This is a genomic window from Pseudoalteromonas sp. AS71 (genome assembly GCF_038900275.1).
GTDB lineage: Bacteria > Pseudomonadota > Gammaproteobacteria > Enterobacterales > Alteromonadaceae > Pseudoalteromonas.
The window spans coordinates 1-57,671 of sequence record NZ_JBBMQZ010000026.1 but is presented as its reverse complement, the minus strand read 5'-3'; the positions used below and the strand labels follow the sequence as shown (position 1 = coordinate 57,671).

The 57,671-nt window shown below is 39.3% G+C and carries 49 protein-coding genes (1 of these 49 running past the window's edge); 29 read left to right on the top strand and 20 right to left on the bottom strand.

Features of this window, described 5'->3' with window-relative positions:
* A protein-coding gene (locus tag WNY98_RS17580; RefSeq protein WP_342878551.1) for a hypothetical protein crosses the window boundary here: on the top strand, positions 1 to 482 show its final stretch. The gene continues 1,198 nt to the left of window position 1, outside the view; the window shows 482 of its 1,680 coding nt (coding positions 1,199–1,680); the start codon falls outside the window, past its left edge; its stop codon occupies positions 480 to 482.
* A gap of 122 nt (positions 483 to 604) precedes the next feature.
* Positions 605 to 2,167 (top strand): hypothetical protein, encoded by a 1,563-nt coding sequence (locus WNY98_RS17575; RefSeq protein WP_342878550.1) that lies wholly within the window; start codon positions 605 to 607, stop codon positions 2,165 to 2,167.
* 42 nt (positions 2,168 to 2,209) lie between these two features.
* On the opposite strand, the gene WNY98_RS17570 is transcribed toward WNY98_RS17575, so the two are convergent.
* The 5 genes from WNY98_RS17570 to WNY98_RS17550 form a co-directional block, all read right to left on the bottom strand.
* On the bottom strand, positions 2,210 to 3,298 hold the full coding sequence (locus WNY98_RS17570) for a cell division protein FtsZ (RefSeq protein ID WP_342878549.1): 1,089 nt from the start codon (positions 3,296 to 3,298) through the stop codon (positions 2,210 to 2,212).
* A 74-nt stretch (positions 3,299 to 3,372) separates the two neighbouring features.
* On the bottom strand, positions 3,373 to 4,347 hold the full coding sequence (locus WNY98_RS17565) for a WYL domain-containing protein (protein ID WP_342878548.1): 975 nt from the start codon (positions 4,345 to 4,347) through the stop codon (positions 3,373 to 3,375).
* A gap of 115 nt (positions 4,348 to 4,462) precedes the next feature.
* Positions 4,463 to 5,584, bottom strand: a complete 1,122-nt coding sequence (locus WNY98_RS17560) for a PD-(D/E)XK nuclease family protein (protein WP_342878547.1) — start codon at positions 5,582 to 5,584, stop codon at positions 4,463 to 4,465.
* A 200-nt stretch (positions 5,585 to 5,784) separates the two neighbouring features.
* Positions 5,785 to 6,102, bottom strand: a complete 318-nt coding sequence (locus WNY98_RS17555) for a hypothetical protein (RefSeq protein WP_342878546.1) — start codon at positions 6,100 to 6,102, stop codon at positions 5,785 to 5,787.
* Between the two features lie 79 nt (positions 6,103 to 6,181).
* Positions 6,182 to 6,379: a hypothetical protein gene (locus WNY98_RS17550; protein ID WP_342878545.1), complete on the bottom strand. Its 198-nt coding sequence runs from the start codon at positions 6,377 to 6,379 to the stop codon at positions 6,182 to 6,184.
* 488 nt (positions 6,380 to 6,867) lie between these two features.
* On the opposite strand from WNY98_RS17550, the gene WNY98_RS17545 reads away from it, so the two are divergent.
* The 3 genes from WNY98_RS17545 to WNY98_RS17535 all read left to right on the top strand — a co-directional run bounded on the left by WNY98_RS17545 (position 6,868) and on the right by WNY98_RS17535 (position 9,702).
* Positions 6,868 to 7,158 (top strand): helix-turn-helix transcriptional regulator, encoded by a 291-nt coding sequence (locus WNY98_RS17545; RefSeq protein ID WP_294121406.1) that lies wholly within the window; start codon positions 6,868 to 6,870, stop codon positions 7,156 to 7,158.
* Positions 7,148 to 8,440 (top strand): type II toxin-antitoxin system HipA family toxin, encoded by a 1,293-nt coding sequence (locus WNY98_RS17540; protein ID WP_342878544.1) that lies wholly within the window; start codon positions 7,148 to 7,150, stop codon positions 8,438 to 8,440. Before WNY98_RS17545 ends, WNY98_RS17540 begins: the two co-directional genes overlap by 11 nt.
* 368 nt (positions 8,441 to 8,808) lie before the next feature.
* Positions 8,809 to 9,702, top strand: coding sequence for a LysR family transcriptional regulator (locus WNY98_RS17535; RefSeq protein ID WP_342878543.1), 894 nt, complete (start codon positions 8,809 to 8,811; stop codon positions 9,700 to 9,702).
* A 44-nt stretch (positions 9,703 to 9,746) separates the two neighbouring features.
* Here the strand turns inward: WNY98_RS17535 and WNY98_RS17530 are convergent, their stop codons facing one another.
* Positions 9,747 to 10,619: a DMT family transporter gene (locus WNY98_RS17530; protein WP_170071601.1), complete on the bottom strand. Its 873-nt coding sequence runs from the start codon at positions 10,617 to 10,619 to the stop codon at positions 9,747 to 9,749.
* A gap of 518 nt (positions 10,620 to 11,137) precedes the next feature.
* A complete protein-coding gene (yegQ, locus tag WNY98_RS17525) occupies positions 11,138 to 12,529 on the bottom strand; it encodes a tRNA 5-hydroxyuridine modification protein YegQ (RefSeq protein WP_342878542.1) in 1,392 nt (463 codons plus the stop codon).
* A gap of 216 nt (positions 12,530 to 12,745) precedes the next feature.
* Between yegQ and ndk the strand changes: the two genes are divergently transcribed.
* From ndk to der, 9 genes are all read left to right on the top strand, one after another.
* Positions 12,746 to 13,177, top strand: coding sequence for a nucleoside-diphosphate kinase (gene ndk, locus WNY98_RS17520; RefSeq protein ID WP_007377442.1), 432 nt, complete (start codon positions 12,746 to 12,748; stop codon positions 13,175 to 13,177).
* 169 nt (positions 13,178 to 13,346) lie between these two features.
* Complete coding sequence (locus WNY98_RS17515) at positions 13,347 to 14,477, top strand: bifunctional tRNA (adenosine(37)-C2)-methyltransferase TrmG/ribosomal RNA large subunit methyltransferase RlmN (RefSeq protein WP_024597874.1); 1,131 nt, start codon at positions 13,347 to 13,349, stop codon at positions 14,475 to 14,477.
* A 126-nt stretch (positions 14,478 to 14,603) separates the two neighbouring features.
* Entirely contained in the window at positions 14,604 to 16,457 is a 1,854-nt protein-coding gene (gene pilW, locus WNY98_RS17510; RefSeq protein WP_342878541.1) for a type IV pilus biogenesis/stability protein PilW, read from the top strand.
* Positions 16,454 to 17,323 (top strand): RodZ domain-containing protein, encoded by an 870-nt coding sequence (locus WNY98_RS17505; protein WP_076924990.1) that lies wholly within the window; start codon positions 16,454 to 16,456, stop codon positions 17,321 to 17,323. The genes pilW and WNY98_RS17505 overlap by 4 nt, the downstream gene beginning before the upstream one ends.
* 5 nt (positions 17,324 to 17,328) lie before the next feature.
* The gene (ispG, locus tag WNY98_RS17500) at positions 17,329 to 18,447 is read left to right on the top strand and encodes a flavodoxin-dependent (E)-4-hydroxy-3-methylbut-2-enyl-diphosphate synthase (RefSeq protein WP_024604283.1); all 1,119 of its coding nucleotides are present in this window, start codon (positions 17,329 to 17,331) and stop codon (positions 18,445 to 18,447) included.
* Between the two features lie 139 nt (positions 18,448 to 18,586).
* On the top strand, positions 18,587 to 19,867 hold the full coding sequence (gene hisS, locus WNY98_RS17495; RefSeq protein WP_170071597.1) for a histidine--tRNA ligase: 1,281 nt from the start codon (positions 18,587 to 18,589) through the stop codon (positions 19,865 to 19,867).
* 19 nt (positions 19,868 to 19,886) lie between these two features.
* Positions 19,887 to 20,507, top strand: coding sequence for a tetratricopeptide repeat protein (locus WNY98_RS17490; RefSeq protein ID WP_007583431.1), 621 nt, complete (start codon positions 19,887 to 19,889; stop codon positions 20,505 to 20,507).
* 10 nt (positions 20,508 to 20,517) lie between these two features.
* On the top strand, positions 20,518 to 21,696 hold the full coding sequence (bamB, locus tag WNY98_RS17485; protein WP_007583433.1) for an outer membrane protein assembly factor BamB: 1,179 nt from the start codon (positions 20,518 to 20,520) through the stop codon (positions 21,694 to 21,696).
* A gap of 74 nt (positions 21,697 to 21,770) precedes the next feature.
* Positions 21,771 to 23,237 (top strand): ribosome biogenesis GTPase Der, encoded by a 1,467-nt coding sequence (gene der, locus WNY98_RS17480; RefSeq protein ID WP_076924987.1) that lies wholly within the window; start codon positions 21,771 to 21,773, stop codon positions 23,235 to 23,237.
* Between the two features lie 61 nt (positions 23,238 to 23,298).
* On the opposite strand, the gene WNY98_RS17475 is transcribed toward der, so the two are convergent.
* Both WNY98_RS17475 and WNY98_RS17470 read right to left on the bottom strand, forming a co-directional pair.
* Positions 23,299 to 23,802, bottom strand: a complete 504-nt coding sequence (locus tag WNY98_RS17475) for a zf-TFIIB domain-containing protein (RefSeq protein WP_342878540.1) — start codon at positions 23,800 to 23,802, stop codon at positions 23,299 to 23,301.
* Between the two features lie 33 nt (positions 23,803 to 23,835).
* A complete protein-coding gene (locus WNY98_RS17470; RefSeq protein ID WP_342878539.1) occupies positions 23,836 to 24,423 on the bottom strand; it encodes a DUF4202 domain-containing protein in 588 nt (195 codons plus the stop codon).
* Positions 24,424 to 24,651: 228 nt separating this feature from the next.
* Between WNY98_RS17470 and WNY98_RS17465 the strand changes: the two genes are divergently transcribed.
* Together WNY98_RS17465 and WNY98_RS17460 are read left to right on the top strand one after the other, a co-directional pair.
* Positions 24,652 to 26,379 (top strand): DUF885 domain-containing protein, encoded by a 1,728-nt coding sequence (locus WNY98_RS17465; RefSeq protein ID WP_342878538.1) that lies wholly within the window; start codon positions 24,652 to 24,654, stop codon positions 26,377 to 26,379.
* A gap of 134 nt (positions 26,380 to 26,513) precedes the next feature.
* Entirely contained in the window at positions 26,514 to 27,833 is a 1,320-nt protein-coding gene (locus WNY98_RS17460) for a DASH family cryptochrome (RefSeq protein WP_342878537.1), read from the top strand.
* Positions 27,834 to 27,862: 29 nt separating this feature from the next.
* Here WNY98_RS17460 and WNY98_RS17455 read toward each other — a convergent pair whose 3' ends face one another.
* Positions 27,863 to 28,945: a YeiH family protein gene (locus WNY98_RS17455; protein WP_342878536.1), complete on the bottom strand. Its 1,083-nt coding sequence runs from the start codon at positions 28,943 to 28,945 to the stop codon at positions 27,863 to 27,865.
* Between the two features lie 121 nt (positions 28,946 to 29,066).
* Between WNY98_RS17455 and WNY98_RS17450 the strand changes: the two genes are divergently transcribed.
* Positions 29,067 to 29,945, top strand: a complete 879-nt coding sequence (locus WNY98_RS17450) for a LysR substrate-binding domain-containing protein (RefSeq protein WP_342878535.1) — start codon at positions 29,067 to 29,069, stop codon at positions 29,943 to 29,945.
* A gap of 123 nt (positions 29,946 to 30,068) precedes the next feature.
* On the opposite strand, the gene WNY98_RS17445 is transcribed toward WNY98_RS17450, so the two are convergent.
* The 4 genes from WNY98_RS17445 to WNY98_RS17430 all read right to left on the bottom strand — a co-directional run bounded on the left by WNY98_RS17445 (position 30,069) and on the right by WNY98_RS17430 (position 34,548).
* Positions 30,069 to 30,518 carry a hypothetical protein gene (locus WNY98_RS17445; protein WP_342878534.1) on the bottom strand — a complete coding sequence of 150 codons (450 nt, stop codon included), beginning with the start codon at positions 30,516 to 30,518 and terminating at the stop codon, positions 30,069 to 30,071.
* 462 nt (positions 30,519 to 30,980) lie between these two features.
* Entirely contained in the window at positions 30,981 to 31,439 is a 459-nt protein-coding gene (locus WNY98_RS17440) for a thioredoxin family protein (RefSeq protein WP_342878533.1), read from the bottom strand.
* Between the two features lie 94 nt (positions 31,440 to 31,533).
* Positions 31,534 to 33,501, bottom strand: coding sequence for a hypothetical protein (locus tag WNY98_RS17435; RefSeq protein ID WP_342878532.1), 1,968 nt, complete (start codon positions 33,499 to 33,501; stop codon positions 31,534 to 31,536).
* A gap of 120 nt (positions 33,502 to 33,621) precedes the next feature.
* Complete coding sequence (locus tag WNY98_RS17430) at positions 33,622 to 34,548, bottom strand: LysR family transcriptional regulator (protein ID WP_076924977.1); 927 nt, start codon at positions 34,546 to 34,548, stop codon at positions 33,622 to 33,624.
* Positions 34,549 to 34,722: 174 nt separating this feature from the next.
* Here WNY98_RS17430 and WNY98_RS17425 point away from each other — a divergent pair, with 174 nt between their 5' ends.
* A complete protein-coding gene (locus WNY98_RS17425) occupies positions 34,723 to 35,400 on the top strand; it encodes a glutathione S-transferase family protein (protein ID WP_342878531.1) in 678 nt (225 codons plus the stop codon).
* Between the two features lie 105 nt (positions 35,401 to 35,505).
* Positions 35,506 to 36,633 carry a zinc-binding dehydrogenase gene (locus WNY98_RS17420; RefSeq protein WP_342878530.1) on the top strand — a complete coding sequence of 376 codons (1,128 nt, stop codon included), beginning with the start codon at positions 35,506 to 35,508 and terminating at the stop codon, positions 36,631 to 36,633.
* A 299-nt stretch (positions 36,634 to 36,932) separates the two neighbouring features.
* Here the strand turns inward: WNY98_RS17420 and WNY98_RS17415 are convergent, their stop codons facing one another.
* Together WNY98_RS17415 and WNY98_RS17410 are read right to left on the bottom strand one after the other, a co-directional pair.
* On the bottom strand, positions 36,933 to 38,498 hold the full coding sequence (locus WNY98_RS17415) for a hypothetical protein (RefSeq protein ID WP_342878529.1): 1,566 nt from the start codon (positions 38,496 to 38,498) through the stop codon (positions 36,933 to 36,935).
* A 128-nt stretch (positions 38,499 to 38,626) separates the two neighbouring features.
* On the bottom strand, positions 38,627 to 39,706 hold the full coding sequence (locus WNY98_RS17410; RefSeq protein ID WP_342878528.1) for a (p)ppGpp synthetase: 1,080 nt from the start codon (positions 39,704 to 39,706) through the stop codon (positions 38,627 to 38,629).
* A gap of 324 nt (positions 39,707 to 40,030) precedes the next feature.
* Between WNY98_RS17410 and WNY98_RS17405 the strand changes: the two genes are divergently transcribed.
* Positions 40,031 to 40,516: a hypothetical protein gene (locus tag WNY98_RS17405; protein WP_342878527.1), complete on the top strand. Its 486-nt coding sequence runs from the start codon at positions 40,031 to 40,033 to the stop codon at positions 40,514 to 40,516.
* A gap of 41 nt (positions 40,517 to 40,557) precedes the next feature.
* On the opposite strand, the gene WNY98_RS17400 is transcribed toward WNY98_RS17405, so the two are convergent.
* On the bottom strand, positions 40,558 to 41,763 hold the full coding sequence (locus tag WNY98_RS17400; protein ID WP_342878526.1) for an anhydro-N-acetylmuramic acid kinase: 1,206 nt from the start codon (positions 41,761 to 41,763) through the stop codon (positions 40,558 to 40,560).
* Positions 41,764 to 41,912: 149 nt separating this feature from the next.
* On the opposite strand from WNY98_RS17400, the gene WNY98_RS17395 reads away from it, so the two are divergent.
* The 4 genes from WNY98_RS17395 to WNY98_RS17380 all read left to right on the top strand — a co-directional run bounded on the left by WNY98_RS17395 (position 41,913) and on the right by WNY98_RS17380 (position 46,135).
* Positions 41,913 to 42,401, top strand: coding sequence for a GNAT family protein (locus tag WNY98_RS17395; RefSeq protein ID WP_197185301.1), 489 nt, complete (start codon positions 41,913 to 41,915; stop codon positions 42,399 to 42,401).
* Positions 42,402 to 42,582: 181 nt separating this feature from the next.
* The gene (locus tag WNY98_RS17390; protein ID WP_342878525.1) at positions 42,583 to 43,611 is read left to right on the top strand and encodes an NADP-dependent oxidoreductase; all 1,029 of its coding nucleotides are present in this window, start codon (positions 42,583 to 42,585) and stop codon (positions 43,609 to 43,611) included.
* Between the two features lie 50 nt (positions 43,612 to 43,661).
* Positions 43,662 to 44,279, top strand: a complete 618-nt coding sequence (locus tag WNY98_RS17385) for a glutathione S-transferase (RefSeq protein WP_010554991.1) — start codon at positions 43,662 to 43,664, stop codon at positions 44,277 to 44,279.
* 236 nt (positions 44,280 to 44,515) lie between these two features.
* Complete coding sequence (locus WNY98_RS17380; protein WP_342878524.1) at positions 44,516 to 46,135, top strand: methyl-accepting chemotaxis protein; 1,620 nt, start codon at positions 44,516 to 44,518, stop codon at positions 46,133 to 46,135.
* A gap of 74 nt (positions 46,136 to 46,209) precedes the next feature.
* Here WNY98_RS17380 and WNY98_RS17375 read toward each other — a convergent pair whose 3' ends face one another.
* From WNY98_RS17375 to WNY98_RS17365, 3 genes are all read right to left on the bottom strand, one after another.
* Positions 46,210 to 46,518, bottom strand: coding sequence for a YkgJ family cysteine cluster protein (locus tag WNY98_RS17375; protein ID WP_010554993.1), 309 nt, complete (start codon positions 46,516 to 46,518; stop codon positions 46,210 to 46,212).
* 45 nt (positions 46,519 to 46,563) lie between these two features.
* Positions 46,564 to 48,492, bottom strand: coding sequence for a RecQ family ATP-dependent DNA helicase (locus WNY98_RS17370; RefSeq protein WP_342878523.1), 1,929 nt, complete (start codon positions 48,490 to 48,492; stop codon positions 46,564 to 46,566).
* 105 nt (positions 48,493 to 48,597) lie between these two features.
* On the bottom strand, positions 48,598 to 50,064 hold the full coding sequence (locus WNY98_RS17365) for a PLP-dependent aminotransferase family protein (protein ID WP_342876346.1): 1,467 nt from the start codon (positions 50,062 to 50,064) through the stop codon (positions 48,598 to 48,600).
* A gap of 108 nt (positions 50,065 to 50,172) precedes the next feature.
* Here WNY98_RS17365 and WNY98_RS17360 point away from each other — a divergent pair, with 108 nt between their 5' ends.
* The 5 genes from WNY98_RS17360 (at position 50,173) to WNY98_RS17340 (ending at position 57,283) form a co-directional block, all read left to right on the top strand.
* Entirely contained in the window at positions 50,173 to 50,949 is a 777-nt protein-coding gene (locus WNY98_RS17360) for an aldolase (protein ID WP_342876347.1), read from the top strand.
* 10 nt (positions 50,950 to 50,959) lie between these two features.
* On the top strand, positions 50,960 to 51,847 hold the full coding sequence (locus WNY98_RS17355) for a dihydrodipicolinate synthase family protein (RefSeq protein ID WP_342876348.1): 888 nt from the start codon (positions 50,960 to 50,962) through the stop codon (positions 51,845 to 51,847).
* Between the two features lie 309 nt (positions 51,848 to 52,156).
* Positions 52,157 to 53,461, top strand: coding sequence for an NAD(P)/FAD-dependent oxidoreductase (locus tag WNY98_RS17350; RefSeq protein WP_076924960.1), 1,305 nt, complete (start codon positions 52,157 to 52,159; stop codon positions 53,459 to 53,461).
* 136 nt (positions 53,462 to 53,597) lie between these two features.
* On the top strand, positions 53,598 to 55,688 hold the full coding sequence (locus WNY98_RS17345) for a cupric reductase (protein ID WP_342878522.1): 2,091 nt from the start codon (positions 53,598 to 53,600) through the stop codon (positions 55,686 to 55,688).
* A 95-nt stretch (positions 55,689 to 55,783) separates the two neighbouring features.
* Complete coding sequence (locus WNY98_RS17340) at positions 55,784 to 57,283, top strand: DUF2235 domain-containing protein (RefSeq protein WP_342878521.1); 1,500 nt, start codon at positions 55,784 to 55,786, stop codon at positions 57,281 to 57,283.
* The last annotated feature ends 388 nt before the right edge of the window (positions 57,284 to 57,671 follow it).

Here is a 57,671-nt window from a genome sequence, read left to right as displayed (position 1 = left end):
GTTTTTTTAAATCCAACGCAAAAGCGATTATGGTTACCAACGGCTATCATTTTAAACACGCTGAGGAACTCACAAGACTCGCGCTTCATCACCTAAGAAAAGAAGACGATCCAAACGGCTTAAACTATGATAAATCTGAAGAACTATTTGGCACTTCAACAAAGCTCAAATTTAATGTATTCAAAATTCATGAAGCCAGTATTTTAAAAAGAGCTAAAGAGCTTGAAAATCAGAAGCTAAGACTTACAGGAATGCAGAGTAAACAGGCTAAAAACCTAAAAGAAAATAACGATAAAAAAGCCTTGAGAGATAGGATTAAAGCACATCTAGTTTACAAGCGCGGTTATGTAAACTTCATTAATCAGCCACTTGGTGATACGAGTAGAGTAGCAAAAGATTTGATCTTAACAGCAGAGGGAAGAGCTGTCGTTGAGAGGTATTTAAGTGACCAAGAAGCCAAAGCCAAAGCAAAAAATAATTAAAAAAGTTTAATTTCGACTTACCAAAGTTTTTGTAAAAAAAATTAATTTCATATCATTGCCTTATTAGAGCGATACCTCGTCAATTATTTGATGATTTTAACTTTTTTAAGGTTTTTCTATTAATGGCAACATCAGTATTAAATTCAATAAAACCATGTGAGGTTACGATCGAAAGTCGTGACCTTTGCATGGCTGAATTTAATGCATTTAAGCCACCGTACAATGACGAGTCAATGGAAGAGCTAGCCAGTCTTGCGACTATTATATTGGCGCAAGAAAAAGGAAGAAGACTTTCAAAGTATCAGCTTAAAGATCAAATAAGAATTGTATTCCAGCATGATGGCATTATTAAATTTTTTACTCATTTTAAAAAAGAACATGGAATAAAAAACACAAAGCTTGGTGATTCTAATAATATGAGTTTTTCAGCAGCGAAATTAAAAGCAGCTGAAATATACAAAAAGAACACCTCTAGTCACACATTTGAATTTGTAGTGAGCAAACAAATAGAAAACTTACAGTCAATTAATAAGCATAGCCCTAGCAAGTTAGCTGAAACCACAGTAACAACATACACCTCTTACCTTAATGCAATTCAAAATGCCTTTGGTAAAAATACGTTATTTCAAACTATTACGCCTGAGATAATAGAAGCAACGCTTGACCAACTGTTAACAGAGAAAAGTGGTCCGCATGTGGCTAAGCTATGCGAGCAAATGAAAAAGCTGTGGGTGTTCGCAAAAAATAAATATAATAATGGCACTAATCCATTCCTAGAAGTAGACAATAATTATATATCTTCTAGAACGGCGAAGCCTATTCCTTGTAAGGCATATACTGATATATCTCTAATTTCTCAGCTATACATAAACCTAAAAACAGCTAAAAATAATACATTAATAAATGCGGTACTACTGATGATGTTTACTGGGCTAAGACCCATAAATATTTGCAACCTTCGTCTATCGTATATAGATGATTTAGATAATCCTAAATTTTTAACGTTTCCTGAAACAACTCATACCACTCGCGGTGCTATGAAAAACCAAAAAGAGTTTAAAATACAACTCACACCCGAGATGAAAAAAACAATACAACAAGAGTTAAAATTAAACCCAGACATAAACCGCACCTACTTATTTTGCAAGGTTAAAGACGACTCAAAACCCATTAGTAAAGAGAGTTTAAACCGAGCACTTAAGTATCATGCACCAAAAAACATGGTAGCGGCCTCGCGAGATAACATAAATATAAAAGGCTCAGCCGGAGCATTTCCAACACTACTGCGCAGCTTTTTAAAATCACATATGAAAGAAGTGCTAACTAAAAAAATTGGGTCATCAACAATTGCTGAAATTGAGTCTAAAAAAATGCTTCATCACTCTGTTTCAGACCACGATCCGATGAGTAAACATTATGACCACTCGAATAAAATATATGACACTGATATTAAGGCACTTTATAAAAACTTTTCCCTATTTGAGAAGGAAATACTTAAAGAAGTAAAAATCCAGGCTAAGTTAAAAAACAAAACGACAAAAAAGTCATTTTTTAAATTTGATAATTCAAATACATTTATCGTCAAAGTTAAAAGCACAATAAGTGCTTATTCCACTATCTGGGGTAATATAGTTCAGCAAACCCAAAAGCTTAAAAAGAGCCGCCCTTTGGAAATATTAGAGTAGCGCTTACATATTGCAATACAACTTTTTCTTTGCTTACAAAACCTATAAAGAGCTTTTACTAGGTGGTGCAGATTGATTTCTTATAAAAGCAGGGATATCAAAAATATCAGATGCTTTTGGCTTAGTGGCGACTACTTTAGAGCTTGACTCATTTGTAGTGTCATCAAGTATCATTTTTGAACTCGCGCCCGTAGCAATAACCAGTAGCTCATAATTGGTTGCTAAGTTTTCAATTTTTGAAACACCACAAATAACTAAAGCGTTTAGGCTTACCTGCTGGCGCACTGTATCGGTAATGAGGTTATAATTACCCAGTGAAATTTCATCTTTGCAATTTACTTGTATTATTACACCGGTACTTGATGACATATCAACTTGATTAACTAACGGGTTATTGAGTGCACCATCAAGCGCAGTAGTGAGCTCGCTTTCTTCATCGCATTTACCAACACCTAGTACTGCATCACCCTGGCAGTCCATAATTTTGGCAAAATCATTCAAATCAACGTTGATCAAACCTTGAAAACAAAGCATGTCTATCAATGATTTTATCAGTGAATGAAGTATTTGGTTTGAGTGTTTAAACGCATCGAATAATCCTATATCGTTACCTAGCACTTCAATAAGTTGATCATTTGGGAGTGTAATAACAGCATTAGCATGTTCTTTTAGATCATTTAGGCCGGTATGAGCTATATTGCTTCTGAACTCGCCTTCACTACTAAATGGCAATGTAGCAACAAATATAATGGGTTTACCTTGCTCACTAGCAAGTTGTGCAATGTAAGGGCTAGCGCCAGTCCCAGTACCACCACCTAACCCTGTTGCACACAGAATGATATCGCAACCATTAATAAGCGTTAAAAGCTGCTCTTTACTTTCTTCCGCGGCTTGCAGCCCAACTTTAGGGTCTGCTCCAGCACCGTAACCATGAGTGAGCTCTGCACCTATAAGTACCGCTTCATCACTTTGCGTATGCTCAAGCACCACTTTGTCGGTATTAACGCTGTACAAGTGCGCCTGCTCAGACTCGCGTTGTTCAAAAATACTGTTAAGCGTATTACAGCCACACCCACCAATGCCAAATACACCGATTAATAAACCATCATTTTGTTGAATTAATTGAAACATAATCACTCCTTAACTTTTAAAGGAGCATAACAAATAAGTGCGTCAATTTTTGACGCACCTAAACTTTAAATTAATCAAAGGTAGTTTGCAGTAGCCGCTTTAAGCTTATGAACAATTCTTTGCCGCAGCTTTTCAGGTTTAATAACCTCAAGCCAATGAGCACATTGAAATAGCTCATCGGTTAGTTGTTCAGTATCAATAGTTTGGTAAGTCAGTAATACGTTTTTATCGTCAATATATTGCTTTTTCGTCAGCTCGCCAAGCTCAATAAACCCTTGGTTAACCGCAGAGTGACTGGGTACTTTTACAATTAACTCAATCGCTTCTTGCGACATGCCTTTGTTAATCGCGCTGCGTAACGATTTTAATTGCTCGGCACTTGGCTCACGTCGTGTCTTTTGCAGAATATGAACATTGCGAATGCGATAAACCGGCACCTGGTAGCACTTATCGTGAAGCGACCCCACCATAAACTGCGCCATTAAAACGCCACCTTGTTCAACTAAATTATAAAAACTCAATTCAGCAAATTTTAGCCAATGTGCCTCATCATAAAGTACTCTAAAAAGCTCAGCACTCACAGCACGGTTGTGCTTAATTGCATGCTCAATTTGCTCAACTAACTGAGTATCGATATTCACTTTTAAGGAAGGTTTTGAAAGGGTTGCAAGCCAATTGGGCACATGACCATTAAAACGTTTAAGAGCCTGCTCTGCTTTGATATGCACTGACTGCTTAACGTCACTCGGGACTGATTGCGGTAGTAACTGCTCTAACAATAAATAATGCTCAGCCACTTCACTACTCATTATTTTTGCGTTACCGCCTAGCCACTGCCCATTAATAGACCAGCCATACGGTTTACTACGCGTATCTTTTTCAAGCCCAAAACAACCTTGCTCGTAAAGTGATTGGAGATCGCGTTGCAGCATACGAGTTGATAATTCTACACCGCATTGTGATAAATCATCTTGCAGTTGTTTCACTGAAATACTTGATGGACTTGTAGGTACAAACTCTAAAATTGAGTTATGACGATGAGTCAGCATAAAAAAGATCTTTTAACTTTATAAATCGCACATTAAATAAGCCATTTAAATTTATAAAATAACGTTAATTTGAAGTTAGGTCATACTATCTAAATGAAATAAAAAAAAACTATAACTAAGGCTCTGTAGTGGTAAGCTCTTCCATTAACTTTATAAAGTTAGGTTGTTCAGTTAGACGTTTCTGCAATTCTGAAAATATTTTTAGCACTATATCAACTTGCTTTTCATGGGTTTCAGCATGTTCAAAAAATGGTAACATGGGTTTTAAAATAACAATTGGGTGCCATTTATTATATTTCGCTCTTGGCTCTAAAGCCGTGTCTAAAAACTCCCAATCATCAACTAATAATTTTAAGTCAGCTTTAAAGCGAGTGTAATGTGCTGAATTTTTAATTAGTGCTTGTCCCGTGCGATTAAAATCAAATACTAAACAAAGTTTTAATTCATTATTTATAAACTCCTTCACTCCGTGGTCCGCGCCACTAAGTAATACTCCACAGAAAACACCAGGCAGCCATTGTCTCTTCTTTTTAACAATAGGGCAAAACTCTAATCCAACCCTAGACTCTGTGCCTTGGCGCTTAAAAACAGGCTCCATACCAATATTTTGTAGTGGCCACTCTCGTTCTTGAGCCGTTTTAAAAACAGAGTCTACTTGCTCAATAAACTGTACAGCTTCTAAATAATTAGCGATTGAGAAGCGATTCATTGGATTCCTGGGTCCAAGTCCTTCTGATTTTAATAAAGATAAAAAATCCTCTATTGCCCAACTTGCATGCTCATCACTTATTTTTTCAACTAAGTTTTTAAAACAATGATAAATATCCTGCCAACATAATGCTACATCTGGACTTTGAGCGTGCTGAAAAGGAGTAGCTGTTATTAAAATGACTTTATAATTATCATAAATCGTAGATGCATATGTTCGGTAATTTTGTAATTGATTTTTATGAAGCTCTGAATGCACTTTATGCTCAAAGACAAGTGTACACCCTTGCCAGCTGATAACTAAATCAGGAAACTTGTTAGCAAAATTCTCTTGTGTAGATATATAGACGTCACTTTCAGGCAGATCTATTGGTGGAATTAAATGCTCATTAATACAATCAAGTAAAGCATTTAAAGCTTCACTATTACTGCGCAGTAACCAAGCAAATGCTTCTGTTATAAAGTTTTCAAGGGGATCATTATTTTCTCTAGGGCGGTATTTTCTTAAATTGACTAAAAGGCTTTCCATAATTGCTACCTGTAAAATTGCTCCGCTAGCTAACTTAGCAAGTTAGCCGCATTTTCGTATTAAACTAGATTAGAGTTTATTTAACTAATTTGCATGTCGACCAGCAAAGCTAGGGGAAAATACCCACATAGATGCTTAAAAATCTGTAAGTGCATAATAATTTAAAAGTAATAATGCAATTTAGCATAGAACGCGTCACTTTAAATATTATCAATTAACCTATCAGCTATAATTAGCCTAAGTTTCTGTGGGTCTGAGTATTTAATTTCCATTGAGTGAATATGAGCATTGAAATGTTTTAGGTCAGTAGCATGAAAAATTTCATTTTTTTCACGATCTAAAGAGTACACAAAGTGCCCTAATTCGAATGCGGTGTTAATTCTTGAGCTCCAAAAACGCCCATCACTCCCCCCTTTATGAAAATCTGTAATCAGGACATTTGTACTCGCGAGTATTTGTTTGAACATTACATGATCAGCAGTACCCGTTGGGGTATATACCGAATCAAAGCGCGTCATAATACAATTTGTAACTCTTAAGCCTGAACTTTTAGTTATTTTGGTGTTTGTTACTGCGATTAAGTGAACATTTTGAGTATCATATTTTAAAGTGCGATTTTACTAAATCAAAATTGCCAAGCTTTTCTAAAAGAACTAACTTTTCATTAGTTGAAATACTGAGGTAGTGAGCCCAATTAACCTCTTTTAAGTTGAGGTTATAATCACTGTCAGCTTCGCTGTTATTAGGCTTATTTAACGCTAATACAGTTTCAAAAATATCATCACAAATGTTCATAGCAAGAGCCTAATTTAAGCCTACATTTACTGCATCAGACTTTTAAAATATCACAATATGAGTTTTGGCATTATAAAAATGACTACACTAAAAATGCGCCGCAGAATTGGCCGCTTTGCTTTAAGGACAAATAAACAAGCTAAGAAAATAGATTAAGTAAAAACGATACTTAACTTATGGATATAACCGATGGTAGTTAAAGTGACCAATAAGTCACTTTAAGGCCTTAAATGCCACTTAATGATCCCTAAAAGGCACTTTATGATGAGGAGTAAAAAAACGCTAATATGCGTTTTAATTTTTTGACGCTTTTAATTTGATTTACATTCTATTGTTTAGAGAACCTAAATGAGATTAGCCAGTATCGACTTTGCTCGGCATTAACACATTTTAAATGCTTTACTCTTAATAAAATAGACATTATAGTATCCATTAATCCTATTTAAAATCCATTTTAGATACACACGTGTCTTTTTGGAGGTTCTATTATTAATTATTTATTATTAAGCGAAGGTGATGTGCAGCTAGCTTTTGCTGAGCATCTAAAAGAACGCCGCAAAAAAGCAAATATGTCACGCGAAGCGTTAGCTAAAAAAAGTACGGTACCTGCTTCTACAATAAAAAAGTTTGAGGTTACAGGGCACATTTCATTCAGGCAGCTATTACTTTTATGGCAATCTCTCGACGACTTAACTCGTTTATATGAATTAACAAAAGCGCCAACTCAAGGTAAGAATGCACCAACGTCTATTGATCAGGTATTAAACAATGGCCTTTAAACCAATAGAAAAACTAGAAGTAAAACGTACACTATCAGATTCATCAGAGTTAATGGTTGGTGTCCTTGCTCAAAATAGGCAAGGTGTTTACTTTCAATTCGATCAAGGCTATTTAGACACATACGGTAATCTTTCGCCATTCTCACTCACCTTCAATAGAGATGTTCAGTTAGCACCTAAAAGCCCACATAATGGATTGCATGGAGTCTTTTCTGATTGTTTACCTGATGGGTGGGGGTTACTACTGCAGGATCGTGTCTTCAGACAAAATAATATAATGCCTAACTTTGTTACCGCTATGGACCGCTTATCTTTTATTGGCCATTCGGCTATGGGCGCATTATCGTTTACACCTGAAACTCATTATGATGGCACAAATGACGATGAAGCTGGTCTTGCTACATTAGGTCAACAAGCCCAAGCAATATTTGACGGACAAACAGAAGAAGTACTTTCTGCGTTAGTGGCTGCTGGTAGCTCCGGCGGTGCACGCCCTAAAGCTCAAATTTATTTTCCTAACAATAATATACAAGAATGTAGAACAAAGCCTAAAACAAATGATGATGCTTGGTTAATAAAATTTACATCCAAAAACCTCGCTTTAGGACATGAGGAAGGGTTATGTGAAGCTGTGTATTTGGATTTAGCTGAACAAGCGGGATTAAACCCTCCTCAAAGATTACTGGTACCCGCCCCAGTAGGGACCGGTGCAAAGCAATGGCTTGCCTTAAAACGATTCGATAGGTTTAAATTAATGGGTGATAAAATGGGCTGCAAACATATGCACAGTGCATGCGGCTTGCTAGATGCTGATTTTCGCACACCTACATTAGATTATGAGGATTTAATTAAAGCGAGCCGTGTTTTATGCAAATCACCTGCTGCAGGGCAATTACAATTTCGTCGGGCTATGTTTAATTTATTTAGCTGTAATCAAGATGACCACAGTAAAAACTGGGCTTTTTTACAAGAAGATTCTGGTGAGTGGGATTTAGCCCCTTTTTATGATGTAACCTTTAGTCCTCATCCTTTTAACGAGCATGCTACTTCGTTTGCTGGATTTGGAAAAAACCCGCCACTAAAAGCGATTCAAAAGCTGGCCTCTGCGGCCGGTTATGCTAACTGGAAACAAGTACAAGTTATAATATCTGAAATAGCAGAGATTATTTTAAACTTTAAAGACACAGCTAAAGCATTAGACGTAAATAAAAAAACGATTAATTTAATAGAGCAACAGCTTGATAACACGTACGCCATGAATAAGCATTTAACGGGTCGTTAATTGTATAAAGCTAATAATATTGAGCTATTTATAAAACCTCGCTGCTTACTTTACTAGCGCCGAGGTTTTAATTTTTAAAAGTATCGTTTTATTTGTACTACTAAAAAGACAGCGGCAATTTTATTTCTAATCAACATTTCTAAATCAATTTCGACGGCTCTAACAAGAACGATTTAAAACTACTTTTAATTTATTTAGATGAACAGATTGAGTTACGTTATTTACCAGTCCCCTTATTTAAGAGTTATTAAATTAAAATCACATAAAATTTGATTGCCTAATTTCAGTTCTCCCCCCTTTAATCTCTAATGAAATTTTAAAGCGTCGCTGTTAATATTGCCTACATCCTAAACAATAAAGTAGTTCTGATGGCAGCTAGTTATTCTCTCGATGATTTACGTTACTTTTGCACCATAGTAAAACTAGGTAGCTTTAAAAAAGCATCAGCAAATCTTGATATGTCACTATCAACCTTAAGCCGCAGAATACGTCTATTAGAGCAAGCTCTTCAATTAACGCTACTCAATCGAGATGCCCATCGAGTAACGCTAACGCATACTGGCGAGTTATATTACGACCGCTATCGCAAGTTATTTGACGAAGCAGAGTGTATCGAGCAAGCACTTTGTGATGAAAAAGACCAACCTAAAGGGAAAATTAGGATCTGTGCCCCCATTTACATGGGTAAACATTTTTTAAGTGATATTTTTTGTGATTTTTTACTGCAGTATCCCGATATTCAACTAGATTTACGCTTTTCAAACAACCTTATTGATATTGAAAAAGAAGGGATTGATATAGCATTTAGAGTAAGAAACCCTGCCATTGATAATTGGGTTATTAGAGAGCTTAAACTTACTCATAATGTGCTTTGTGCTCACCCTGACCATGATTATCAATCCATCACTCATCCTAAACAATTAGAGCAGCACCCAAAAATCACGTGCGTTGGGTTGGTTCCGTGGCAATTAAACAATCAGCAAACGAGCGAAGAGTACAGTCTTAATCCAAACACACATGTTCGTTTGGAAGTTGATGAAATTCAAATGATGAAACAAGCCGTTGAGTCTGGTGTGGGTATTAGCTACATCCCTGATTATATAGCATTACCACTTATTAAAGCCGGAAAGCTTAAACGCATTCTTCCTGATTGGCAAAGCAAAGGGCAGCCATTTTCTATGCTTTATCGCGACAGAAAACAAATCCCTTATCGAGTGCGTTTACTGATAGAGCATACACTGCAACACTTTACTAATATGTAGCAGTGTATGCTTTTTACAGCAAAGTGGTTAAGCTCATTCGACTTTTAAAAACTAAGCCTTAGTACAATTACACCTAAAAATGCCGTTGTTAATCCTATAACTTCTTGGCGTGTAAAAGACTCTTTTAGGATGATGCGTGAGTACAATAAAATAATTAAAATATTCATCCCCGAAATTGCCGACACTAGCCCCGTGTTACCAATTGCAAAGGCCGATATTATTGCAACCATGCCTGCTACATTCGTTAAACCAATAAGCAACCCGCACGAGAACGTTTTACCAGCAGACCAGTGCCCTTGAGAAACGCCTTGCTCTGCTAACATTTTTTTGCGCTTTACTAACCAACTAATAGCAAAGAGAAAGCTACCAAACCCGAACATCGACGTTAAAGTGGCGAATGTATCTGCCTCAAGGAGTGTTGATTGCTTACCCATTAAATCATTAAATGCAAAGGACAGAGCAGCCAATAATCCCCATTGCGCACCTTGTAGATTACTCAATGAGATATCGCTGGAGTAGCGAATAATATAAAGACCGCCAAAAATGATAAAAAAGCCGATTAATTGAATAACGGTTAAGGTTTCTTGCCATAATAAAAAGGCAAACAAAAGGACAAATAAAGGCGTTAGCCCCGATAGAATACTAATTAAAGACGCCTTTCCGACTGAAAATCCTTTATGCAAAAATCCATTAGCCGCAAAAGATCCAAAGCCTAAAGCAAGCCCAACCGTAATATCTGCCCAGCCGTACCATGTATGTTCAAATATTACAGTACCTAACGCGCTGATTATGAACCCTACAAAAAAAACACCGAATAATAATAGATTACGGTTAATCTTTTTTTGCGACGTCCATTGGTACATTATTCCTCGAGCACCAAAAAAAACAGTTGCGAGTAATGCAAAAATTATCCACATACTAAAATGATTCCTTTAAAAACAACAATAGAGTAACTGTGCTGAGCGCTTTAACAACACGTGTTAAATTTGTAAGACTAGTATATTTACTTTTTAAATTTTATAAATAAGCATTACTGGCAATATAGGTTTCATGAATGGCATTTACATAAATGCAGGTAGGCAATTTTCGTAAAGGGCGTCATAGGCATAACTGCTCAGCTCCACTCTATAAATTATATAAGGTAATAAAATAGCTTTGAGCAGTTACTGAAGAGGCTAACTAGGGCGTGTTGACCTTTCGTGGGTGAATTTGCAGCAGTATGTTTGGTTTTTAGGCAAGGCAGAGCCTATGTAGTGTGGTTATTCCCCATGAATAGGCGATAACGCAGCATAAATACCAAACATGCGCTGCCCTTTGGGTTCTTTCTAGGGACGATTAACTCTTTGTTGCTCGGTTTTTACTTAGCCCACTAGGTTACAAACCTCGTGCCGCGATTAAATCGTCCCTAGATTGAACAAATTTCAATCCACAAAGATCAACACGCCCTAGGTTGCTTAAATGGATTACGCGTATCTTGGTGCTCATCAAGATTACGCATTAAAATAGCGTGATCTAAGTTAATGCCCTCATCTAGCTGGATTTTTACAATATGACCAGAGCCTTTAGCATCGCTAATACTTTTGCCTCTTTTGTTTTCCATATATTCAAGCGTAAAAGTAATGTTACCTTGTGGTGTCATAAGCTCTAAAGAGTGACCAGTACAAAATTTATTTTTAACGTCTATTTCAACTAATCCACTTTCGCAGCGCCCAAGTACTTCACCCACAAATTGCTGCTTAGTTGATACAGAGTGACCGTATTCATAGTTTTGATAATCTTGGTGGGCATGGCGTTTTAAAAAGCCTTCGGTATAACCACGATGCGCCAAGTTTTCTAATGTTTTAAATAAGCTAGTATCAAATGGTTTACCCACAGCGGCATCATCTATTGCTTTACGATAAACTTGTGCAGTGCGCGCCACATAATAAAATGACTTAGTACGCCCTTCTATTTTTAAACTATGTACCCCCATTTTTGTTAACTGCTCTACGTATTGCACAGCGCGTAAATCTTTGGAATTCATAATATACGTGCCGTGTTCATCCTCAAACGCAGGCATATACTCACCAGGGCGACCTTGTTCCTCTAGAATAAATACATCGTTGCTTGGCGCGCCTTCACCCAGTGTAGGAATCATCTGTTTGGGGTCAATTTTATGTACCATTTCGCCAGTTTCGTTCTCAACACCAGGTTTTACATCGTAATCCCAGCGACATGCATTAGTACACGTGCCTTGATTTGGATCGCGCTTATTTATGTAACCAGAGAGCAAACAACGCCCCGAATATGCCATACACAGTGCGCCATGTACAAATACTTCAAGTTCGGTGTCTGGGCAGAGTGTGCGTATTTCGGTTATTTCTTCGAGCGACAGCTCCCGCGATAAAATAACGCGTTCAATTCCCTGCTTTGCCCAAAATTGTACACTCGCGTAATTTACCGCATTCGCCTGTACTGATAAGTGAATGGGCATCGCAGGCCATTTTTCACGAACAAGCATAATTAAACCAGGGTCTGACATAATCAGCGCATCGGGCTGCATCGCAATAACTGGCTCTATATCACGTAAATACGATTTAACTTTAGCGTTATGCGGCGCAATATTAGACACCACATAAAACTTTTTATTTTGCGCATGCGCCTCACTAATGCCTACTTGCAGAGTATCTAGGTCAAACTCGTTATTGCGCACACGCAAACTATAGCGAGGCTGCCCTGCATAAACCGCATCTGCGCCATAAGCAAAAGCGTAGCGCATGTTTTTTAAACTGCCTGCGGGGCATAGTAATTCAGGAATAAAAGGCGTTGAAGAGGTAGTTGGTAACATGTGCGCTCCATACATCGAACTGGGTTTAAGCCAGTTGTATGATTAATTAATTTATAAGCGCGGCAGTATAAGTTCGATTAGCAATTTACATTTGATCGAGATCACAAAACTGCAATCAAACTGGTTTTTAATAAAATTAGGATTTTTCACTTAAAACGCGTATAATTCGCGCCCGTTAATATTCACACTTTTACTTAAAATTATTGGAGCATAAAGATGGCTTTAGAACGTACTTTTTCAATCGTAAAACCTGATGCAGTAGCTAAAAACCACATTGGCGCTATCTACAACCGTTTCGAGTCTGCTGGCCTTAAAATCGTTGCAGCTAAAATGGTTCACCTTTCACAAGAGAAAGCTGAAGGTTTCTACGCAGAACATAGCGAACGTCCTTTCTTCGGTGCTTTAGTATCTTTCATGACATCTGGTCCAGTAATGGTTACAGTTCTTGAAGGCGAAAACGCTGTTCTTAAAAACCGTGAAATCATGGGTGCTACTAACCCTGCTGAAGCACTAGCTGGTACTTTACGTGCAGACTACGCTGATAGCATCGACGAAAATGCTGTTCACGGTTCTGACGCTGTTGAATCTGCTGCTCGCGAAATCGCGTACTTCTTCGCTGACGAAGAGCTTTGTTCACGTACTCGTTAATTCGAATTCGTTAACAAAATGAAAAGGGCTTTCGGGCCCTTTTTTAGTCATTACGTAAAGTATTAATTAGTAAACTCATGATGTTTTACTTAATGATTAAAGTGAGTGAATTGTGTACAATTCGTCCTCGTAAATTTTTATCTCCACCGTCACCGATTGAGGTTGTTTCATGACCGAGCAAAAAAAGATTAACTTATTAGATTTAAACCGAGACGCAATGCGCGAGTTATTTGCATCGTTCGGTGAAAAGCCGTTTCGTAGTGACCAGGTGATGAAATGGATTTATCATTTTGGCGTAGATAACTTCGACGAAATGAGTAACGTAAACAAAAAACTTAAAGAAAAGCTTAAAGCCGAGTGCGAAATTGTAGCGCCAGAAATTACAGTTCGCCAACAAGCAAGCGACGGTACTATTAAGTACGCACTTATTTTGGAAGGCGGCCAAGAAGTAGAAGCTGTATGGATCCCTGAAAAAGAGCGCGCTACTTTATGTGTATCATCACAAGTGGGTTGTGCTCTTGAGTGTACTTTTTGTTCTACTGCTCAACAAGGCTTTAACCGTAACTTAAAAGTATCTGAAATTATTGGTCAAGTTTGGCGTGTAGCTAAAGATATAGGCCTTGATGGTCATAGCGAAAAGCGCCCTGTAACTAACGTCGTAATGATGGGTATGGGCGAGCCTTTACTTAATCTTAAAAACGTAGTGCCAGCAATGGAACTAATGATGGACGACTGGGGCTTTGGTTTATCTAAGCGCCGCGTAACATTAAGTACTTCAGGGGTTGTGCCTGCTCTTGATTTATTAAAAGAAAAAATTGACGTAGCACTTGCTATTTCACTTCACGCACCAGACAACGCACTGCGTGACATTTTAGTACCGGTTAATAAAAAGTACCCTATTGAAGAGTTTTTAGCCTCGTGTCGTCGTTACATCGATGGTTCGAAAGCCAATAAAGACGTAACAGTTGAATACGTTATGCTTAATGGCATTAACGACAGCACCGATCAGGCTCATGCACTAGTGCAAACATTAAAAGGCACTCCTTGTAAGGTCAATCTTATTCCGTTTAACCCGTTTCCGGGGAATGAATATACGCGTTCAAGTAATAGTCGCATTGACCGCTTTTCAAAAGTATTACAAGCAGCGGGCGTTACCTGTATTGTTCGTCGTACTCGCGGGGACGACATTGACGCAGCCTGCGGACAGTTAGTAGGTGACGTAGTTGACCGTACTAAACGTTTAGCTAAAAAGAAAATGCGTGACGATAACGCGATTAGCGTTAATATCCACCAAGCATAATCTGTAGCCACCCTACAGGAATTAGTCACGTAGGGTGGTTAAGTTGTTTATTTTTAAATAAATGATGCAAGACTAAAGGTTTTAGGTAAGATAGGCGCCATGGACTAAAAATAAAGAGATAAGGTAATGCGATCTATACTTGCTATAACACTATCCACACTTGCCTTAAGTGGCTGTGTTAGCGAAAGTAGTTATAACGGCAGTAATAAACCCGTCGTCGAAAATAAAATTAACAATACTGGCGCAGCACGAACACGAATTGCTTTAGCCCTACAGTATTTAAAAACGGGTAACAACTCACAAGCCAAATACAATTTAGAACGTGCAGCAGCATTTGCTCCTGACCTACCTGAAGTACATTACTCTCTTGCTTATTACTATCAACAAGTAGGCGAAAACCCGCTAGCTGATAAAGCCTACCAAAAAGCACTTGAAATAAAGCCTGACGATCCTAATACCCTTAATAACTACGGTGTGTTTTTATGTGGTATCGATGAATACGATCGTGCTACGGATCAATTTTTAAAAGCCATTGAAGTACCAAGCTATATTCGCGTTGCCGAAAGCTACGAAAATTTAGCCTTATGTGCCATTGAATTTGATGATTTTGAAAATGCAGAAAGCTATTTTCAACAAGCACTTAATCACAGTTCTCAACGTACATCTACGTTAATTAGCTTAGCTGCACTGTATTACGCAAAAAGTGACTTATACAAAGCCAGTGAACTTTTAAAACGCTACGACAGTACGGGACGAGTATCTTCTCGTGCATTAATGCTAAGCTACCTTGTAAAAAACCGCATGGGCAGAATAGAAGAGGCTGAAAAAATTTCCAGCACTATTTTACAAACCTATTCTACAAGTGACGAAGCATATGCACTAAAAGAAAAAAGAACGCGTTTTAATGAGTTTGAAATACTGCGAGAAAAATACCGTAAAGCGCAGTTAAAAGAACTAAAAAATGATGAAAGCGGCGCACACGTTAGTTCGAAGCCAAAAATAAAAGTAATTAGAAAAAAACGTTCATCACAAGACGGTTCAACAAGCTTAGTAACAAACAATGAGCAAAAAACAGATAAAAAACTCGCAACAGTAAATAACCAAGATGTAAACCCGGTTATAGCAAGAGAAGAGCAAGTTGAGGCAGCCCAAAATGCGGCCACTAAGCAAGTCGACAAAACAGCCGTGATAGCAAAACAAGCAACAGCTCAAAAAGTGGAAGTTCCTAAAGTAGTGACTTCTAAAGCCGTTGTGCCAAGTAAACCTACCGATACATCGGCTGTTATGCTTGCACTTACTACTGAACACGACTCTGCTGATTCAATAGGAGCAGTTTCTGAAAAGCCAAAGCCTGCTTACGAACCTCAAAAAGAAGCTATATCAGCAAAGCAACCAACTAAAGCTGACGACGAAGTTACAATAATTTCGTTTGGTGCACCTAAAACAGGCCAGTTTAATTCGCAGCAAACTAGTAACTATAGTAATTCAGCCCCCGCAGTTACTGCACAAAAAAATAGTAGTGACGTGGTATTCTACGAAGCGACTAAAAATACAACAGTATTTGAAAATAGCAGCTATCAAAATGATGCCGATATTGAATTTAAAAGTTACGAGGCAGTACAAAAAACAGAGCTCCCAATGCTTAACCCTAAAGTATCGCCTTTACGCGTGCCATTTCACGTAATTGCTGTTGGCGAAAACCTATTTAGCATTTCGGTGCGATACAATGTTAAACTACAAAAACTCCTCCAATGGAATGGTCTAAAAGAGTCGGATCGGGTAATGAATGGAAGTAAAATATACCTAAACGATCCAAATATTTATTACGAAATTAAAGCTGGTGATTCCCTTTACGATATAGCTACCCAGCGGCATGTATTAATTGATGAATTAATGCGATGGAATAAATTAAGTCCTGATATAGCACTAAAACCAGGGCACAAACTTTTACTAGTGGATCCAGACTCATACACATTATGAATGAAGAAAATACGCAAACACAGAGCGAACAGCCAACTGTAGGCCAAATATTAAAAAATCACAGAGAACAAGCAAACGTTAGCATAGCGACTATCGCTGCACCGTTAAAGTTGTCTGAGCTGCAAATTAAACGCCTTGAGAATGATGAATTTACATTACTAGGCCCAATAACTTTTGTTAAAGGCTATATAAAAAACTACTGCCGTGAATTAAAAGTAGATAGCACACCTATATTAGCGATGATGCCAGCACCACCGGAGCCAACAAAGCCCGCTAATATGCAGAGCTTTTCTCGCCGAACTGAAAAAGAAGCTAATGACAGCCGTTTAATGTTTTTCAGCTATTTAATTTTAGCGATTGTTATTGGCTCATCTGCTTTATGGTTTTGGCAAAACGCCACCCCAATTGAAGAGCAAACGAGTAACATAAACGTTGCCAACTCAAAAATGAGCGAGCGCCAAGCCGCTCAACCCAGTATTTCAGAGCAACAGCAACAAGCCGAAATTGACGATGAATCATTATTAGAATCACAAAGTACCTCTAGTGAAACATCAACAAGCCCAGAAGCAGTTACAGAAACGGCCCCTATTGCCTCTAACAACGCAAGCCAAGAAGATGCTAGCAGTACAATTGTTATGAACTTTAACGGCGAAAGCTGGGTTGAAATTTACGACGGCGAAGGCGAAAAAATAGCATTCGGCGTTAAAAAAGCAGGCTACATTATGACCGTAAGCGGAACGCCTCCTTTTTCAGTTGTGCTTGGTAAGCATGACGCTGTAGACATTACTTTAAACGGCGAACCTGTAGATGTTTCTGCATTTCCTAAAAACCGTTTAGCCAAATTTACATTACCACTAGCAGAGTAGTCGCTATGTTTTCAGAATCTCCAATTAAACGCAGAAAATCCACCCGAATCAATGTAGGTAACGTCCCTATTGGTGACGGTGCCCCTATTGCAGTGCAATCAATGACCAACACCGACACCATGGATGTTGATGCAACTGTTGCACAAATTCAGGCAATACAAGATGCTGGTGCCGACATTGTCCGTGTATCAGTACCGACTATGGACGCTGCAGAAGCGTTTAAAAGTATTAAAGAACAAGTGACTATTCCGCTAGTAGCCGATATTCACTTTGATTACCGTATAGCCTTAAAAGTGGCAAAATACGGCGTTGATTGCCTGCGTATAAACCCAGGTAATATAGGTAGCGAAGAGCGTATAAGAGCCGTGGTCGATTCTGCACGCGAGCATAACATTCCTATTCGTATTGGTGTAAATGGCGGTTCACTAGAGCGCGACTTGCAAGAAAAATACGGCGAACCAACACCAGAAGCCTTATTAGAATCAGCTATGCGCCATGTAGATATATTGCGCCGCCTTGATTTTGACCAATTTAAAATATCGGTAAAAGCATCAGACGTATTTTTAGCGGTAGGTGCGTATCGCTTACTAGCTAAAGAAATAGACCAACCACTGCACTTAGGTATTACCGAAGCGGGCGGCATGCGCTCAGGTTCTGTTAAATCAGCAGTAGGTTTAGGTATGCTACTTGCCGAAGGTATTGGCGATACACTGCGAGTGTCGCTTGCTGCCGATCCTGTTCAAGAAATTAAAGTCGGCTTTGATATTTTAAAATCGCTACGCATTCGAGCTCGCGGTATTAACTTTATTGCTTGCCCTAGCTGCTCACGTCAAGAGTTTGATGTAGTAAGCACCATGAACCAACTTGAAGAGCGTTTAGAGGATATTATTGAACCTGTATCGGTTTCGGTAATTGGCTGTGTTGTTAATGGCCCAGGTGAAGCACTAGTTAGTGACATAGGACTTGCCGGTGCAAATCGTCGTTCTGGCTTATATATTAATGGTGAACGCCAAAAAGCGCGTATCGATAACAACAATATTGTTGAACAACTCGAGGGTTATGTACGCGACTTTATAGAGAAAAAGCAGAGCCAAACACCGATTGACATAAAAATAGTCGAATAAATACCGCATAAAGCGCCAAACAGCGGTGTTTGGCGTTTACCTTTATAATCAGAACGCTATAATAGCGGGTCAATTTTTAGCATTCTTGTTGTGTAAGCATTTTTCATTACACAAAAAAAACAGCATTTAGGATTTATCAGTGGCAAAACAAATTCAGGCAGTTCGCGGTATGAACGATTGTCTGCCGGGCGATACACAAGTTTGGCAGAAAGTAGAAAACATTTTACGCGAGACAGTAGCATCGTTCGGTTATCAAGAAATTCGTTTTCCTATTGTAGAATCAACCGACTTATTTAAACGCTCTATTGGTGAAGTTACCGATATAGTAGAAAAAGAAATGTACACCTTTGCCGATCGCAATGGCGACTTATTAACACTTCGCCCTGAAGGCACCGCAGTATGCGTACGTGCTGGCAACCAAAATGGCTTACTATATAATCAAGAACAACGGCTTTGGTACATGGGTCCAATGTTTCGTCACGAGCGTCCACAAAAAGGTCGTTACCGTCAGTTTCACCAATTTGGTTTAGAAACATTTGGTATTGCTACAGCAGATATAGACGCAGAAGTTATTTTATTAACAGCGCAACTATGGGAAGCTTTTGGTATTACTGAACACGTTCGTTTGGAGCTAAATTCTTTAGGATCTAACGAAGCGCGTGCAGATTACCGTGATGCGTTAGTAGCCTACCTTGAGCAACACATTGATGTGCTTGATGAAGACTCAAAACGTCGTATGTATTCAAACCCATTACGCGTACTTGATAGCAAAAACCCAGACGTACAAGCAATTTTAACTGATGCACCTAAATTGTCTGAAAATTTAGATGCTGAATCAAAAGAACATTTTGAAAATTTATGTGAACGTTTAGACGCTGCTGGCGTCTCATATACGGTTAATGAAAAGTTAGTACGTGGTTTAGACTACTACAACCGCACTGTATTTGAATGGGTAACCGACAGCTTAGGCGCACAAGGCACGGTATGTGCTGGCGGACGTTACGACGGCTTAGTTGAACAACTTGGTGGTAAAGCAACGCCAGCAGTTGGTTTTGCAATGGGTCTAGAACGCTTAGTGTTATTGCTACAAGCACTTGAGTGTGTAGGTGACATTCGTCGTAATGCTGATGTATATTTAGCAGCAATGGGCGACAAAGCAAGCATTCAAGCTCCTGCAATTGCAGCGCAACTACGTAAAGACGTACCAGGTTTACGCGTTATGGTACATGCGGGCGGCGGCAACTTTAAAAAACAATTAAAACGTGCTGATAAAAGCGATGCACTTGTTGCAGTGATTATTGGTGAAGATGAATTAGAAAAAGGCGTTGTGACCATCAAGTATTTACGCGAGCGTAAAGAACAAGTCACATTAGAATTAGAACAAGCTAAAGCGCTATTAGCTGAGCTTATTAACGGCTAAGCGAACATTAGAGGTAAGAATGGATATTTATTCAACAGAAGAACAACAAGCAGAAGCCATTAAACGCTTTTTCCGTGAAAACGGCATTTCACTTGCGCTAGGCATACTTGTTGGCTTAGGTGGCTTATATGGCTGGAAAGCATATAACCAAAACCAAATTACTACCGCTGAAAAAGCATCAGATTCATATACAGCGCTTGTTGAAAGCGACGATGTATTATCTTCAGCTGATGCGTTTATTAGCGAAAATAAAGACACAAACTATGCAACACTTGCAGCATTCGTTGCTGCAAAAGATGCAGTAGAAGCGAAAAAATTAGACGTAGCAAGCGAAAAGCTAAGCTGGGTTGTGTCTAATACGCCAAATACAGAATTAAAAGCAATTGCGATTACACGTTTAGCACGTGTTCAAATTGCGCAAACTAAATATGACGATGCATTAACGACATTAAATGCACCATTACCTGAAGCATTCAATGCAAACGTTGCCGAGCTTAAAGGCGACATTTACACTGAGCAAGGTAATAAAGATCAAGCACGTACTGCATACCAAGCAGCAATAGATGCGGGTGGATTAACAAGTAACCCACTATTACAAATTAAGTTAGATGACCTAGCAGTAACTAGCCCAGCGGCATAAGGTTTTAGGCATGAAAAAATTTACAACAGCAGCCCTTGCCCTATGTATGGCAACATTAATGGGTTGTTCATCAAGTGATGATGAAGATGAACTCGTACTTCCTGAAATTGTAAACCAGTTTGAAACAGACGTTGTTTGGCAAGAATCTGTAGGTGATGGCGTAGAGCATTATTTTTCTCGTTTAACACCCGCAGTTTACAAAGATACTGTGTATGTTGCTAGCCGCGAAGGCCAAGTAGAAGCGCTTTCGCTTGATAATGGCGATACAAAATGGGAAACCGATGTACGCCAAGATTTATCGTTTTGGCCTTGGGCTGATAACGGTAATGCAAAATTATCAGGTGGTATTTTGCAAGCCTATGGTAAAATTTATATTGGTTCTGAACACGGCTTTATTATTGCCCTGGATCGCGAAACGGGTGAAGAAGTTTGGCGTAAAAACGTACCAGGCGAATCACTGTCTAAACCAACAGCAGGCGATGGCTTAATATTTGTAAATTTAGGCTCTGGTAAATTGTTAGCCCTTCACCCAGATACAGGCGAAGAGCGTTGGAGCTTTGAACAAGAAGTTCCACCACTAACATTACGCGGACAAAGCTCGCCAACCGTTGCTAACGGTGGTGTATTAGTAGGCCTTGAAACAGGCAAGCTAAGTGTATTAATTTCAGACAGTGGTTACTCAGCATGGAGCGCAGAAATTGCGGTTGCTAAAGGCGCATCAGAATTTGAACGCCTAGTTGACGTAGACACTCAACCACTTATCAGCGGTCCATACGCTTACGCTATAGCTTACAACGGCAACTTGGCTGCTGTAGATATTCGCTCTGGCAATGTTGTATGGAAACGTGAGTACAGCAGCTACCGCGAAATTGCGATGGATGCACAAACAATTTATTTAGTAGATAGCGATGGTGTTATTTACGCATTAGATAAAAATTCAGGTATTGAACGTTGGAGCCAACCCGCTCTACGTGGTTGGTACCTAACAGGCCCTGCTGTTGCAGGTAGCCACTTAGCTTTAGGCGACCAAGAAGGTAACCTACATTGGCTAAATAAAGAAACTGGCGAGCTAGTATCTCGTGAAGACTTTGACAGCTCGGGCTTTTTTGTTGAGCCAGTTGTTGCCGACGATAAGCTAATTTTATACACCCGTGATGGTGAAGTTAGTATGGTAAAAATACCTAACTAACTAGCTAACACTTAAAGGTTTTTTGTAAGGCTTCGCACTGCGAAGCCTTTTGTTGTTTTTTAAAGAGGTAGTTTATGCTTCCCGTGATCGCTCTAGTTGGGCGACCCAATGTGGGCAAGTCCACATTATTTAACCGTTTAACACGTACTCGTGATGCACTCGTAGCCGATTTTCCAGGTTTAACACGAGATAGAAAATATGGCCAAGCTAGTTACGATGGCTATGAATTTATCGTGGTAGACACGGGCGGTATTGATGGCTCAGAAGAAGGCATCGAAATCGAAATGGCAGATCAATCTCTGCTAGCCATTGAAGAAGCCGACATTGTTCTGTTTTTAGTAGATGCTCGTGTAGGTATGACCGTAGCTGACCAAGCCATTGCTAATCACTTGCGCAAGCAAGAGAAAAAGTGTTTTGTTGTTGCCAACAAAACCGATGGTATTGACGCAGATTCAAATTGTGCTGAATTTTACCAATTATCATTAGGTGAAATACATCACATTGCAGCTGCACATGGCCGTGGTATTACATTATTACTTGAGCAAACACTTCAGCCGCTTATTGCTGAACTAGCCGCGCAAGATGAAGAAGTAACAGGTGATGACGAAGAACTAATCGACCTTTACGAAGAAGGCGAAGGAGATGATACCGATCATCAAGCATTTGCAGATAAACCTGTAAAGCTTGCTATTATTGGTCGCCCTAACGTTGGTAAGTCAACACTTACAAACCGCATATTGGGTGAAGATCGTGTAATTGTATATGATATGCCAGGTACAACACGCGATTCTATTTACATTCCAATGACGCGTAACGACAAAGAGTATGTGTTAATTGACACCGCAGGTGTTCGTAAACGTAAAAAAGTCAGTGACGTAGTTGAAAAGTTCTCAGTAATTAAAACACTACAAGCAATCGAAGATTGTAACGTGGTTTTACTTGTTGTTGATGCGCGTGATGGTATTTCTGATCAAGATTTAAGCTTACTTGGTTTTGCGCTTAACTCTGGTCGTTCATTGGTTATCGCCGTGAACAAATGGGATGGCCTAGACGACTACGTTAAAGACCGTATTAAAACAGAACTCGATCGCCGTTTAGGTTTTATAGACTTTGCACGCCTACACTTTATATCTGCATTACACGGTACAGGTGTTGGTCATTTATTCGAATCTGTTGACGAAGCTTACGAGTCGGCAACTAAACGTATAAGTACAGCAATGCTGCGCCGAATTATGGACATGGCTCAAGCCGATCACCAGCCGCCACTTGTTCGTGGTCGCCGTGTTAAGCTTAAATATGCGCATGCCGGTGGTTATAACCCACCACGTATTGTAATTCACGGTAACCAAGTTCATGATTTACCAGATAGTTATAAACGCTACCTGATGAACTACTACCGTAAAGCGCTTAAAATTATGGGCACCCCTATCAAAATTGAATTTAGAGAAGGTGAAAACCCATTTGCTGGTCGTGTTAATAAAGTAACACTGTCGCAAAAGCGTAAAATACGTGCATTTGCTAAAGAAAACCGTAATAAATAAATTCGTTAAAAATTAGTTTATTGCAATAAAAACGGCGTACTTTTTAGTACGCCGTTTTTCATTACTCAAAATTAAGTAATGCCAATTGCACCAGCCGTTCAACTGTGGTGCCTTGAAAATTTGTAGGCGCTTTAGGATAATACTTTGATTTTGGCGGCTTAATACTTATAAACCCATGGTTGGTTGCCATTTCATGGGCTAACAGCTTTCGCTCTCTAGGCGTTAAATGGTTTTCGTGTATCTTTGCCAGCTCGCCACTATCAAGCCATATTCCTGCACAACCTGGGCATTCGTCTATTTCGACAGCCTTAACTGGCGAAAAATACCTGCGCATCATCACAATACTTTTGCACTGTGGGCAATTAACTCGCGATGAGACATCGCCCTCACCTTCAATATAATTACTTAAGTGTTTAAGTAATACCTGACCGTGCTTTAGCTCTGGAGAGCTAAATTTAAATATTTGGCTGTTATCAAAAAACACGCCACCTTGCGCTGAGGTGTAAACAGTGATCCCGCCAACAAGTAAAGGTTCAAGTGGCGTATCGCTACGAGGACAATACATTTAAAATTCCTTTTTATTTTATATTTTTATTATTTATTCAAGTGCTTTGTGAATAAGCCCAACAAGCGGCGCCGGTAATGTAATATTACCTGTAAGTACAAACTCATGCGCGTCATCAGACATTTTTTGCCATGTACGGCGAATGATACCCATCCATTTTTCTTCATTATAATCTGGTTTTGCATTGGCAAACCCAAGCATGTAATGCTCAATAAACACCAAACTTGCTACATCTTCTACTAATTGGCTGTCTAGATTGCGCTTAATATCTTTTTTAGCAACAGCGTTATAAACACGGTTTTGGTCTGTATCGCTAAACCCAACTTGTTTCATTAATTCAACGACTAGTGACGCATGAAAAATATAAAGGGCACTGCGCCATTGATGATAACCCTGTTTGTTCATTTCAAAATCGCTACGTGGCGACTTCCAACGCTGAATATGCTGTGCACGCACTGCAATTTGCATGAGTTCATCGGCATCAGGTTTAAAGCGAATTAGCATTTCGCTCATACGCTGTGAGTATAAATACTCTTTTGGAAAACTTTCTCCATTGTGCTGCTCAGTATTCGGGTCTTGGTTATTCGCTTCATCAATCAGCGTTATTACTTTATTAAACATGACGGTCATTTTTTATAATTAGTTTTAATCATTCTAAACGCTGGTAAAACAATAAACTAGTGCCCCACTCACTTCAGCGGTGAAATTTGTTCAATCAAAAAGTAAAGCCAATTGATACAGATTATAAAATTAAGCGCATTAATAAAGTTAACTTGGTACTATATTAAGTACAAATTAAAAACAAAAAAGCGCGACAAATAACAATTAACTCGCCAATAACGGATGACTATGTTTAAAAAAAGTATTTTAGCTATTTGTTTAGCTGTTGCACCACTACCAAGCCTAGCCGACAGTAACACTGATTTAAAAACGATTATTGATAACCATTGGCAAAATGCAAAAGCCGAAAAAATATTCTTTCGTACCGATCCAGACGGCTGGAAACCCAGTGGTACATTGCCACATTGGACCGAGCAAGCCATTGCTAAGCGCCAAGCTTACAACAACAGTGTGTTAAAAAACTTAGCTAGTATTGACCCAAAAACGCTCAACAACGAGCAGCTAATGAACTACCGCTTATTTAAATACGAGCGAGAAACAGAGCAGCAAAGCTACCTTTTTCAAGATAAGTATTTTCAGGTTAACTTTTTAAGTGGTTGGCATACTTACTTTGCCGAAGCACCGGCTAATATGGCGTTTTTAACGCCTGATGATTACAACGCATTTTTAGTAAGCCTTGCCGACTACCCTCGCTTTAATCAAGAAAACATTAACTTGATGAAAGAAGGTATTGAAAAGGGTTACACGCACTACTGCAAAACATTTGAAAATTACAGCCAAAGTATTAACGCTCATATTGTTAAGCAACCTGAAAACAGCGCCTTATACGAGCCCTTTACACGCATACCAAATACATTTACAGCAGAGCAAAAGGCAACATACCAAAACAAAGCAAAAGCCTTAATTAGCTCAAAAGTAGTTCCGGCTTATCAACACTTTTACGACTTTTTTGAAAACGATTACATGCCTAACTGTAGAGCAGAGCCGGGTATTTCAAGCGTTAAAGGCGGGCTTGAGTATTACAAATATACAGTTAATTACTACACCACAACCAATGCCACACCAAAGCAAATACACGAGCTTGGCTTAAAAGAAGTGGCACGTATAAAAACACAAATGCAAAACATCATTGATAAAGTAGGCTTTGATGGCTCTTACAGCGATTTTTTAGAATTTTTAGCAACCGACGAGCAATTTTACGCAACAGACGCGCAAGACTTGCTTGAAAAAACAGCCTTTATTACGCAAAAAATGTATGGCAAGTTACCAACCTATTTTAATCATTTACCACGTAATACCTTTACTATAAAAGGCTCAGCGAGTCGCGGCGCGTTTTATATGCCACCTGCTGATAACCGCTCCCCTGGCACTTACTTTTTAGCCTCAACACCTAAATTGCAACCTTTGTATAATTTAGAAGCGCTAAGCCTGCACGAGGCAATACCAGGGCACCATTTACAAAACGCTATTGCAATGGAGTTAGATGTACCCGAATTTAGACGCACACTTAGCCACTCAGCATTTGGCGAAGGCTGGGCACTTTACACCGAACGTTTAGGTAAAGAAGCCGGCTTTTATCAAGACCCATACAGCGACTTTGGTCGTTTAGGTTACGAAATGTGGCGTGCCGTGAGACTCGTTGTTGATACCGGTATTCATGCATTTGGCTGGAGCCGCCAAAAGGCAATTGACTACTTGGCAGATCACACTGCTTTGCCACAAAGCGCGGTCGAGGATCAAATAGATCGTTATATTTCGTGGCCAGGCCAAGCGCTCTCTTACAAAATGGGCGAAATAAAAATACGCGAACTGCGTGCAAAAGCCGAAAAAGAGCTAGGCCCACAATTTGACATACGCAGCTTTCACGACACCGTTATTGGCCAAGGTTCGCTCCCTATGGAAGTGCTAGAAGATGTAATAAACGATTGGATAGCAGAGCAAAAATCAGCTATTTAAATTTTAATAGAGACGGCTTATTTAGCCGTCTCTATTAGTTAAGTAAGCTACCGAGCTAATTAAAATACCTAACCATTAATCCTCACCCGCTTTTGCTTCGTACCACTTTAGAGTTTAAAAACCTGAGCAAACCTATGAGCAAACGTATTTTATATTGGCTACAAAACGATTTACGAATAGACGACAACCCTATTTTAAGCGAACTTGCTACTGAGCAATGTGCGCTCGATATTGTATTTGTAATAAACCCACACTGGTTTAAAAATAATAACTACCAACAAAAGCCATATGGCGTGCACAAACAACAGTTTTTAATGCAAAGCTTATTTGAGCTGCAACAAGCACTTATTGAACGCGGGCAAACTCTTCACGTACTTGAGGGCGAAACTTTTAGTGTTTTAAAGCAGCGCATAGCTGAGCAACACATTGATGAAGTAGTGTGCAGTGAACATGTTGGAACCTATGAGCAGCGCCAACTTGCGCGACTAAAAGCACATTGCTCACATGTCATATTTAAAACAACCCAACAAGACACTCTATTTCAACAAAGTGATCTCCCTTTTGATTTAAACGAGCTGCCAAAAAGCTTTACCCCATTTAGAAAAAAAGTAGAGGCGGTAAACATACCTATAACAACCTCAACTCTGCCTAAAGGTTTACTTCCTCAACCTATAACATTATGTGCGGCCAAACCAATTGAGCTTACTGAATATACTGATGACAACAACGCGATAATGCACGGCGGATTTAGAAGTGCGCAAGCTCATTTAGCGCAGTACTTTTCAGGCTTACTGCCAAGTACCTATAAAACAACTCGAAACGAGCTTGATGGCTTTAATAACACCACAAAATTTAGTACCTGGCTTGCCTTTGGTTGTGTAAGTGCGAGGCAAGTTTATAAAGCTGTTGAACAGTACGAACATAACCAAATAACAAACGAGTCTACCTACTGGATTAAATTTGAATTGCTATGGCGAGAGTATTTTAAATGGCATGCACTTAAAGCAGGCAACAGCCTATTTAGCTTTAAAGGTCAAAAGCAAACAAAACCCCTTACTACGTTTATACCAAACCGCTTTGCTGCGTGGTGTAATGGCTCAACACCCTACCCATTAGTCAATGCCATTATGAACGAGCTTAATACGACCGGTTATATATCAAATAGAGCAAGGCAAATTGCTGCAAGCTGCTTAGTTAACGAACTTGGCCTTGATTGGCGCTATGGCGCGGCTTATTTTGAACAACAATTGATTGATTACGATGTAGCCGCTAATTGGGGTAATTGGCAATATATAGCGGGTATAGGGGTCGATCCGCGTGGTGGTAGGCACTTTAATATTGAAAAACAAACCGCGCAGTTTGATCCGCACGCTGTTTACACTAATAAATGGCAAGGCAATGAAAATACCAGCACACAGCTGGATACTTTAAACGAAGTTGATTGGCCAATTTAAGCCGCCAATCAACTTTTACCAAGTAACGTTTAAAACAGCTCAGCAATGCCTATATTAATAGCGTAACCACCCAATGTTAAAAACAAAAATAAACACAGCGCCAGTAGCAGCGGTTTAATACCGGCTTGGCGAATTGCCCCAAAATGTGTGCGTAAACCCAAAGCCACCATAGCAATAGTGAGTAATATATTATCAAACCATACAATAGCGCTTGAAACCACTTGAGGAATAATAGAGAGTGAATGCACACCACTTGTCACAATAAATAACACTGCAAACCAAGGGATGGTAATACCCGCTTTTTGCACACCTCCATGCACGTTATTGTTTGTTTTTGCATGCTCTTTACTTTGCCAAAACGATAATCCCACTAAAAATGGCGCGAGCATCATCACGCGTAGCATTTTTTCTATAACGGCGGTATCAGCAGCATTGGCGCTTACAGCTGTGCCCGCTGCAACCACTTGTGCTACTTCATGAATGGTTGAACCAACAAAAATACCATATGCATGATCACTCAACCCCATGTACTCAAACATGATTGGGTAGGCAAACATGCTTAGCGTGCCAAACACCACCACCGTTGCCACCGCTACCGATACTTTATGTGCCTGAGCTTTTATTACAGGCTCGGTTGCCATTACAGCTGCTGCGCCACAAATAGAGCTACCTGCGCCAATTAATATTACTGTTTGCTCATCAAGCTTAAATACACGTTTGCCAAGTTGAATTGCTAATATAAACGTACCGCTGAGCATAACAATATCGGTTAGTAACCCACTCCAACCAACGCCAGCTACCTGTGCAAAGGTAATTCTAAAACCAAATAAAATAATACCCGCTTTGAGTAAAATACTTTTAGCGTAATCAACACCTACATCGGTACGCGTAGCTATACGCGAAAACACACTGTTGCCCACAATAATACCAACCACAATACCAATAGTGAGTGAGCTAAATTGCGCAGTTTGCATTATTGGTAATTTACTCAACGCAATAGCAATACCCGCAAGTACAATAACCAGTAACATGCCAATCCACCAGCGTGTATCGCCGTATTGCTTAGTATTAATACCCAAAGGCTGAAACCCATTTTTAATAGCGCTAAGCATAATATTCCTTCAATTGAACAACGTTAAACTGTTGACTTCATTTTAAGAGAGCGCAAAATATAACTCCAATATATTAAAATCATGATTCGATAACCTAAGGTTATACGATTTAAGGTATTCAATGAACTTACATGCACTTAGGGTGTTTTATACAGTGGCTAAATTGGGTAGCTTTTCAGGCGCAGCCGAAGCGCTTTTTATAAGCCAGCCCGCTGTTTCTAAGGCGCTAAAAGAACTTGAGCATCAGTTAAACATTCAACTTATTGAGCGCGCATCTAAGGGTAAAAAGCTCACCTTAAGCGAGGGTGGCCAAGCCTTATATGATCATGCACGTAGCATTTTTGCCATAGAAAAAGCCGCCATTGAAGATATTAAATCGCGTACAGGGCTTAAGCGCGGCACACTCGTTATAGGCACTAGTACAACTATTGCAAGCTATTGGTTACCACCTTATTTAGCTAAGTTTTGTGCGCAGTACCCACATATAAAAGTTGAAGTGCAAGTTGCTAATACCGCACAAATTGAACATGCCTTACTTGAATGCACCATCGATTTAGCATTGGTTGAAGGCACACCAACCGAGCCACATATAATAAGTAAGCACTGGAAAAACGATTTAATGAGTGTAGTTATACCAAGTAATTTAACACCCGCTAAAAACTTAAAAGCATGGTTAAACAATCAATTTTGGTTACTACGAGAGCCAGGCTCTGGCACTTTAGAGATGTCGGTTAAGCTATTACAGCAATACGGCATTACAGCAAAAAACTGTATGCAATTGGGCAGTAACGAGGCAATAGCAAGGGCAGTAACACAAGGAATGGGCGTTGCTTTATTACCTAATGTAGTTACAGATGATTTAATCCAATTAGGTAAATTAACACGGCTAAAACAACCAAATAACATCGAGTTATCAAGACCATTGTATCAATTACACTATAAAGACAGACCGTCTTCACACGCTGCACAAGCGTTCGAAAAAAGCCTCTTTAGTGAATAATGCTCACAATCTGTAAGTAGTAAGGCACCAGTAGCAAATTTAGATAAAGTTTAATATATGAAGTCAAAATTTGAGCCCTTTAGTCTTTCTGATGCCTATTAGCTAAGTTAAAACTCACTTGTGTTACGTGATACACCTTTCATGCTTCACTATTAAATTAAAATAGTTTTTAAACATGTGTTCAGAACTGATATCCCTTAAATCCACATCAAAATAGTAGCCGCTTTCTAAAAGTTCCAAACTTTCTAAATCATTGCATATGCGTTCAAGAATTAAATATTTATACTTTGGAGTTATGCTTTTAATGTCATCCGGAATGAGCCCTTCGGCATCAAAATTCAAAACAACTCTTAAACTGGTACCTGAATAGCCATAGTTTACAAAACTAATTCGGCTATCAATAGATGAAAAAAAAGCGCTGTAGTGATCTTTATCTTCTTCGTATTCCCATTGAGAAGCATCCCCCCAAATCAAGACAAAAATAACGCCAAAAGCAGCTGCAGCTACAGCTACAGCTACAAACAATTTGTTGGCATTTATCAAAAACCACAATTGAACTTTTTCAGATCGCATTAACTTCATAAGTCACATAACTTTTAAGTAAAAGACTAAATCAGTCGGATAAAATAAAAGACTAATAATCAAAACTAAAGTCTTGCTCATTCACATGTGTGGATAATATAACTAAGGTTAAGAAAAATACCTTGATGCTACACCAATGCCGATAAGTAAAATAATTAATAAAACCCAATATCTTTTTGAACCATCTAAATTTTCACCGCACACTGGGCAAGATGATGACGCGATTGGAGTCCCGTTAAGATTTGTCGTTTTAACTATTGGGGAGGTAATTCCTGATTTACACTTTTTGCACTTCATAAATATCCATATTAATTATAAATAAAATCGCGGGATGATGCTCACATAACGCTTACCTAATTGACGTTAAATGACAGGCTATAATTAGCAACAAATCAAAGAATGCCAAGCTTTATACATCCTTTTAATTGAATTGCCATAACATAAGAATAGACCTTACAAACCCTTAGTTAAATCTTGTGCCAATGTACCCGTTGGTTTTTCAATTACGCGTACTAACTCTTTACCATTATCTTTTACTATAAACGTAGGGGTGTATTGCAAGTCGTTAGCCTGTGCAATACCTGCATCGTCTTGCTTGTTGTAACCTACGGCCACATATTCAATGCTTGCAAGTTGTACTTTTGATTCATCTAGTAACTTAATTAAACGCGGCACTTCGCGCTCACTGTCGTGGCACCATGTGCCAAATAATACAATTAGCTCTTTACCTTCTAGCTTTTGCATTAATGCAATGTCCTGTGCTGTTGGCGTAAATGCTTTGTATTGCTCGTTAAACTTGTCGTAGTCGCTTAGCAGTACATCAGTGGTAATTCCGCCCGAAAATGGTGCCGTAGCAGCGCAGCTTACAAGCGGCATGCTTAAAGCGCACAGTAAAATTAATTGTTTAAACATGAGGTACTCTTTAATTGGGTATTTAATTAAGTATTAATTTAGGTATCAAACGACTATACCCAATATTGTGCGTGGAGTGAACAGCTCTCAGGCGTTACTTTTTATCCATAAAAAAGTTAACTTGCGATAAGTTAGTTAAATATTCTCGCCTTACGTCTTTATTCTCAGCTAGCTTATCTAAGTCACCAATTAAGGTAACTAGTTTATTATGTGAATGGCTGCTTGTTTTTTCAAACTCGCCTTGCTTTTCGTCACTCTCAACACGCTCTTTTTTATTCATGTTGTAGCTGTTTTCGTTTTCTTCAAGCCAAATATCGTCAATTAAGCGAATGTCGCTTTTACTAACTGTTTGCTCTTGCATCGCCATTTGCAGCTCGTATTGGTTAGTTTGCGGGTTAAACGCATACATTTTTTTATCAACATCAACCTCGTGAGACTGATCGAGCCCCACAAGTTCTTTATTTTTAACCGCAGTCCCTACGTTATAACTCTCTTCTTTGTGGTAGTAATCAGGGCGACTGTATTGATAATCAAAATGGCTACTTACATTTTTACTCTGCGTTACACCGCTGAGTTCCCCTAACTGTCTTTGCTCAGTTGCTTGGCTTAATTCAATGCTGCTTTTTGGTTGATAGTCGCCGTTATCCAGCGCATAAGAAAATGTAGCATCAAAATCAGCGAGCTTAGAAATCCCCGATCCTAATGTATTCGGCGCTTTATTACCTAGCCCTTGGTAACGGCTATCGTTTGCGACCATGTTATCAACTAAATCGGCTACCATAGCGCGCCCGTCATTAAATTGCTGATCTGCAAGCGACTCCAAATTGCTATAACGCTCAGCCGCCGACGACATACTCGCAAAAGCGCCTTTAAATAATGCAAAGCCCTGCAGCATTGCTTCGTCGCCTTTTCGCCCAAATGCCGACTCTTTATCGTCTTTGGTACTGTTTACTCGGCTATCTTCTAAGCTTTGATCGAGCGACGCTAAATACAGCTGCATTTGCTGCGTGTCTTTAGCGCCAATGGTTGACATATCAAGTGCAAAATCAATGTCGTTTTGCCCACCTGCGGCTTTAAACACAAGTGCTTGCTGGTTTGATGCTTCATCAATGGAGTAACTTAAATCAAGCGTGTTCTCTTTCGAATCAAGATCTTTATTTTGCGTTGTTGAAAACGACACATCAAAGCCTGTTAGCTGCTCACTATTAAACCCTGCTAAAAAATCTAAACTCATGTCTGTTTGGTTTGGCACTATAAGAGGATTAAATGAGTTTTCACTCACTTTAAAAAATTCATCGGCCATTTCGCCAACACCACTGAGCACCTGCGTAAGTGCTTTATGCTCAGCCTCAGATAAATCGCCATTTACTTCGTAACTTAAACTAAAGCCATCAACGGCTTCGCCTGTGTTTTCATCGTACCCTTGCGATGAGTTAAAGATAATGTTTATAACATCACCCTCTTTAGTTTTTACCGAGAGCTCAAACTGGTAATTATCGTCATCTTCGTATTTTGCACGATTGAGGCTTTCCATGTAAGGATTAAGTGAGCGCTCTACACGTTGCTGGCTTGAGGCTAAAAACGTTTTTTGCTCATGCCCAAGCTGCCCTAAACTCGATAAAATATCGCTGGTATTAGCATAAGCACTCTGAATATTTTTAACCGACGTATTTAATCGCTCAATTAATTGGGTACTGTTTTCGTTTTTTAATAACCCCTCATGCTGAGAGCTTATTACGGTGCGCAGGGCGAGTTCTTCATCGGAGAGTTTATAGTTAAGCGTGCTAGGCGTACTTGAAATAGTAAATAGCGAGGTAAGTTGCTGTTGTAAAATATCCCCTACTTTTTGATTGCTAACTAGTGCTTCGTCAATAGTGTCATTATTTAGCTGGCTTAATAATTCATCGGATATTTTGGGGGCGTTAGTTTGTAAATCATTAATAGCTTGAAGGTCGCTACCGGTTAGCAGCGAAGGACTCACAGAGGTTTGGCTAGCGTTATTAACTGATTGGGCAAGTAAAGTGCTTAAATTAGACTGGCTGGCGAGTGTATTATTAACCATGATTATCCTTAATCTCTAAACCCTATTAAGTAATGTATCGGGCGCTTAGTTAAAAGCTTTAGCTTAAGGAGATATTTTTTACCTATTATTTATACAAACAATAGGCCTAACTCTTAAGGCCTATTTTATTCGCTTACTACCTTCATCTGTTTCTTTTATTCTTTTTACTAAAAAGTCGACCGCCGCTTTTACCTTTGGTACTAAATAGCGCTGCTTTTGATACAACAAATAAACCGCCATAGTCGCATTTTGGCTTATCGCTAATTCATGCTCAAACTTAAGCTCTTGCAACTGGCCAGACTCAAGGTATGAGTCGAGCGCCCACCGAGTAGACATTAAAATGCCCTCACCATTACACGCTTTTTTAGCCAGCCACGAACCGTTATTTGAAATAGCGACCGCAGGCCCAGAAACGTCGTGCCATTGCTCATCTACTTTACATAACCACGGCGTTGGCCCCGCTGGCGTTTTAAAATAAAGGCCACTGTGGTCCTTTAATTCCATAACATTAGTAGGCACGCCGTATTTTTGTAAATAGCAGGGTGACGCGACAGGAATAAAGCCATTATCCATTAGTTTTATTGCTAGCACGCGTTCATTTGGCGCATAACCACCACGAATAGCAATATCTACATCGTCACGCCCAAGTGTAGACAGCTCATCACTTAAGCTAACATCTAATATAATTTCGGGGTATAGCGCGCTAAATTCATCAAGCAGAGGCAGTAATATTTTATCACCAAAACTCACCATTGAGCTTATACATAATCGCCCCATTGGTGTTGTTTGATAACTGCGCACTGTTTCGTGGCTTTGCTCTAGCTGATTTAATATTTGCTGAACATCGTTATAGTAAATTTGCCCAACTTCGGTCAATTTAACTATGCGAGTCGAACGCTTTAAAAGCGTCGCCCCTAGGCTTTTTTCTAAATCAGCAACTCGCCGTGACAACGACGAGGGCGGCACATCAAATGCTTTTGCGGCTTTGGTAAAACTGCCCGTTTCAACCACCTTAATAAAATACCGTATGGCTTTTAGTTGATCCAAGTTGCCTCTCCATTAAATAAAATGCTTTATTGTCTTAAAGACAAAAGTGATTCGCATTTTCCCCTATATATAAGCAAATTAAAACAAGTAATAATGTACTCAACCTAAAGACAGGGACTTAAATTGCATTTTTTGGCAATGAGTATCTTCACGTTAATGATGGAAAGCTGACTTATGATTACTTTGCACGGTTTTGCTGCTAGCAACTATTACAACCTAGTTAAACATGTACTTTTACACAAACAACTGCCATTTAAAGAACACCTTGTTTACGGCGGTAGTGAAGAGTTACTAGCAATCAGCCCTGCAGGCAAAGTGCCTGCAATCACAACAGCTAACGGGCTTAATATTTCAGAGTCGAGTGTTATTTGCGACTTTATAGAAGAGTCGTACCCACAAACCCCGCTATATCCTGAAGATGCAGGTGAGCGCGCAGTTGTACGTCAAATTATGAAAATGGCAGAGCTTTATTTTGAACTGCCAAGCAGACGGTTCATTCCTTATGTATTTTCAGGCGCTGAAGTACCTGAAACAACTAAAGCCGAAGTACACCAAGTATTAACGCGTGGCGTAACCGCTTTAAGTAGCGTGTGTAAGTTTTCGCCGTGGATTGCAGGCGAGCAATTTACAATGGCAGACATTTACGTTTATTACGTAAACACCATAGTTAGCGCCTTTGGCTCAAGCCAGCTTGACTGGGATGTACTTGCACAAGTTCCCGGCATGAAAAAGTGGAACGAAACAATGAGCCAATTAACCATTGCCCAAAACATAGAGGCCGATCGCCAAGCGAATATGGCTGAATTTATGCAAAAAGTGAAAGCGCAAATTCAAGCAGCCAACGCTAAATAACGCGTAGCTACAAAAGTATCTATTCTAATTTTTAATTACTAAGACAGATCGCCAATACAATAATGCTATTGGCTTAACAAATTTAATTCTTTGCAGGAGACACCTATGACAGATAAAAATATCCAACTTACTTCAACTATCAGCGAAGACAATAAACTTACACTTGCCTTAAAAAACATCGAGATGCCAAAGCCAAATGCCGATGAAGTGGTTATTCGTATTGAAGCTGCACCATTAAACCCATCAGACTTAGGCGTTTTATTCAGCGCAGCTGATATGTCTACTGCAAAGCAATCGGGTACTGATGAAGACCCAGTAATTACTGCCGATGTTCCAGCTCAATTTATGCCATCACTTAAAACTCGTGTTGGAAAAGCAACCCCTGTAGGTAATGAAGGCGCAGGCACCGTAGTAGCTGCGGGGTCATCACCAGCTGCACAAGCATTAATGGGTAAAACCGTTGCAGTAATTGGCGGCGGTACGTATCGTCAATTTATATGTGCCAATGTACAAAGTTGCCTAGAGCTAAAAGAAGGGACTACTGCTAAAGAAGGTGCATCATCTTTTGTTAACCCACTTACCGCACTAGCAATGGTAGAAACCATGCGCGCCGAAGGCCATAAAGCCATTATTCACGCCGCAGCGGCCTCTAACCTTGGCCAAATGCTAAACCGTATTTGCATTGCCGATGGCGTTGATTTAATTAATATTGTTCGCAAACCAGAACAAGAAAAATTACTGCGCGATATGGGTGCAAAATATATTGTTAACTCAAGCAGCGACACTTTTCTTGCTGACCTAACAGCTGCAATAATCGAAACCGGTGCAACTATAGCGTTCGACCCTATTGGTGGCGGCCAACTAACAAGTGACATACTTAACTGCATGGAAGTTGCAGCTGCTCGCGATATGAAAGAGCACACAATTTATGGCTCTGATACATTTAAACAAGTGTATATTTATGGCGCACTAGATCGCGGCCCTATTACATTAAACCGAAACTTTGGTTTTGCTTGGGCTGTAAACGGGTTCTTGTTATTTAATGCTTTAGGTAAATTAGGCACAGATACAGTAATGAAAATGCGCAAACGCGTTGCTAATGAAATCACCACTACTTTTGCGAGCAACTACACGCACGAAGTTTCATTAGCTGAGGTATTACATTTACAATCAATTGCCGCTTATTCTAAACAAGCTACCGGCGAGAAGTACTTAATTAAACCTCAAGCTTAATTAAATATTCTTCGTTAAAAATTAAAAACCACAGCGCTTAGCACTGTGGTTTTACAATTTAAAAGCAGATGCTAATTAGGTATCTGCTTTTATATTTGGTCGTCGTAAAAGCTAGTTGGGAGTATTCACTTTAGCTAATAAGTTTACACAGGTAGATTTTACTACATAGTTTCAAACTGAATTTCAGTTTTTGTTGGCACAAAAAGTTAACTATATACAGTGCAACCAACCGGTGGACATATGAATCCTTAGCTCTTCTTTAAGCAATAAGCATCTAGATAGCGAACTATTTAATGAAATCAGGAGAACTTGTCCACCAAAGATTTAATGTATTTACTTACTTTATTCATTTGAAGCTCTAGTTCCACTTCAGTATTTTCAGACAGCTCATCTGGTGTACTTATAGTAATATTAGTAAACTCTTGGCGAATAATGTATGTTGGAATTTCTTGATTGAATAATTGTTTTAAACTTCCCTCAGCCTCGAATCTGACAGATGTATTTGTAGCTAAAATTGGGCTGTCATCAACACGAAAACCGTCCTTAAGCAAAACTTTCACATTAGGATTTTTCTCAAGCTGCTCTCTATTTTTTATTACCGGGCTTTTAATTAAATCACAAAGCTCATCTAGAGCATCGATCTCTTCTTCCTTTACATTAAAGTACTCATACGTGAGACCTAAACCAAAATACTCATTAACAATACGTGCTTTATCTATATACTTTATAAGTCGTGTTACTTTTACAATAAAAGATTTATTCGCAGTTTGATGGCTTACAACTCCAATGGGAACTTCATCACACTCTGGATCATCGAGCACAATTCTAAGCTCCCCTAAATCACTTAACATATTTACAACTTTAAGTAGCTTGGGGAAGTACGGTAACTTATCTATTCTTTTACCAATCCAAATCTTCGTATGTATTGTAAACGCAAGCTGGATATCTACATCAAATCCATATTCTACAGAAAAAGATAGTAACTTAGCTAATGCGCTCCCTTCTATTATGCTTTTCTTAGTTCCGCCATAACAAAGAGCATCACAACTAGCTAAACAATAATCTACTGTTTTATTTTTATTCGTTACATATATATGGCATTTTTTTTTACTTTTTACCGCTTCGACTTGAAATACAGCATCTGGCTTTGTCATTAATTGCTCAAAAAGTGGTGAGCCACACATATTGATTTTATTCAGATCAATTGAAAACTCTCGACCTTCTTCTGCTAGTTTTAAAAATGAATTAATTAATAAATGATCTTTTTTATCTTTGACTGCAACTTGAAGCTCTATGCTGGCACACTTAGGCTCAAGTATATAACTTAGCTCACCATTAATAATGTTTGTTTTTATACCAAAGCGAGGATCTAATTCAGTAATATTACTTTCGTTGAGCTTAAGAGCTTCGAGAACCAATTTTGAGGATGAAGATACACTTTGATCATTTATATACTCTACAGTGTTTTTGAGAACCTCTTTCCTTACCGCTGCTTCATCGTAAAGTTGTTTACCAATATTATTATTTGAGAATTTTTCAGCTTTTTTCTTCCACAACTCGAGCAAAGGGATAGGGTATTTAAGGACATCTATATCAATTATACGAGCGCAATTCTGACAAAGCCAGATCCCATTTTGATACCCTTTACGTTCGTCTTTTGTTAACCTTACATCATATCTTGGCCCTCCAATTGCTGCCGCTGTTATATGAGCAGCCACACCTACACCCGCACTACCAAGTACTTCAGTTTTAGCGCCGAGAGTTAAAACTCTACAATCAGGATTTGAGCATAAGTTACCCACATTTTGTGCCAATAATCTTTTTGTAGTAACTTTAAAATCATCTCGTCTATTCAATTTAATCATATTAGACACTCAATATTTCTTCTTCTAAAAAGTAAGACGTTCTATTTACTGCTGTATCTAAAGTGGCATAGTCAATTTAGAAATTTAGTAGCTAAAAGAGAAAGCCAACTATTTTGTTTTTTAACAACTCAATAACCATCATTTTCCCTTAGCCACTTTTCAAATGTTTCTTTGGAAGCATTAGTGAGAACAGAACTAAATGCACCTTTATTTCCATAGTATAGACAGTGCCTTATCATGGTATATGGGTTTAAAGTATCTTTTGAATTTTCATTGGCTTCAAAATCTGTTTTATAACGTTTTACTTTCGCAATACCTTCTTTCATATAGGTGTTTAACTTAGTTCTAGTTATTTCTGGTTCTAAAGAAACAATTTCATCTGTAAAACCGTCGACTTTATGAGCTTCAGCATCAAAATCAGAAAAGAAGTGATTAGCTATCTTTAGAAGCCCGAATGCAGTTAATAAGCCATTACCATTCGATGATATTAATTTTTGTGGGCCTGCAACGGTAGGGTCTAAAACTTCATCTGTACCATCATCTTCAGCTTTTTGTATTTCAAGCTCAGTCTCAGTTCTTATTGCAAGAAACTCTCTATCAGCTAATTCAAATAATGCAGCCAATGTATTGATTCTTCTTTTTAATTGGTTTGGGATTTTTTTCTTGTACTTGATTTTATGATCTAAAACGCTCCATGAATCTTGAACGATAGTTCGTATTTGAATTTCAAAGTTAAAATCTACAAATGCCTTATACTCAGGCATTTCAATTCGATCCTTCCCTAACTTTAAGTCTAGGTGTAATCCTTTATAACCAAATGATCCTTCTGTTTTCTCCATTTGAGAAATTTTGTCCGTTACGTCAATAACAGAAAAATGCTGATCTAATACAGCCTTAATTTTTTCGATGTCGTCCTCATATAAACAAACGACTCTAAGACCGATTAAATCTGAAATATGATCCTTAATCTCATATTTAGCTTCATTCGCTTCAAGGTCTTTACGATACTTTAGGTTAAACTTTCTAAGGCACTCTTCTTTATCTTTAACTCTGCCTTCTATTTTGGAGATGGCAATATCACCAGAATGTGAAACCAATGCATTTATCAATGCACAGAATGAGGTTTTTGCACCATCAAGAATCTGCAAATTATCGCTATAAAATTCTCTAAAATGATTTTTTTCCAAATCGTAATCTAAAGATGCCACTGGAACTCCTTTTGATGGCTGATATTTTAACCGTATGTGAATAACCCATATTTTTATTGATTTCACGTTCATATTATCTACATCATACAGTTTTAACAAATTACTTAAGGGATTGCTAACAATAAGTTTTTTATAATTTTAATTACAAATACACTGGATAAAAGTTAAAAATCGCACATTTCATCGGACAAATACACAAAAAGATCCTTTTTGATCAAACTATTCAATAATTGTACTAATTAATGCAATTAGTCATAAATCTGTAACTTTGATCCGCGATAATCTCTATCCGATAAATGAATAGACTCAAGAAGATTAAGTAAGATGAGTACACCCTTAGTGCAACTAACATTTGCACTGCAATCATTTGATGATTCTATGTCTGCGGCGATGAGCCATGCTATGGAATATGAAAAGCTATCGCTAAAAGCCAATGCTGCGCATAATATTACGCTGCAGTGTGTGTTGCCTGATGGCGCAAATGAGAGCGATGTTATTTCACTAAGTGCAACGCAGCCCAGTGCGCGTGGGGCGCAGTATTTTACTGAAAAAACGTTGAGCAATGCAGACCTTGAATCAGGTACTGTAAACCTAACTTTAAGTAACATTACACAAAGCCAGTGTTTTGTAGTGCAAATGATGCTGCACGGAAAAAACACGACCTTAAAAGAAAGCCAACAGCTCGATGTGTACATTAAAGCATTTGAGCAAGGCTATATTCCTGAGCAAATAACAACTGAACATACCAAGTCACAGGGCGTTCGTAGCTACTTTGCAAGTATGGGTTCTACGTTTTTATCGCTGTTTTAGTGCTCACTGCACTTAAATTACGCGACACTACTTATAAGTTATTAGTCTGCAAAACTCACTTTACCCATAGTAACTCCCGCAATACCTTGTGCAGTATTACTTAGGTGTTGCTGCTCTCCTGCTAGGCATTCGTTGGCTAAAATAGCAAATAACACGGCCTCTTTTGCGTCGGGATTTATACCTAAATCGTCGGTGTTTTTAAAAACCTTAATAAGTGGGCAAAGCGCTTTAAGTTGCGCCATCAGTAACGGGTTATGAATACCGCCACCACTTGCATACACCACACAATTTTGTGCGCGCTCTGCACACTCATTTAATGCGTTTGCTATTACAGTGGCTGTAAAGGTATTTAAGGTAGCCATAACATCTTCATGGTTTAAATGGTGAGTGTTTGTAAGCTGCTGTGCGACGTTTAAATACGCTAAGTTAAATACCTCTGGCCCTGTGGTTTTAGGCATTGGGAGTGCAAAAAATGCGTTATTACATAATGCACTCAATAATGGCGTATTTACCTTACCTGCTTTTGCTATTTTTGCGCCGTCGTCATAATGTAGTCCTGTAAAATGTTGCTGTACGTAGGCATCCATAATGGTATTACCGGGGCCAATATCGCTACTAAACACACCGTTTGCATCGCCATTTTTTGGTAAAAACGTTAAGTTAGCTATGCCGCCCATGTTTAGCAAAACCCGACTCTCAGCAGCGCTCGAAAAATACAAATAATCGCCATATACCGCTAAAGGTGCACCCTCGCCCCCTGCCGCTATATGTTTTTGCCTAAAATCACCAATGGTAGTAATACCCGTAGTAACGGCTATTTGGTCACTGTCGCCAATTTGTAAGGTGCCATTAGTAAAGCTTTTGTGGTTATGCTGCGACTGCGGACAGTGGTAAATGGTTTGCCCGTGGCTCGCTATTACATCAATACTTGCTGGGTTTACCTGCCAAGTATGCAAGCACTGATTAACCATACCGCCATGGAGTTTACCTACCCACGGATGCAATAAAGTAACAAGTTCTAAATCGCATTCCCGCTTAGCAAATACCTGCTTTATTTTAGTTTTATAATCGTCGTTGTAGTCAACGGTGGTAAAATTTAAAACCTCAATGTGTGTATTTAAGCCCGCGCCCGTTACTTTGCAAAGCGCTACATCGAGCCCATCTAACGAGGTACCACTCATTAAACCAATAATTAAACGGCTTGGCTTTTGGGCACTATTATAAAGGGCGGCTATGTGTGGGTGCATAAAGGTATCTTAAACAGGTATCATATTTTGCTTATATTAGAGGACTTTAAAACAAAGTAATAGCCGTAAAGAGTTTAATTTAGGTTCTGATTGTTTAACGTTTAAATGATTGTTAAATTAGTATGCATACTAAAAATTTATGAAAAAATATGATCACCCTCAGAGAGTTTAAAGCCCAAGACGCGCCTTTTATTATTAGCACCTTAAATGATGAACAGGTTACGCGTTATTTATCGTCAAAAATTCCGTTTCCGTATACGCAAGCCGATGCTGATTGGTGGATAAACCAAGGTTCTAAAAATGGAATGGTTAAGGCCATTGTTGTAAATGGGCAATTTGCGGGCTGTATTGGTATAACTCCCGGCGAATTTGAATACAGCCACAGTGGCGAAATTGGTTATTGGCTTAATAAAGCCTATTGGGGGCAAGGCATTATTACTCGCGCTATTGAACTTATATGCAATGAAGCGTTTGCAAGCTCACACTTAAACAGAGTTTTTGGTGCTGTGTTTGCTGGTAATACCGGCTCTATGAAAGCACTTACTCAAAACGGCTTTGAACAAGAAGCTGTGCTTAAACAGGCTATTTATAAAAACGGTGATTTTTACAATAATCATATATTTAGCAAGCTTAAATAAATCGTTTAGAATAAATACTTTGTAAAGGTTGAATTATCAACCACCCGCCCAAAACTCCTTTATTAAGGTACGCATTGTACATATTCATACTGCTTAGCCGCGCATTATTGTTTAGCTGAACACGATTTTAAAAGCGTAAACATTCGGTAAGTAGTTTATTTATATTAATAGGAGATCTTATATGTCTACGACTAGTCGCCAACTTACTCTTGAATCACGCCCTAATGGCGCTCCAACAGATGAAAACTTTAAATTAAAAACGGTAGAGCTTCCTGCATTAAAAGACGGCGAAGTTTTACTACGCACTATTTACTTATCACTAGACCCATACATGCGTGGTCGTATGAGCGATGCTAAGTCGTACGCAGATCCTGTTAATATTGGTGATGTAATGGTTGGCGCAACAATGTGCCAAGTAGAAGAGTCTAAAAACGATAAGTTTAGGATCGGTGAATGGGTACTTGCCTACACAGGTTGGCAAGACTACGCCATTACCGATGGCGAAGGCTTAATGCAGTTAGGTAAAGAGCCTGAAAATCCTTCGTACGCGTTAGGTATTATGGGTATGCCAGGCTTTACAGCCTACATGGGTTTACTTGATATTGGCCAGCCTAAAGAAGGCGAAACCGTAGTTGTTGCAGCTGCAACAGGCCCTGTAGGCGCAACGGTTGGTCAAATAGCTAAAATTAAAGGCTGTAAAGTAGTGGGTGTTGCTGGTGGCAGTGAAAAGTGTGCACATGCCGTTGAAAAACTAGGGTTTGATGCGTGTATTGATCACAAAGCCGATGACTTTGAAGAGCAACTAGAAAAAGCCTGCGACAAAGGCATAGATGTTTACTACGAAAATGTGGGCGGAAAAGTATTCGACGCCGTACTACCACTATTAAATACCGCAGCGCGCGTACCACTGTGTGGTTTAGTATCGCAATATAACGCAACTAGCTTACCAGAAGGCCCTGACCGTTTAGGTATGCTAATGGGTCAATTGCTTACTAAGCGTATTAAAATGCAAGGCTTTATCATTTTTGATGATTACGGCGACCGTTACGACGAGTTTGCACAAGACATGCAAAAATGGCTAAAAGACGGAAAAATTCAATACCGTGAGCACATGGTAGAAGGCATCGAAAATACAGTAGGCGCGTTCAACGATATGATATGCGGTAAAAACTTTGGTAAAACTGTGGTTAAAATTAATAACCCACTTTAATTTTAAACGGCTTGTAAGGCTAAGCCCTTACAAGCCACAAAAGGACTGACATGATCAAACTACACCATTTAAATAAATCCCGTTCTAAACGTGTAATTTGGCTTTTAGAAGAGCTAAATGTTGACTACGAAATCGTCGCTTACCAGCGCAATAAAGACACTTTCTTAGCCCCTGACGAATTAAAGCATATTCATCAACTTGGTAAGTCACCAGTAATTGAAGACGGCGGCCTAATTATTGCTGAATCAGGCGCTATTACCGATTACCTTATTACTAAATACGGTAACGGTAAATTTGCTCCAAAAGTAGATACCGCTGAATACGTTGACTACCAACAGTGGCTGCACTTTGCAGAAAGCTCAGCAATTTTACCGCTTTTACTTAAAATGTTTGTACTTAAAGACGGCGCTAAAACACAGTTTTTAGAAGGCTATGCCGACGCCGAAACAGCTAAAGTAATTAGCTACTTTAACGACCGCCTTGAAGGTAAACGTTATTTAGTGGGCGATACCCTAACGGGTGCTGACTTTATGATGTCGTTTATTGTTGAAATTGTTAAAAACTCAGGTCAATTAGCGCACTTTAAAAACCTCGTTAAATACGACGAGCAATTACAAAGCCATGAGAAGTTTCATACAGCTAATGAACTAGAAGCAAAGTACGACTAACTACTTTTATATAATATTTTTATATAACACTAAGGGGCATTTAGCCCCTTTTTTATGCCTGTAAATATGCCTGCAAAATAACCCCACCAAAGTTACGCTTGTAAACTAAATTAACAAACAACCCCTTATTGCTAATAAAACTTTAATTAATAAGGCATAATGCTGCTATTATTTTAGAATAATCACTAATAATACAAGCTGCTCTTGCGCGTATTGACTCACACTTGGGATCAACCATGACCATAAACATGCGTTTAACGACCGGTTTTGGCGTAATTTTATCAATGATGCTTATTTTAACCATTATTGGAATTTCGCGCGTTAGCCTCATTAATAATAATATTACCCACATGACCGACGTAAATTCGGTAAAGCAACGTTACGCAATTAACTTTAGAGGCAGCGTACACGACAGGGCAATAGCCGTGCGCGATGTAGTGCTAATTACCGATCAAAGCAGTTTAAGCACCGTGTTAAATAGCATAAAAGAGCTAAACGCATTTTACCAAACCTCAAGCCGCTCTATGGCCGAGCTAATAGGTAATATGAATAGCGAAGAACGCGCTTTAATTAATAAAATAAATCAAATAGAGCAGCGCACTCAGCCTTTTATTCAAGGTGTAATAAACGCTAAAAATGCAGGAAACCGAAACGAAGCTGAGCGCATTTTATTAACCGATGCGCGCCCTGCGTTTACCGAGTGGCTAAATGTTATAAATCAATTTATAAACCTGCAAGAACAAGCAAATCAAGCCACCACTATCGATACCCGCGAAGTAGCCAGCTCATTTAAAACATGGATGATTGCGCTTACCGCACTTGCCTTTTTAATAGGCACAAGCGTTGCGTATGTTATTAGCCAACTAATCAGAAAGTCAGTAGGCGGCGAGCCACAAGAAGCCGCCGAAGTAATTGCCCTTATTGCCCAAGGCGACTTAAGAGGCGATGTACAATCGTGTTGCCCAAATAGCATGATGGCTTCTGTAGGGGTGATGCAATCTAAATTAAAAACCATTGTAGATAGCATTATTAACTCATCTGAAGAGCTTTCTACCCACTCTGCAAGCGTAGCGTCTGGCTCGCAGCAAGCACTTAGTGCCGCTGACGCACAAGTTACTTATACAAACTCAGCAGTAAGCAGCCTAGAAGAAATGAGCCGCAGTATTCATACTGTAGCCGATTCAGTTAGGCAAACAGAAGATAACTCAAAAATAACCGCGCAGTTGTCACAGCAAGGTAGTGTTGCAGTACAAAAAGTTGCCGCCGAAATTGAACAAATTTCAGTGACCGTAAAAGCTACAGTTACCCAAGTAAACGTGTTGCAAGAACATGTAAAACACATTGGCGATATTTTAAGTGTGATCCGCAGTATTTCCGATCAAACAAACTTACTTGCACTAAATGCGGCAATAGAAGCCGCTAGAGCAGGCGAAACAGGCCGAGGTTTTGCTGTTGTTGCTGACGAAGTAAGGCAACTTGCCCAGCGTACTGGTGATGCAACAGGCGATATCGAAAAGATGATTTTGCAAGTACAAGAAAACACGCAAGCGTCGGTAACAGCTATGGAAACCACAGTACCGCAAGTAGAAAATGGCTTAACGCTTACTCACGAAGCAAACGAGCTACTGCATCAAATACAGCAACAAGCTAACGACTCATTAAGTAACGTGCTTGAAATTGTTGAATCAACATCAAACCAAGTAGCCACCGTGGCGCAAATTAGTACCGGCGTAGAAGAAATTGCCAGTATGTCAAAAGAAACCAGCATGTCGCTTAACAGTAACGCGCAAGAAGCCGTTGCATTAGCTGACCTTTCAAACACGCTTAAAAAGTATATTAGTTACTTTAAAGTTTAATTGTTTAGCGTTTTACAGTAATTAAAAAGGGGCTTTAAGCCCCTTTGTTGTTTATGTACTTTAATAATAGCGGACTATATACCCGCTAAATCACGCTCGGTAATACACTCACCCGACGCCATTTCAAACTCGCGACATACTAATGGGCGGTTTTCGTAAATAGAGCACATAAGCGTATTGCGGTCGAGTGCTTGGCACCAACCGTCGTCAGCGCGTTTCATTACTTCGCTGCCCCATTTATCGTATTCTATATAGTTAAAAGGCACGCCGGTGTCGGTTACTATGCGCACTTCTAATTGGCAACAACAGGCTTGGCAGTTAGCACAGGTAACTGGCTCTGGGGTAGTAGAAATATTTTCAACGGGAATAACAATATGAGGCATAGTGGCTTACTTTTTTGAATAAGCCACTAGGATACAGTAACTAATTTAACGCGCTAGTAGTTTTGCTTTTATATCGCTGTAACGCATCTGCTCGCACAGCGCAAAACCACTCAGTTGGCGCACTTTATTACGCGCAAATAACGGCACACTCATCCCCGCTAAAAAGCGGCATTGGGTTTCAATACCCACATTATGATTACCTTTGCCTGCCATATGCGCTAAAAACTCATCTACCTTTTGATAAATAAGTTGCTCCTCAACATATGCAGGCTCTATAGAATATTCAAGCTTAACCGCATGACCTCTACACACACTGCAATGCCCGCATTGCGCTGGCGCATTTTGATCGTCAAAATAGCGCGCTAAGTTATAGCTTAAGCAACTTTGTAGCTCAAAAAAGCGAACCAATGCAGCAATACGTTTAATTTCGGCTTGTTCTTTGCCGGTAAAGTAGGCGTGAAGTTGCTGGGCAAGTTCTGGGTTATTTATAACCTCTGCATGCACTTTGTATACTTGAGTAATACGTTTGGTTTCAAGCGTTATTAGGTTTTTTTCGGCTAGGTAATCAAGAGCAGCCACTACGCGTTTTCGATCAACCTGCGCGGCTTGCGTAAGGGAATCAAAATTTAGCGTACCCCATATTTTTTTAAAATCTGTATGGCTAAATATTTGCGTTAAAAATGCTTGGCGCTGTTCGTCAAACTGGCTTAGTAGCTCGTTTTTATCAACCAAAAATTTGTATTTAAAATCGGCGTAGTAGGCATATTGCGGCGTTATAGCGCCTTGCATTTCAAGCTGTACGAGTAAGGTTTTAAGTGCTAGTTGCCTAACATTACTTTCGCTCGATAAGCTATATTCTTGCATTTCCCATTGCTGGTGGCTTTGGCGAATATCGTTAATTACGTATTCAATACCGCTAAGCTCAGGGGTGTCGCCATATACAAAATTTTCTACCGTATTTAGGCCGTCTAGGTTAGCAAGCGTGAAACAGTTTGATGGATTACCATCGCGCCCTGCTCGGCCAATTTCTTGGCTGTAATTTTCTATCGATTTAGGTAAATCGTAATGTATAACAAAGCGAATATCCGATTTATCAACGCCCATACCAAAGGCAATGGTTGCCACTACTACGTTAATTTTACCCGCCATAAAGTCATCTTGAATTTGCCAGCGTAGCGTATCTTCAAGCCCCGCATGATAAGCAACAGCATGCACACCTTGCGCACTTAGCACATTAGCGACTTGCTCAGCGCTTTGCTGTAGCGTTACATACACAATACCAGGGCCACTTTGCGCGCGTACAATGTTAGCAAGCTCGGTGTTTTTATCGGCGGTTTTAACGCTCAGCACGCTTAAGTCTAAATTAGCGCGGTAAAAGCCCGTTTGCACAATGCACTCAGGCGCAATAGCAAAACGCTCTGCCATATCGCGTTTTACTTTTTTAGTGGCCGTTGCAGTAAGTAACAACACTAAAGGAATATTAAGCTCTTCGCGGTAACGCGGCAATTTAAGGTAATCGGGTCTAAAGTTATGGCCCCATTCAGATATACAGTGCGCTTCGTCGACCACTAACATCGAAAGCGCCACTTGGCTTATAAACTCTCTAAAACGCTCGTTTTTAAAACGCTCAACCGACACCATTAATACTTTAATTTTACCATTTCGCACATCATTCATTACGGTGCTGCTTTGCATTTGATCTTGGCTCGAATCAAGGCTGGCAGCATAAATACCTTTGCTATTTAAAAAACTAATTTGATCTTTCATCAATGCAAGCAAAGGCGAAACCACTAATGTTAAATTTGGTAAATGCAACGCAGTTAATTGATAGCACAACGATTTACCCGAGCCGGTCGGAAATATAGCCAACGACGATTGACCATTTAAAAGCTGCTCTATAGTTTGTTGTTGCCCTGTTCTAAACTGGCTAAAACCAAAGTGCTGCTCAAGTGATTGAATTAATGGCGTGGTCATAAATGTCCTTTTCGGTACTACAGCGGCTAATAGAATAGGTTTAAGCGATTATAACTTATATTCAATATTACTTTTTATGTAAAAGTAATATTAAAATTTAGTGCCTTATTTTTCATCAACTAAAGTCGCGTAAAGTGATTGAATCGAATAAGTAATTTCCGTTTTATCTATCGATCCAAAGCCAAAGCGGATATGAGTTGGTGTTTGCTGAGCGTTATTAAAAAAAGTACTCAAAATCGAATCGTTACTCTTAAAATCGGATAAGTCTTTTCCTTTCGTCATTTTAGATATATCAACCCAAATAGCCAATCCACCGGTAGGTATATCAAACGATATCTTGCTACCAAAAATACGCGAAAACTCATTTACGGTATGATCTCTTCTTTGCCTATATTCCCGCCTTACTTTTCTTATATGCCTTTTAACTTCGCCAGCCTCCATTAAGTCAGATACAACATGCTCTGTGATTGTATTTCCTTGCCTATCTATAAGTACTATCTCTTGTGCTGCGCGCTGAATAAACTCGGTACCACAAACGATGTAGCCAAGCCTTAACCCAGGAGCAAACACTTTTGACATAGACCCTATGTGAACAACATTTTCGGAATTAGGTAAACTCGCTAATGGAGGAATGGGGTTAGTTTCGTAATGAAACTCGTGGTCGTAGTCATCTTCTATTATGGTTAAATGGTAGCACTTTGAAAGGCGAAGCAAAGCCAACCTTCGCTCCATTGGTAAACATACTGTGGTTGGGTATTGATGATGAGGTGTAACATATATGCCCGCAATTTTATTATCACGAATTAACTCTTGTAAGTGATCGATATTAAGTCCATCTTTATCTAATTTACACTTCAATACTTTAAAGCCATTTGCTTCAAAAGTAGCTTGAGCAGGTGCATAGCACAGCTCTTCCATAATAATGGCGCCATTTTTTGGATCGAGCACCCTTGAAGCTAAATAAATACCCATTTGGCTTCCTCTAACAATGCATATCTCTTGCTCTGAGCAGTTTATATAGCGATCACTTGAAACCATTTTTTGTATTGACATTCTTAGCTCTAATGCCCCTCTGGGATCTCCATAACCAAGCTTTGATCGTCGGCTTAAATTTACACATATGCGCCTATATGTTCTGGCTAATAACTCATATGGAATTAATCGCGCATCAGGGGTACCGTCATTAGTTGTTGTTATACAGCTTGCCTGCACTAAAGCCTCAATATATAGCTCTTCTGTTAAATCAGAGGGGGCTTTTGTTTTTACAGTGCTACTAACTAATTTATTATCTGCGTCTGACAAAGTTTGTTCTGGTAAAGATTCAGCCACAAAGGTTCCACGCCTAACTTTGCTTTTTAACCACCCCTGCACTTCTAACTCTTCATACACATACTGTACTGTTTTTCGGTTTATATTTAGCTGTTTAGCTAAAGTACGGGTGCCAGGTAACATACTCCCAGGTAGTAACCGTCCATTTTTTATATCATTTACTAAACAGTTCAATAACTTAGAGTGAAGTGTTTTTGCATTATTGCCTTCAAACGAAAATTTAATATCCCAAGGTCTTAACATACGCCCTCGCAGCTGGCCCTATATAAATAACATATCTGGTTCTTATTTTTAATCCAGATTAACGCTACCTTTACGTTAATGTCAAAACATAACCACTGGAGAGATTAGGTGAAAACAGCAAATGCAACTAAACACGCACTCATGCAAATAGCTAAGAAAAACATGAATACCCTTATAGAAGACAGCCAATTTACAGATAGGCAAAAACTGGCTTTAACATGCAGAATTTTATTCGATAAAGGCCATGACTCAGGGCTAGCCGGTCAAATTACCAGCCGTTTACCTATAAGCCAAACATTCTTAACGCAGAGGTTTGGGCTTGGATTTGACGAAATTACCGCTGAAAATTTAATAGAAGTTGATCACGACCTGAAGCCTTTAGAGCTAAATGCAATGGCAAATCCAGCTAATCGTTTTCATACTTGGATATACAAAGAGCATCCTGAGGTAAATTGTATAATCCATACACATCCAACGCACATAGCGGCGCTCTCAATGCTGGAAGTGCCATTAGTGATTTCTCAAATGGATACCTGTGGACTATACAACGACTGTTCATTTGTTGACCACTGGCCAGGTGTCCCTGTTGGTAACGAAGAAGGTGAACTCATCTCAAAAGCTTTGGGTAAAAACAGAGCATTATTTCTAGCTCATCATGGCCAACTAGTTGTAGGAAAAACAATTGAAGAGGCGTGTAACCTTGCCATTTTAATTGAGCGAGCCGCAAAACTACAATTACTTGCTATGGCTGCCGGAACAATTAAACCACTCCCCGAGAATTTAGCACAAGAAGCCCATGATTGGGTCTCAACAGAAAAACGTAACCAAGTGAATTTTGCGTATTACGCACGACAAGCTTTAAAGCACCATAACGACTGCATTTAGGAGTATTAAAATGAATTTATCAGGGATCATAGGTTATCCAATAACACCATTTCATGATAATGGCCAAGGAATAAACTTTAGTAAGTTAAAAACTATTTTAGATACTTTGCTAGAAGCTGAAGTAGATGCCATTGCAGCTTTAGGTAGCGCAGGCGAAGCGGCCTATTTAAGTCAAAGTGAGTGGGAAAACGTCGCAAACTATACAATTAAATATATTGCAGGCAGAGTGCCTGTAATTATAGGTATTGCAGAACTAACAACAGAACAAGCATTAAAGCGTGCTAAATACGCACATGATATCGGCGCAAATGCAATCATGCTTTCACCCTTTTCTTACTACCCTCTTAATGAAGATGAAATATTCACACATTTTAAGCGTGTATCTGATGAAACACCTCTACCCATTATGATTTACAACAACCCAGCTACTTGTAAGGTTGATATGTCACCAGAGTTTATGCTGCATATGGTTAAGAGTATTCCCCATGCAACTATGATCAAAGAGAGTACTGGTGACATACAACGCATGCATAAAATTTACGAGCTATCTAACGGCACAGTGCCATTTTTTAATGGCTGTAATCACTTAGCGCTTGATGCGCTTGCAGCAGGAGCTGCAGGCTGGTGTACCGCAGCGCCTTGTTTAATCGCAAAGAAACCAAAGCAACTATACGAAGCTGTAAAAGCTAATGACAATAACAAAGCAAGAGTTTTATTTTACCAACAATATAACTTTTTAGAATTTATTGTTAAATCAGGTCTTGCTGCCGCAATAAAATCTGGATACGCCTTACAAGGATTTGATGTTGGCGAACCAAGAAAACCTCTATTGCCGTTAAACGAAGAAGCGCAAGCAAAGCTCAAAGGAATGTTACTCAATCTCACAATCATTAATTAATTACCAAGTAAGTACTTAAATAATTTAAGTACTTACTAACTACCTCATATCTTCACCCGCTTAAGCTGTAACACATTATAGTTTTACAGCAATTTAACTGCACAGCTAAACGATAAGAAAGTGAGTATAACTTATATGCCTTTATTCAGCATTTTTTGCTGACATCGGTTTTATTTAGGCGCAAAATAGGCACCCATAAAATGAGTAGTAACTACTTGTTGCCAAAATAATTTATTGATACCCAAGTCACCTTAAAAATCTAATAAAAAATACAGATCACTTGGGTATATTATTTTTAAGGGCAACGTTATGAGTATTACAATACCTAAAATCGTCGTTATTGGCGGTGGTGCTGGCGGATTAGAACTTGCAACCCAACTGGGGCATAAGCTAGGAAAAAAGAAACAAGCAGATATACTGTTAATAGACAAAAACCGTACCCACATATGGAAGCCGTTACTGCACGAAGTAGCGACAGGCTCTATTGACCCTGATTTAGATGGCGTTGTGTATTCAGCCCATGCCGCAAAACATCATTATCGTTTTCAACTTGGTACCTTTTGCAATATAGACCAAAGCAATAAAACAATTACTCTCTCCCCACTTAACGACGAGTTAGGCCACACTATTTTACCTGGCCGTACAGTTCGTTACGATCACCTTGTTATTGCCATTGGCAGCGTAAGTAACGACTTTAATACCCCTGGTATAAAAGAGCATTGCTACTTTTTAGATTCAAGCCAACAAGCAGAGCGCTTTCAGCACTCATTACTAGATAGCTTTACGCGCCTTCACCAAGACGACAACCAACAGCAATCACTTAATATTGCCATTGTTGGCGGTGGTGCTACGGGTGTTGAGCTCTCAGCTGAGCTTTATCATGTGTCTGAGCTATTAAAGCTGTATGGCTTAACAAATATGTCGTCTAAGCGTTTGCATATTCATTTAATAGAAGCCGGCCCGCGTATTTTACCTGCATTACCAGAGCGTATTGCCGTAAGTGCCAAACGCGAGCTATTAAAGCTTGGCGTAAACGTGCGCGAACAAACGCAAGTAAAAGAAGGCACCGCGCAAGGTTTTATCACCAAAGACGAAGAACACATTGATGCCGATATTATGGTGTGGGCGGCAGGCGTAAAAGCACCTGATTTTATTAAAGACTTAGGTATTTTTGAGCTTACTCGCAGCAACCAAATTCAAGTAAACGAGTTTTTACAAAGCACCGTAGACGAAAGCATTTTTGTATTAGGCGATTGCTGCGCATTTACCCAAGCGGATGGCAAGCAAGTACCGCCACGCGCACAATCGGCGCATCAAATGGCGCAGTGCGTCGAAAAAAATCTTATCGCAACATTAAAGCAGCAACCACTACGCGGCTTTAAATACAGCGACCATGGCTCGCTGGTTAACTTATCAAGCTATAGCACCGTGGGTAACTTAATGGGTAACCTAACCAGCAATACCTTTTTTATTGAAGGTAAAATTGCCCGCTTTATGTATATATCTTTATACCGTATGCACCAACGCGCCATACACGGCAGCGCAAAAACCTTTGCATTATGGATAAGCGAAAAAGTGCTGCGTGTAGTGCGCCCAAAAATGAAATTGCATTAATAAATTAAGTACGCTCAGCAAACCACTAAAAAGCTTCAAGAGTTAATAAGTATTATCTCTTAAGGCTTTTTGCACTTTGCGTACCTAAAGTAGTACGATGTGAGAATATTTTAATAACATCAAAGGATTGGCGGTTATGAAAAAGCGACTTCTCGGACTTATAATTATAGCGGCTTTGGCAGTATATCTATTTAAAACCCAGCCTAACACAGCCGCTGTAGAGCAGACCAACGTGGCTGCACCAAATGCCACTGAGCCTAATTTAGTTAATAAAAAGCAGCCCGTAGAAGGCACACCGCTAAGAATAGTCACAGATCTAAAAAAAGATATTCGCCTTTGTAGAGATCAATCACAGCAACAACATATAAAAATAAATAATTTAAACCAATCGCTTGTTTCATTTTTTGTGAGTGAGCTTAAAAAAGGTACGTCGGTCCCCACGCTTTTAAAGTATGCAACCCTATCAGGAATCTATAAGCGTCAATATATTGCCTTTTTAAGAGATGCCATAGTTGCTGAGCAAAAGCAGCAGCTTAATATTACTAGCTCTTTAGACGAATTAGCTAATTGGCAAGGCATTGAGGCAATTAAAGGCTTCACCAATGATAAAGTAAAAGAAATGATTCAACAGCTTGGAGATAATAAACATAGCCCTTCAGGACTTACTCTGAGTGTACCCCTTGATGAAAATGTACAAAAAGAAACCCTTTATGCTTTATTAAACAACACTGATACATTTACCACTTACTCTAAAACGTTTATTAAACTTGAGGGCAGTGAAGTTATTTCCCCGGCGACATTGTTTGTGCTTAATGCAAATAAATTTACGCCAAAAGAGTTTGAGCAGGCAATTTCATCTAACCAATTTACAGTTAATGAGTTAGCTACTGCAATTAAAAACAACATTCCTAATGAATATATTTTTGCACTTATGAAGCAGGTGCCTGCACTGGATGCTCTGCCGTTGTACGAAGAAAATTCTGTTTTGTATAACATGGCTGATATTGCCGTAAGCCAGTTTAATTTACCGCTTGTAAAAGCACTACAACAACTAGGCGTAACACCAACCAATCGGCCTGGCTTATTTACTGGTTTAGATGTTGCAATAGTAAACCTGCCTAGAAGTGGTAACTTAACGCCAGCCCCTTTAGATGCAAAGCATACTCAAATGTTGGACTACCTCACAGAGCAGGGCTATAAAGCTCATAGCGGCAATGCTAATGACGACCTAAATGGCAAAGGCGTTTCTTTTGTAAGTGATTTTATTTACCAGCAAGGCGCCTATATTAATGGGCAGGAAAACCCTGAGCAATATGCTTACTTTAGCCCTATTGGTAAAATAGACAACGCCACATTGCCACAAGTGAGTGAGCCCGATGATTCTGAAATATCTCAATTTTTACAAGAAATACAACTTAAAAAAGAAGAACTAAATTCATACTCAAGCAATTGTAGTCAACTACCAAAGAAGCTATTTGCAGCCCAAAAGCTCATACAAGATAGAGACGCTTACGCAAAAGTTCGCGAAATTGAAAAAGAATATGGCAGCAACTTTGAAGACGTATTACAAGATATAGACCCTGTTTTAGTTAATTATTGGTGGAACACTCTTGCCGGTCGTACCTCTTCAGATAGAAGCGATAATGTATTTCGTGAGTATTTAGCTAAAAAAGAATTTCAAAAAGCACTTGAATACAGCCAAACAACTCCACTAAACCAAACAGAAACAAACGTGCTATTTATTAGGTTACTTGAAAATCCATATGACTTAGTTCCTATTTGGAATAGCCGAACACTACCCGTCCCTCCAAAGGATTTGGTTAGACTAAGCTGGTTTCCACTAAAAAAATGGCAAGAACTTGCACAACTTGGTTTTGATTTTTCGATTACCGATATACGTGGACGCGACGTTTATATACAAGCTGCATCATCTTCTGTCGAAGTAGTCCAATTTCTAATTGATAATAAAATACCGACTGTTCCCAGTAAACTTGGCGTAGATATACTCGACTTAGCGCTAGAACAAAGCTACACCCAAGGTGAGTTGAGCCCAATGGTCCCTTTAGCGTTGCAGCTTGTAGAAAAATTTGAACCAAACCACTTTTCTCGCGTTGCCCGATTAAAAACATTTTATCCTGAAGTTTATCAGCAGTTAGTACAACTTAACCCTGCACTAAAACCCGCTGAGGGCACAGAGCTAAATCACTATATTTTTAATAATCACTGATCTACATAACAGGCGAGCCATTACTTGATGAATATTGTCTTTAATTTTTAACATTGTCTGTGTAGAGTATTTAAAACAACTAAGGAAATTGGGTTATGACGGGTAAAACGCTAATTTTTAACTTTGACGGCACAGGAAACGAACCCCGTGATGCAGAGCAATTTAGCTCTGATCATTTTAAAGAAGACTCTAATATTACCAACATTCTAAAACTGCATTTACTACTTGGCGGTAAATTAGAAGACTCCCCAATTACTCCATTTGCTAACCAACTCAGTTTTTATTATCAAGGTATTGGTACCAAAGGCAGTCGCCTTAAACGCATTTTAAACCAAACCCTTGCACCTCGTGGTGACGACGTAGCCAGTATTTTAAATCAAGCGTTAAGCGACTTTAAAGCTCACTACCTAATAGGCGATACCATACTACTAACGGGTTTTAGCCGAGGCGGTGCACTTGCTAGGCGTTTTGCCAAAATCCTAGAGCCTTTAATTGCTGATAATGTTTACGTATGTGTATTTGATACCGTCGCCTCTATTGGCTTATCAAAAGTAAGTAAAGCCACACGTGGCGCAGAGCACGTTATTTTTGAAAACCACACCATTGCCAACAACATTACTCACGCGCTGCACTGCGTAGCCCTTGACGAAAAACGCCGCGCCTTTGAACCCACACTAATGAACCATCAAAACAATATTACCGAGCTATGGTTTGCAGGTGCGCATTCAGACATTGGCGGCGGTTACTACCGCGATGGCCTAGCCGATATTAGCTTGCGCTATGCACTTGAATGGCTAATAGAACAACCGCTTAATATATCGTTACTCACTAGCCACGACATAGATTACGAAACCCTACTCCCCGATAGCAACTTAGTAGCACAAGATGACGTAACAGTAACGCCCGACCCGCTCGCATTAAGTCATCAACAAAATTACTTTTGGTTTAACCCGTTTTTTAAATTAGTAGATAGGCAGTGCTATATATTAATTGATGACGAAGCCAGCAACCTTGAGCCCTTAGTGCACTATAGCGTAGCCGAACGTATTAATAAGCTAACCAGTTACCGCCCAGAATCGCTAAAAAAACTGCACTACAAAATTAGCTACAACGACAACACCACACTTAGCTTTATTGGTTTAAGCCAACATATAGAACTGGCTAATCAAAACATGAGTGTGCTGAGCATTAACCAAAGCCAAGATGTAATGGTATTTGCCTCTGAGCAATACAACGCAACCGGCCTCATGCTGGAGCAAGGCGCTACGTACCGCTTTACCCCATACCCAAATCAATACTGGTTTGACGATGGCATAAAGTGCACGCCATTAGGCTGGAACCGCGATAACGTTCAACTTGGCGTAAAAGAAATCCCCATGGCCGTGCTTGAACCATTTAGACGATTTCCTCGCGCACAATGGTTTTCACTCATTGGTGCTATAAATAAAAACGACGACCACCTTTTTGAAATAGCTAACGGCGCCGACATTAAAATGGATAAATCAGGCGAGTTTTGCCCATTCGCAAACGACCTAAGCCGCTTTTATGGCGCTAATGCAGGTAAAATAAAAGTAAAAGTAACGCGGTTGGGATAGTATTTTAAATTGTAGGCGGGAGTTTACCTCGCGCTTTGGCTTTATAAATACACCATGCGAGGTATAAAACCTCACCTACAATAATTAAAAAACCGTAGGTGCGATTTTACATCGCGCTTTGCTCTTTAGTAACGGCTCATAACTCCCAATCAACGCTACAAAGCCCGCCTAAACACCTGTAGGCGCAAAGCTTGCTCGCGCGAAAAGCGAAGCTTTTAAATTGTAGGCGCGATTTTACATCGCGCTTTGGCTTTATAAAAACACCATGCGAGGTATAAAACCTCACCTACAATAATTCAAACGCTTATTAGCGGAGTTTTTCAAGTTAGTTGTCGCATCAAATTAAATTTTATGCCGCCCGCATTGCTTCTTTTTTCTCTGGATTTAA

Bases quoted from the DNA above. Each gene is read 5' to 3' on its own strand.
- WNY98_RS17465 (WP_342878538.1), top strand. From the start codon at position 24,652: ATGTTTAAAAAAAGTATTTTAGCTATTTGTTTAGCTGTTGCACCACTA.
- WNY98_RS17455 (WP_342878536.1), bottom strand. From the start codon at position 28,945: ATGCTTAGCGCTATTAAAAATGGGTTTCAGCCTTTGGGTATTAATACT.
- WNY98_RS17450 (WP_342878535.1), top strand. From the start codon at position 29,067: ATGAACTTACATGCACTTAGGGTGTTTTATACAGTGGCTAAATTGGGT.
- WNY98_RS17390 (WP_342878525.1), top strand. From the start codon at position 42,583: ATGTCTACGACTAGTCGCCAACTTACTCTTGAATCACGCCCTAATGGC.
- WNY98_RS17355 (WP_342876348.1), top strand. From the start codon at position 50,960: ATGAATTTATCAGGGATCATAGGTTATCCAATAACACCATTTCATGAT.
- pilW (WP_342878541.1), top strand. From the start codon at position 14,604: ATGCGATCTATACTTGCTATAACACTATCCACACTTGCCTTAAGTGGC.
- WNY98_RS17370 (WP_342878523.1), bottom strand. From the start codon at position 48,492: ATGACCACGCCATTAATTCAATCACTTGAGCAGCACTTTGGTTTTAGC.
- WNY98_RS17535 (WP_342878543.1), top strand. From the start codon at position 8,809: ATGGCAGCTAGTTATTCTCTCGATGATTTACGTTACTTTTGCACCATA.
- WNY98_RS17395 (WP_197185301.1), top strand. From the start codon at position 41,913: ATGATCACCCTCAGAGAGTTTAAAGCCCAAGACGCGCCTTTTATTATT.
- yegQ (WP_342878542.1), bottom strand. From the start codon at position 12,529: ATGTTACCAACTACCTCTTCAACGCCTTTTATTCCTGAATTACTATGC.
- WNY98_RS17375 (WP_010554993.1), bottom strand. From the start codon at position 46,518: ATGCCTCATATTGTTATTCCCGTTGAAAATATTTCTACTACCCCAGAG.
- WNY98_RS17505 (WP_076924990.1), top strand. From the start codon at position 16,454: ATGAATGAAGAAAATACGCAAACACAGAGCGAACAGCCAACTGTAGGC.
- WNY98_RS17415 (WP_342878529.1), bottom strand. From the start codon at position 38,498: ATGATTAAATTGAATAGACGAGATGATTTTAAAGTTACTACAAAAAGA.
- WNY98_RS17540 (WP_342878544.1), top strand. From the start codon at position 7,148: ATGGCCTTTAAACCAATAGAAAAACTAGAAGTAAAACGTACACTATCA.
- WNY98_RS17570 (WP_342878549.1), bottom strand. From the start codon at position 3,298: ATGTTTCAATTAATTCAACAAAATGATGGTTTATTAATCGGTGTATTT.
- WNY98_RS17350 (WP_076924960.1), top strand. From the start codon at position 52,157: ATGAGTATTACAATACCTAAAATCGTCGTTATTGGCGGTGGTGCTGGC.
- der (WP_076924987.1), top strand. From the start codon at position 21,771: ATGCTTCCCGTGATCGCTCTAGTTGGGCGACCCAATGTGGGCAAGTCC.
- WNY98_RS17380 (WP_342878524.1), top strand. From the start codon at position 44,516: ATGACCATAAACATGCGTTTAACGACCGGTTTTGGCGTAATTTTATCA.
- WNY98_RS17405 (WP_342878527.1), top strand. From the start codon at position 40,031: ATGAGTACACCCTTAGTGCAACTAACATTTGCACTGCAATCATTTGAT.
- WNY98_RS17565 (WP_342878548.1), bottom strand. From the start codon at position 4,347: ATGCTGACTCATCGTCATAACTCAATTTTAGAGTTTGTACCTACAAGT.
- ndk (WP_007377442.1), top strand. From the start codon at position 12,746: ATGGCTTTAGAACGTACTTTTTCAATCGTAAAACCTGATGCAGTAGCT.
- WNY98_RS17475 (WP_342878540.1), bottom strand. From the start codon at position 23,802: ATGTATTGTCCTCGTAGCGATACGCCACTTGAACCTTTACTTGTTGGC.
- WNY98_RS17340 (WP_342878521.1), top strand. From the start codon at position 55,784: ATGACGGGTAAAACGCTAATTTTTAACTTTGACGGCACAGGAAACGAA.
- WNY98_RS17515 (WP_024597874.1), top strand. From the start codon at position 13,347: ATGACCGAGCAAAAAAAGATTAACTTATTAGATTTAAACCGAGACGCA.
- WNY98_RS17560 (WP_342878547.1), bottom strand. From the start codon at position 5,584: ATGGAAAGCCTTTTAGTCAATTTAAGAAAATACCGCCCTAGAGAAAAT.
- WNY98_RS17530 (WP_170071601.1), bottom strand. From the start codon at position 10,619: ATGTGGATAATTTTTGCATTACTCGCAACTGTTTTTTTTGGTGCTCGA.
- WNY98_RS17345 (WP_342878522.1), top strand. From the start codon at position 53,598: ATGAAAAAGCGACTTCTCGGACTTATAATTATAGCGGCTTTGGCAGTA.
- ispG (WP_024604283.1), top strand. From the start codon at position 17,329: ATGTTTTCAGAATCTCCAATTAAACGCAGAAAATCCACCCGAATCAAT.
- WNY98_RS17385 (WP_010554991.1), top strand. From the start codon at position 43,662: ATGATCAAACTACACCATTTAAATAAATCCCGTTCTAAACGTGTAATT.
- WNY98_RS17365 (WP_342876346.1), bottom strand. From the start codon at position 50,064: ATGTTAAGACCTTGGGATATTAAATTTTCGTTTGAAGGCAATAATGCA.
- WNY98_RS17420 (WP_342878530.1), top strand. From the start codon at position 35,506: ATGACAGATAAAAATATCCAACTTACTTCAACTATCAGCGAAGACAAT.
- WNY98_RS17575 (WP_342878550.1), top strand. From the start codon at position 605: ATGGCAACATCAGTATTAAATTCAATAAAACCATGTGAGGTTACGATC.
- WNY98_RS17435 (WP_342878532.1), bottom strand. From the start codon at position 33,501: ATGGTTAATAATACACTCGCCAGCCAGTCTAATTTAAGCACTTTACTT.
- WNY98_RS17445 (WP_342878534.1), bottom strand. From the start codon at position 30,518: ATGCGATCTGAAAAAGTTCAATTGTGGTTTTTGATAAATGCCAACAAA.
- WNY98_RS17470 (WP_342878539.1), bottom strand. From the start codon at position 24,423: ATGTTTAATAAAGTAATAACGCTGATTGATGAAGCGAATAACCAAGAC.
- WNY98_RS17440 (WP_342878533.1), bottom strand. From the start codon at position 31,439: ATGTTTAAACAATTAATTTTACTGTGCGCTTTAAGCATGCCGCTTGTA.
- bamB (WP_007583433.1), top strand. From the start codon at position 20,518: ATGAAAAAATTTACAACAGCAGCCCTTGCCCTATGTATGGCAACATTA.
- WNY98_RS17490 (WP_007583431.1), top strand. From the start codon at position 19,887: ATGGATATTTATTCAACAGAAGAACAACAAGCAGAAGCCATTAAACGC.
- WNY98_RS17425 (WP_342878531.1), top strand. From the start codon at position 34,723: ATGATTACTTTGCACGGTTTTGCTGCTAGCAACTATTACAACCTAGTT.
- WNY98_RS17555 (WP_342878546.1), bottom strand. From the start codon at position 6,102: ATGACGCGCTTTGATTCGGTATATACCCCAACGGGTACTGCTGATCAT.
- WNY98_RS17400 (WP_342878526.1), bottom strand. From the start codon at position 41,763: ATGCACCCACACATAGCCGCCCTTTATAATAGTGCCCAAAAGCCAAGC.
- WNY98_RS17460 (WP_342878537.1), top strand. From the start codon at position 26,514: ATGAGCAAACGTATTTTATATTGGCTACAAAACGATTTACGAATAGAC.
- WNY98_RS17550 (WP_342878545.1), bottom strand. From the start codon at position 6,379: ATGAACATTTGTGATGATATTTTTGAAACTGTATTAGCGTTAAATAAG.